The sequence below is a fragment of the Rhizobium sp. Root149 genome (assembly GCF_001427345.1).
GTDB classification, from domain to species: domain Bacteria; phylum Pseudomonadota; class Alphaproteobacteria; order Rhizobiales; family Rhizobiaceae; genus Neorhizobium; species Neorhizobium rhizoryzae.
In genome coordinates this window covers 450,161-507,831 of sequence record NZ_LMGD01000021.1, presented here as the reverse complement: position 1 = coordinate 507,831, position 57,671 = coordinate 450,161, and the positions used below count along the sequence as shown (strand labels likewise).

The following is a 57,671-nucleotide window of genomic DNA, read 5'->3' as shown; positions in this document are numbered from 1 at the left end:
CCGAGCTTCGTGGCAACGCTTGCCGGACTTCTCGCGCTTCTCGGTTTGCAGCTTTACATCCTCGGCCCGACCGGAAGCATCAACCTGCCTTATGCCTCACCGCTTGTTCGATTCGGGCAGATCCTCGTCATGCCACGCTGGCTCTCGCACCTGCTTGCTCTTCTGCCGGGCGCAGTGCTGATCGTTACCGGCCTTGCAATTCGTGCCCGGCGCCAAAGGGTCAACCTGTCTTCCCAGCCGCTCAGCAGCCTTCTTGTCAAGGTCGCGGTCCTGACACTGATCCTCCAGGCTGCCGTCTACTATCTCAATCTCGGTCGTGGCGTGCCGTGGATGTTCGGTCTTTTTGTCCTGCTGGTCATCGTCTTGAACTATGCGTTGACGAGAACGAAATGGGGCCGCTCCATGTTTGCCGTCGGCGGCAATCGTGAAGCGGCGCGACGTTCCGGCATCAATGTCCGCCGCATCTACATGAGCGCCTTTGTCTTGTGTTCGACACTTGCTGCGCTTGGCGGAACGCTGTCCGCCGCGCGCCTCGCCTCTTCCAGCCAGCAGGCAGGGACGGGTGATGTCAATCTCAACGCGATTGCAGCTGCAGTCATTGGCGGAACAAGCCTCTTCGGGGGACGCGGCAGTGCCTATTCGGCGCTTCTGGGGATTATCGTGATCCAGGCCATTTCGAATGGCCTCACACTCCTCAACCTCAGCTCATCGCTTCGCTACATGATTACCGGGGCAGTTCTTGCCATAGCCGTTATCGTGGATTCTCTGGCACGGCGCTCTCGTGTCAGCCACGGACGTGCCTGATCCATAGATTTGGAGGAATGAAGATGACCGATTTGATGAAGGGCAAGGTTGCTGCCGTAACGGGTGCGGCCTCCGGCATAGGGCTTGAGTGCGCTCGCGTGCTGATCTCCGAAGGCGCTACGGTGGTGTTGATCGACCGCGCCGGGGACAAGCTGGAGGCCCTCTGCAAGGAGCTTGGCGAACGGGCAAAGCCATTGGTGGTTGATCTCCTGAATGGCGCCGAAGTCTCCGGGATGCTGCCCAAGATCCTGGAACTCGCGGGCCGTCTGGATATCTTTCATGCCAATGCCGGAGCCTATATCGGCGGTCCGGTGGCGGAGGGCGATCCAGACGCCTGGGATCGGATGCTCAATCTGAACATCAACGCGGCGTTCCGCTCCGTGCATGCAGTGCTGCCGCACATGATTGCTCAGAAGTCCGGCGATGTTCTTTTTACAAGCTCGATTGCCGGGGTCGTTCCCGTCGTCTGGGAGCCGATCTATACGGCATCGAAGTTTGCGGTGCAGGCCTTCGTGCACTCCACCCGTCGGCAGGTGGCGCCGCATGGTGTGCGTGTAGGAGCGGTGCTGCCCGGTCCTGTGGTCACAGCTCTCCTTGATGATTGGCCGAAAGCCAAGATGGAGGAAGCACTTGCCAACGGCAGTCTGATGCAGCCGAAAGAGGTAGCCGATGCTGTCCTGTTCATGCTGTCGCGACCGCGCAATGTCACGATCCGGGATCTGGTGATCCTTCCCAACAGCGTTGACCTTTGATCAGGCGCTGATCCGACCAAAAATGAGACGCGGCAGCAAGGGCGACAGACCATGAGCGGGCACGACAATTTGAACCACGCGGCGCAACGATACGTCATTGGCGTCGATGTTGGAACAGGAAGCGCTCGTGCGGGTCTCTTCGATCTCAATGGAAACATGCTTTCCGTTTCCAAGCGAGATATCTCCCTTTTTCGGGATGCCGGTTCGGTGGTCGAGCAATCGAGCACAGAAATCTGGATCGCGGTCTGCGACATTGTCCGTGAGGCCGTGGCCTTGGCGGGCGTCGATCCGGCGCATGTTATTGGGCTGGGCTTCGATGCCACCTGTTCGCTTGTCGTTTTGGGCGAAGGTGGTCGGTCTCTGGCAGTCGGTCCGTCTGATGCGCCCCATCGAGATATCGTGGTCTGGATGGATCATAGGGCTGTAAAGCAGGCAGAGCGCATAAACGAGATGGGTCACGAGGTTCTCAGATATGTCGGTGGACGAATCTCGCCCGAAATGCAGACGCCGAAACTTCTTTGGCTCAAGGAGAACCGCCCCCATATCTTCGATGCTGCGTGGCAGTTTTTCGATCTGGCCGATTTCCTGACCTGGAAGTCCACCGGCGACCTTGCACGGTCAACCTGCACGGTAACCTGCAAATGGACCTACCTGGCCCATGAGCAGCGATGGGATCCGAGTTATTTCGAGCAAATCGGTCTGGGCGATCTGGCAGAGGATGCTTTCGCCCGGATCGGTCAACGGATCGTCGAGCCCGGAACGCCGCTCGGGCAGGGGCTTCTTGAAGAGGCCGCAGATCTGATGGGCCTTCTTCCGGGAACAGCCGTTGCCGCAGGAATGATCGATGCCCATGCGGGCGGGATCGGGACCGTGGGCGTGGGCGGAAAACCGACGAGCAACATGGCCTATGTCTTCGGAACCTCTTCCTGCACCATGACATCCACCGAAGAACCGGTTTTCGTGCCGGGGGTATGGGGTCCTTATTATTCCGCCATGGTTCCGGGCATCTGGCTGAACGAGGGGGGACAGAGTGCGGCGGGCGCGGCGATAGACCAGTTGACCAGCTTCCACCCGGCTGCAGCGGAGGCTGCGCAACTGGCGTCTTCGCAAGGCAAGTCACTTCCCGCGCTTCTTGCGGATCATGCTCTGAAACAGGTGTCCCATCCATCGGATGTCGTCACGCTGGCAACCGGTTATCATGTCGTGCCCGAGTTTCTCGGAAACCGCGCACCATTCGCAGACCCACATGCCCGCGCCATCATCGCCGGTCTGGGGATGGAACGCGATCTTGAAAGCCTGGTCGCGCTTTATGTCGCCGGCTTATGCGGCATCGGCTATGGACTGCGCCAGATCATCGATACACAGGCGGGATCCGGCGCTGTCGTGGAACGGGTCGTCATCAGCGGCGGTGCCGGTTCCAATCCCCTCGTTCGCCAGATCCTCGCCGATGCCAGCAGAAAGCCCGTCACGACCATTTCGGCACAAGAGCCGGTTCTGCTCGGTTCTGCCATCCTTGGCAGTGTTGCTGGCGGCGCGTTTTCCAACGTGCGGGATGCCATGGATGCGCTTTCGCGCGTGGCAGATGAATATCTGCCCGTCGAGAATGAACTCGAGGAGCGTCACAACAGTCGGTACGAGGCGTTTCTGCGTCTTCAGGAAACTGCGCGCGTCATCCAGTCCAGTTGAGCCAGAGACGATTGAGCTTCGCTGTCCTCTGATCTCGTGCCTCACCCCACGCGAAGAGCGTGCACGAGGTTGAGGCACAGAACGGAGTTGTGGTGGGCGACGTCAGCCGCCCACCCCTGATTGATCAATCGTAAAGAACGGCTGCGATCTTCGGATCGTTCATGTTGTTCTTGTCGTACCAGTAGTAGCCGGTATCGATGATCTTCGGCAGCTTCTCGCCCTTGACGGCCTTTGCCAGCGAATTGACGACGCATTCGCCGATGCCAACCGGGTTCTGGGTGATGGAGCCCAGAAGCGCGCCGTTCTTGATGGCATCCTTCTGGGTTTTGCCTGAGTCAAAGCCGATGCCGACGATCTTCTTGCCGGACTCCTTCAGCGCGACGGCCAGACCGATGGCCGCACCTTCGTTGGAGGCAAAGATACCCTTGATGTTGGGATGAGCCTGCAACATGGCCTTGATATCGTCAGCGGCTTTCAGGGCATCGTTGGCGTACTGAACTTCGACAACCTTGATATCCGGATACTTTTCCTTGATGCGGTTCAGGAAGCCATCGCGGCGTCCGATACCTGTCGCGGAAGTCTGGTCGTGAATCTCAGCTGCAATTTCACCCTTGCCGCCAATGGCTTCCGCCATCTTGTCGGCCGCGGCCGCTGCGGCCGTCTTGTTGTCGGTCGAGCACGTGGTGAGCGGCAGATCGCTGTCGACGCCGGAGTCGAACGCCACGATCGGGATGCCAGCGGTGGCGGCCTTCTTCAAAGCGGGCACCTGCGCCTTGGAATCGAGCGCGGCAAAGCCAAGGCCTTGCGGCTTCTTTGCGATGGCGGCGTTCAGGATGTCCGTCTGCTTGTCGATCTGCGCCTCGGTTTCCGGGCCTTCGAAGGTGATTTTCACGCCGTTGGCCTTGGCAGCCTTGTCGGCTCCAGACTTGACCGCCTGCCAGAACTGGTGGCTGAAGCCCTTGGCGACAATGGGGAAATAGGCTTCCTGTGCTTTTGCACCTGTGCTGAACACGCATGCCGCGCTCAGGGCCAGGATGGCTGCGGTGGTGGTTTTCTTCATATCTCGCTCCCAATGATATGTTTGTTTATTGCAAGAGGCTTTGCGTCTTGCGGTTCGATTTCCCAGTCCTGCGAAAGCTCCTCTCTTTCGCCGATCAGGCCCTCCTTCTCAGCATGATGTCGACGAAGACGGCGACGATGATGATGACGCCCGTCACGACGATCTTCCATTCCTCCTGCACTCCCATGATGCGAAGGCCGTTGGTGAGAACGCTCATGATGAAGGCGCCAATAATGGTGCCGAGAATGGTGCCGCGCCCGCCGGAAAGCGAGGTGCCGCCGATGACGACTGCGGCAATCGCATCCAGTTCGTAGCCAAGCCCGAGGGCCGGTTGCGCCGAATTCAGGCGCGACGATATGATGAGACCGGCAATGCCGCAGATCAGGCCGCTCAACGCATAGGTCAGGATCTTCCAGAAGTCGACATTGACGCCAGAGAGACGCGCGGCCTCCTCGTTGCTACCGAGCGCAAAGATGTAGCGCCCGAACAGCGTGCGGTTGAGAATGATCGAGGCAATGATGGCGACGATGAACATGATCATCACGCCATTGGGGATTTCGAGCCCGGGTATCAGAAGCGCAAGCGAACTTTCCGGTGAGATCAATCCATAGTTCGGGGTGTCGTTGAAATAGATCGGACGGGTGCCGGAGAAGACGAGTGCAAGGCCGCGCGCGATCTGCATCATGCCGAGTGTGGCAATGAACGGCGGGATCTTGAGTTTGGCGACCGCCGTGCCGGAGATCGCACCCATGACCGCACCAGATGCCATCGCACCCAGAATACCCAGCGGCAAGGGCATGCCGAGATTGGTGAGAATGATGCCGGCCATCACGGCAGTCAGCGTCATCATGGTGCCGACAGCCAGATCGATGCCACCGGAGATGATGACGAATGTCACCGCCACGCCCAGCACGCCGTTCACCGCAGTGGCCTGCATGATGTTGACGACGTTGTTCCAGGCCGCAAAATTTTCGGTGAAGACGCTGAAGAAGACGAGCAGTGCTATCAGCACCACGAAGGCCACGCCCTTTTGCAGGGTGGAGGTTGAAACGAGGGCCGATTTTGTCTTGCCGGCTTGGTCGAGTGTCAGATCGGTCATGATCGGTTTTTCCTTATCGAGGCCCTGTCACCGCTGTGTCGCAAGCGTCATGATGCTTTCCTGGGTCGCATCGCGTCCCGTCAGTTCGCCGGTGATCCGCCCCTCGCACATCACGAGAATGCGGTGCGACAGCCGCAGTACTTCCGGCAATTCCGATGAGATGACGATGATGGCCTTGCCCTGGTCAGCCAGCGATTGCAGCAGCTTGTAGATTTCGGCTTTCGCGCCGATATCGATGCCGCGGGTCGGTTCATCGAAAATCAGGATGTCGCAATCGCGCAGCAGCCACTTGGAAATGACGATCTTCTGCTGGTTGCCGCCGGAGAGAAGGCGTGTTTCCTGATCGACCGAGGGCGTCTTGATCCTCAGCTTTTGAATATAATCATTGGCGGCTGCGCGCATGCGCGCATCGTTCATGAAGACCCTGCTTCGTGTGAAGCGCGGCCATGACGACATGGTGACGTTGTCTCCAACCGTCATCGAGGTCACGAGCCCGTAGTGCTTGCGGTCTTCGCTGAGATAGGCCAACCCCAGACGTACGGCATCCTGCGGGCTGCGGATGGCCTGCGTCACCCCGTGAATGCTGATCTCGCCGCTGTCGATGGGATCTGCACCGAAGATGGCGCGCGCGACCTCCGTTCGACCAGCGCCCATCAGCCCCGCAAAGCCCAGGATCTCGCCTTTGCGCAGCGAGAAGCTGACATTGCGAATTGCGCGCCCGCGGTTGAGGTTCTTCACATCCAGAACCACATCGCCGCCCTGGCCCGTGGCGCGTGTGGCATCCGCCAGTTCACGGCCCACCATGAGGGAGATGATCCTGGACATGTCGGTCGTGGCGGCAGGCAGCGTATCGATATACTGGCCGTCGCGCATGACTGTCACCCGGTCGGCGATACGCTTTACCTCATCCATCTTGTGCGTGATGTAGATGATGCCCACACCATGCGCCTTCAGGTCGTTGATGATCGCGAAGAGGTGCTCCACCTCCTTGTCGTTGATGGCAGATGTCGGCTCATCCATGATCAGGATGCGAGAATTGAAGGAAAGTGCCTTGGCAATCTCCACAAGCTGCTGGCGCGCCACCGTGAGCGTGCCCACCTCGACATCCGGATCGAGATCCACCTTCATGCGGGCAAACAGCGCTGCCGTATCGGCCCGCATTTTCGCTTCATCGACGAACACACCGAAGCCCTTGCGAGGCTCGCGGCCTATATAGATGTTCTGTGCGGCCGTCAGATGGTTCATCAGGAACAGTTCCTGATGGATGATGCTGATGCCAAGCGCCTGGGCCGCACGCGGATCGGATAGGTTCACCTTCTGGCCACTGATATGAATCTCGCCGGCATCCGGCTGGTGGATGCCGGTCATGATCTTCATCAGGGTGGATTTGCCCGCGCCGTTTTCCCCCATCAGTGCATGAACTTCGCCCGGACGCAGGTCGAACCGTGCATTCACAAGCGCTTTGACGCCTGGAAAGGATTTGTGGATCGCCTCGACCGAAATCAGCGGAACCGTGTCTGACGTGTTGTGCATGCCATGATCCTGATTGCGATTCTGGCCTGAGAGCCGGCCAAGGAAATTCGTTCTCGCCCAATGATGAGCGAGTGCAGATTGCTTTCATTCTGGCTGGAACCGGCTAATCCAGTTACGTCCCTACGCACTCACATCAGAGCCAATAGCTTCCGATGGACTGGCCAAACGTGCCGGACGAAAATCAGCAGTGCAGTTGTCTTGATCTTGGCATTTTGTCCTCCCGCAAGCGCACCGATACGACCTGACATCTCCCCAGCCATCAGGTCATCGCTTTCAGGCGCCAGCTAGGCGCCTCGGCTATATAATGCTCAAGAAAACAAGCAATTTTCAATCTATAAAATCATACTTGAAGAGGATTTCGTCACTTCACCTGAATTATGTCTATAAGAGACGTTACTTGTTTCAAATACGACACTTACGCATGGTGTTCATGAAAATGCGACCCGCTGAGGTTTGCGCAGCGGGTCACTCAGTCATCAGGAATTTTGCCGAAGCAGTGAGGCGCGTATCTTCTTCAGCGCCTCGTCCTCGTTGATGCCGTAGGGCATCATGCCTTTCAGCCGCCCATCCGCTCCGATCAGAAGCAGCGAGGTAGTATGGCTCATGTGGTAGTCGCCATCGCTACTGGGAAGTTTCGAAGCATGGATCATCCAGCCATCGATCACTTTCTTCATCTCCGCTTCGGTGCCCGTAATGCCGGTGATGCGATCCGTGAACGCCGTTACATAGCTTCTCATCACGTCCGGGGTGTCGCGTGCCGGATCGATCGTGAAGAAATAGGCTCGCAGTGATTTCCCGTCGGGTCCTAGTTCCTTCAGCCAGTCAGCAACTTCGAAGAGCGTTGTCGGGCAAACCTCCGGGCAATGGGTGTAGCCGAAGTAGACAATGGAGGGCGCGCCCTTGAAAAGGCTTTGATCGACGGGATTTCCCTGATCATCCACCAGTGAGAAGCGCGCGTTGAACGGGCTGGCTCTCGGCGTGTCCTGCGCGACCCAGGTCATGACGCCAACCAGCGCCGCGACGAAAACGGCAGCCACACCCCCGCCCAGCAGCATGAATGGACTGACACGTTTTGTCATTTTTTATGGTCTCCAGCGCCGTGGCCAGCGTGGTCGTTCTTGGCCTCGCCACTCGCAGGTCCGACAGCAAATTCCACGTCAACGGATCCTGCCTTTTCGAACACGAGCTTTGCTTTCACCATTTCACCTTCCTTGAAAGGCTGGGCGACATTCATGAACATCAGATGATAGCTACCGGGCTTCAATTCAACGGTGCTGTTTGCCGGAACGGCCAGACCGTCCTTCAACTCGCGCATCTCCATGATGCCGCCATCCATCTTCATTTCATGGATCTGGACCGAGGCTGCGCGGTCGGATGAAGCGCTCACGAGGCGATCATCGGCACCGGCATTCGTAATCTTCAGATAGCCGCCGCCAACTTTTGCACCGGGCAGCATGGCGCGGCTGTAGGGATGGCCGATCTTCAGATCGCCGATCTGAAAACCATGGGCAAATGCAGATGTTACGCCGACGAGCGTCAGCAGGACGGCGGCGAGGGAAATCAGTTTCTGTTTCATTGCTTTTCTCTTACGTTGAATTGTTGGACGTGCGCGGCTGGGCCGCAGTTGAATTCAGGTGGAGGGCGCCAGTCCGTCCGCGATAGCGCGCAGAGCCGTTTTTTCGCGAATGGTCATGCGGTCTGTCCGTTCAAAGGCGATCAGGCCCTTGCGTTTGAAGTCGCTCAGACAACGGCTGACGGTTTCGAGCGTCAGGCCCAGCCAGTCGGCAAGTTCGTTTCGCATAAGGTATAGGTTAAACGAGGGGCGCATCTGGGTGTCAGCGTTGCGGGCGAACTGATCTGCCAGATCGAGCAGCGCGGTCGCTACCTTTTCCGTGCTTTTCTTGCGACCCAGCAGCAGAGCGTGCTCATAGGCCCTCTTCATTGCCAGTTGGCGCGCCTCTTCGATTGCATCGCGGTCGCAATGCTCATCCAGTCTTTCGACATTGGTGAATGTCAGCGAGCGTGCCTTGGCCGTTCCATGGGTCAGCATGGAGCAGAACAGAACGCGCCCCTGACCCAACACATCAAGGATCTGCCGTCGGCCGTCTGGCAATTCATGGGATACGATCAGGCAGCCCCGGCCTATCCTGACTGCCGCGTCACGCCATTGAACTGGCGGAACGAGTGTTGTTTGAGGTGCGACCCACCGCTCCTGACGAAGAGGTGTCTGGGTATTGGTTAGACGGAACGGAACAGAACCACCCGCTGGTTCGATATGCTCTAGCATGAAGCGCAATCCGGAAGGCATTCAGCCTTGACAGGCCGCATGCCGATTGAACGGACACCGTGTCACAACGGTGCATGACCATTCATCAGGCAGAGGCGGGCGGCGCGCGGGGATTGGCGTTCGGAGGGATCTGCTGGCGATAATGAGCTTCGATCCGTTTTGCAAAAACCATCGTTTCCGCGAAGGAAACGATCAGTCCGGCTTGCTCCGAAGGTTCAGGCAGCAGGACGGATGCGCTGAGGCGGCAGGCTTCGCACTGGTTCGAGGCGTGCACATGCGGTTTTGTCTTGCCGTCCTCATCGGACGAGCAGATCACCGGGATCGAGCCGTCAGGCAATGCGATGGCGGAGAGTTCGGGTGCCGTCAACTGTGCGGCAACAGCCTCCGGCGGGCGGTGGGCAAATGACAGCATGACGAGGGCGATTACGCACAGAATGCGTAGCCATGTCGCTGCCATGTGTCCTGATCGTGCCATCCGAGATCCTCTGTCGCAAGATGTATCCGAGAGCATCATTGACCGCAATGCGGCATTTTCGTCTTTGATGCGGCGCAATCAGGTCACAAAAAACGCCCGGACACTTTGCCGGGCGTTTCTGAATTCAGTCGGAAGCAGGGGGTCAGACAATCCCGCCGGAACCACCCTTGACCGCAGGACGCTGGGCTGCGACCTGTGTGCGGTAGCCGCTGGCGCGATAGGTGGCGACCGGATCGATAGCGCCACCGGAACGCAACCGCGCTTCGGCCAGAATGGCTTCGACATCGGTGCGGTAGGCGCGCTTCAGCGTCTCGGTTGCCATCAGGGCGTCGTTGTCGTTCTGGAAGCCTTCCAGTGCGGTGCGATCCACCAGCAGAGCCTGGGCGTAGGCGCGGCGGATTTCGTTGGCGGATGAAATCAGGCTTTCGATCGGGTCCGTCACATTGTGGCTCTGGTCGATCATGTGGGCGGGGTGGAAGCCCTTCACGCCGCGATGTTCGGCATCCACCAGTTCGTTGAACACAAGGAACAGGCGGTAGGGTTCGACGGAACCGGCGTCCAGATCATCATCGCCATATTTGGAATCGTTGAAGTGGAAGCCGCCGAGCTTCTCGAACTGAATGAGGCGGGCCACGATCATTTCGATATTGGTGTTCGGTGCATGATGACCGAGATCGACGAGGCAGAAGGCTTTTTCGCCTAGCGTCTGCGCGATCAGGTAGTTTGTGCCCCAGTCCTGCACGACCGTTGAATAGAAGGCAGGCTCATACATCTTGTGTTCGGAGAACAGGCGCCAGTCATCTGGCAGCGCCTTGTAGATGTCACGCATGCTGTCGAGATAGCGCTCGAACTGGCGGGTGAAATTCGACTGGCCGGGGAAGTTGGAGCCGTCGCCGATCCACACCGTCAGCGCCTTTGAGCCGAGTGCATTGCCGATCTCGATGCATTCGAGATTATGCTCAACCGCCTGTGCACGCGTTGCCGCATCCACATGGGACAGCGAGCCGTATTTATAGGAGTGCGCCTGATCCGGTGTATCGGAAAACGTGTTGGAGTTCATGGCATCGAAGCCGAGGCCGAGCGAATCCCCCTTGGCTCTCAACTCCTTCGGGTCCGCCTTGTCCCACGGAATGTGAAGCGAAACAGTCGGTGTTGCCCGCGTCAGCTGCTGGATGACGCTGCAATCTTCCAGCTTGTCGAAGATATGGCGTGGCTCGCCAAGACCGGGAAAACGCGCAAAGCGCGTGCCACCGGTGCCAACACCCCAGGAGGGGACGGCCACGAAGAACTCGGCCACCTTTTTGGTGATGGTGTCGATATCGATATTGCTGCGGGCCAGCTTTTCACCCAGCGCTGCATAGTCCGATTTGTGAGCGGCTGCGCGCTTCTCGTTCTCAGCGGCGATCACATCGCTCGAAATTTTCAGACCTGTCATTGGTTCCTCCCGTGCAGAGCGTTCACTTTTATCACTGCCCATCTTTAAGCTGCGTCGCGGGGAGTACCCCCCTCTGTCCTGCCGGACATCTCCCCCTCAAGGGGGGAGATCGACTCGTGGCGACCGACTGATATCCCTGGAATCCCGGTCACTCTTCCGCGCGCGTCGACATTTGCGAGGGAGCGAGTGGGTTGCCATTCTGCCGATCTCCCCCCTTGAGGGGGAGATGCCTGGCAAGGCAGAGGGGGGTAAGTATCCGGCCACCACGCACAGATTGCAATTTAGCGCGTAAAGCTCTGGGCGTTACCGGCATCCACATTGATGATGTTGCCGGTGGATTTTGCCGAGAGATCCGATGCCAGGAAGTAGATGGCTTCGGCGATATCTTCCGGGAAGACGTTCAGCTTCAGCATGGAGCGCTTGCGATAATGCTCCTCGAGATCCGTCACTTCGATCTTGGAGGAAGCGGCACGCTGTTCGCGCCACTCGCCGTTCCAGATTTTCGAGCCTCGAAGCACCGCGTCCGGGTTGACGGTGTTGACGCGGATACCGGCATCTGCACCTTCCAGCGCAAGGCAGCGGGCGAGATGGATTTCCGCAGCTTTGGCCGTGCAATAGGCGGACGCATTCGGAGACGAAGCAAGGCCGTTCTTGGACGCCACGAAGACGATGTTGCCGCCAAGTTTCTGGCGACGGAACAGGCGGAAGGCTTCGCGGGAAACGAGGAAATAGCCGGTGGCGAGAATGCTGATATTCTTGTCCCACATGGCAAGCGTCGTTTCTTCCACTGGCGCAGAAGATGCGATGCCAGCGTTGGAGACCAGAATGTCGACACCGCCAAATTCCACGCAAGCCTCCGCAAAGGCTGTGGTGACGGCATCTTCCTTCGTGACATCGAGTTGAACGGAACGAACTGCATCGCTGCTGTAGCGCTTGGCAAAATCGCCTTTCGCCGTATCCAGCGCTTCCGCATCAATATCGGCCAGCACGACGCAGGCACCTTCCGACATCAACCGTTCTGCGGTTGCGCGGCCAATGCCGCCGGCACCGCCGGTCACGAAGGCCACGCGGCCCGCAAGGCTCTTAGGCTTTGGCATACGCTGCAGCTTTGCCTCTTCCAGCAGCCAGTATTCGATATCGAAGGCTTCCTGTTCGGGAAGGCCCTGATATTCGGAAACGGTGGAAGCACCGCGCATCACGTTGATGGCGTTGACGTAGAACTCACCGGCAATGCGCGCGGTTGCCTTGTCCTTGGCAAACGAGAGCATGCCGACGCCCGGAACCAGGAAGATAACCGGGTTTGGATCGCGGATCTTCGGCGAGTTATCGTGCTTGCAGGCCTCATAATAGCGCGTGTAGTCGGCGCGATAGTCTTCCAGCGCCTTGTCGAGACCAGCAATGGCTAAATCCACATCCGGATTGGCAGGATCAAAATCCATGATCAGCGGACGGATTTTGGTGCGCAGGAAGTGGTCGGGACAAGAGGTGCCGAGCGCGCCCAGCGGCTTCAGGTTCCTGGAATTCACGAATTCCAGAACGGCGTCCTGATCGTCGAAATCACCGAGCTTGCGCTCAGCCTTGCCAATGCGACCGCGAATTTCCGGCATCAGCTTCGCGGCAATCGCGCGGCGCTGATCGGCGGGCAGGCTCTGGGTCACGGCACCGCCGAAAATGACCTTGCCTTCCGTTTGAGCTGCAAACCATTCGATTGCCTTGTTGATGATTTCCAGCGTCAGCTCGTAGCATTCCTTGGCATCATTCGCCCAGGTGAACAGGCCATGGCTTTCCAGCACAACACCCTTGGCATTGGGGTTTGCCTTGACGAAGGCTTCTAGATCGAGACCCAGCTGGAAGCCGGGACGACGCCAGGGCAGCCAGCCAATGTCAGCGCCGAAAATTTGCTGCGTCAGCTCTTTCGAATTCTTCGAAGCGGCAATCGCAATGATCGCGTCCGGGTGCATGTGATCGACATGCGTAAAGGGCACGAAGCCATGCAGCGGCGTATCGATGGAAGCAGCACGCGGGTTCAGGTTGAAGGTGCAATGCGGCAGGAAACCCACCATGCGGTCTTCATCCTGAACGCCCTGATAGATGCCCTTCAGCGCATCCAGCTTGTCCTGATAGAGGGTCGCGAAGCCATCGAGCTTGATGGTGCCGACATCGCCGCCAGAACCCTTGACCCAGAGAACCTGCACCTTCTGGCCAGTCAGCGGATCGGTTTCCATGACCTTGGCGGAGGTATTGCCGCCGCCATAATTGGTGATGCGCTTGTCTGCGCCCAAAAGGTTGGAGCGATAGAGCAGTTTGCCGGGCTCATCGAGCTTTGCGGCGTAAGCATCATCCCAGCGATTATCCAGAAGGCGGGTTTTGCCCGACATGGAACAGTCCTCCCAAGTGTTCGTGCGCCCCACGGTCCGCCGCGAAGCATCTCCTTTGGGCTGAGGATATCGCGCATGCTCAGGCCTGTTGTCAATCATAAACGATCACAAACGTTCATTGTGCGCTGCAATATAATCTTTTTTGATCGTTTATGATTGACATGCTGAAATCGTTTCGAATAAATCGGAACACGGAGGAACCCATGCACGAACGTGAGCGACATCGCATCATTTTGAGCGCCATTCAGGAAAAGCCTGTGGTGACAGTGCAGGATATTGCCGAGCTGACAGAGGCTTCCGAGGCAACGATCCGGCGGGATATTGCAGCCCTCCATGTGCAGGGTAAGCTCCGTCGCGTGCGGGGTGGGGCGGAAGCCGTGCATCCGCCGCAGCAGGGGAATCTCGCGGCACGTCCGTTCCGCGTGTCGGAATCAGTCAATATCGATAAGAAACGCGCAATCGCGCGCGCTGCGGTTGAGCTTTGCGAGGAAGGCGATTCCGTCATCATCAACGGTGGCACGACAACATTCCAGATGGTGCACTTCATGTCGGCGCGCCGTCTTCAGGTTATGACGAATTCCTTCGCTATCGCCGAACATCTGGTCAAGCACTCTAAATGCACAGTTTCAGTCCCTGGGGGCGCGATCTATCGCGACCAGAGCCTGATCCTGTCACCGTTCGAGAATGATGCGATCCGAAATTTTTATGCGCGGCGCATGTTCATTGGCGCGCAGGGCATCTCCTCCCATGGAGTGATGGAGCCGGATGCGCTGGTGATCCAGAGCGAGCAACGGCTGATGCGCCAGGCGGATGAGCTGATCGTGATGGTCGATTCGAGCAAGTTCAATCGCCGCTCCAGCATGATCCTCTGCCCGCTCGAGAATGTTTCGACCATCATTACCGATGATGGTGTCTCGGAAGAGGCGGTCGCCATGCTGGAAAATGCAGGCGTGAAGGTTTTGACGGTGAAGCCGACGGCGTCATCGATCAAGGAGGATGCTTCCTCGGTCGCATGAGATCGCGCTCGGGGAGGGGGAGAAGCAAGTCATTATTCTTGGGAGGAATGAGCATGAAACTGACAAGACGTCATTTCGGCGCAGCAGCAATGGCGCTGGCCGCATCTGTTTCCATGGCCAGCATGGCATCTGCCGCTGATATCAAGATCGCGCTGGTGGTCAAATCGCTTGGCAACGGCTTCTTTGAAGCTGCCAACAAGGGTGCCGAAGAAGCTGCCAAGGAACTGGGCGGCGTAAAGATCATCTACACCGGCCCGACAAGCACCACGGCTGAGGGCCAGATCGAAGTCATCAATTCGCTGATTGCGCAAGGCGTTGATGCCATCGCGATCTCCGCCAACGATCCGGATGCTGTCGTTCCGGCACTCAAAAAAGCCGCACAGCGCGGCATCAAGGTCATCTCGTGGGATTCGGGCGTGGCACCGGCTGGCCGCATCATGCATCTCAACCCGTCTTCGAACGAGCTGATCGGCAAGATGTGCCTGACGCTCGCCAAGAACCATCTGCCAGACGGTAAGGGCGATTTCGCAATCCTTTCTGCCACCACCACGTCCACGAACCAGAACACTTGGATCGCGGAAATGAAAAAGCAGCTGAAGGATTTCCCGGGCCTGAATCTTGCCACGACAGTTTATGGCGATGACCTTGCCGACAAGAGCTATCGCGAAGCGCAGGGCCTCCTGAAGTCACAGCCGAACGTGAAGGTTATTGTTGCTCCGACGACCGTTGGCGTTCTCGCCGCCTCGCAGGCGGTGAAGGATGCGGGCAAGATCGGTCAGGTCTACGTCACGGGTCTTGGCCTGCCATCTGAAATGGCGGGTGCGATCAAGTCCGGCGCGACGAAGGAATTCGCTATCTGGAACCCGATCGATCTCGGTTACTCCGCAACGCAGATCGCCTATCACCTCGTCAAGGGTGATGCGACCGGCAAGCCGGGCACTGAGGTCAAGGCGGGCCGCATGGGCTCGATCAAGATTGGCGACAATGGCGAAGCCGCTATGGCCGATCCGTTCGTCTACAATTCCTCGAATATCGATCAGTTCTCGAAGATCTTCTGATCATTATTCATATTATATGAGGGCGGTTGTCACACCCCCCTCTGCCCTGCCGGGCATCTCCCCCTCAAGGGGGGAGATCGGGTGTGGCACCAACCCTGCCTATTTCCGGCATACATGCTCTCGGCATGACCGAGGGTGACGACGACAGACGAGCTATCTTTCTTGCCGATCTCCCCCCTTGAGGGGGAGATGTCCGGCAGGACAGAGTGGGGTGCTCGCCTGCGATTGAATTGAAACGAACCGGTCGAGCAAATGATGTCTCTACGAACGCAGCCGATTGCAACCGAGTTAACCTCGGTTGCTGCACCCATTCTGGAAATGCGCGGCATCAGCCAGGTCTTTCCGGGTGTGAAGGCGCTGGATCAGGTGTCCATCAGCCTTTATCCGGGGCAGGTGACGGCGCTGATCGGTGAGAACGGCGCGGGCAAATCCACGCTCGTCAAGATTCTGACCGGCATTTATCGTCCAACCGAAGGTGAAATCCTGCTGGATGGAAAGCCGGTGCAATTTGCAAGCGCTCAAGGCGCCATCGACGCCGGCGTCACCGCCATCCATCAGGAAACCGTGCTGTTCGATGAGCTGACGGTGGGGGAAAACATCTTTCTCGGCCATGCGCCGCGCACGCGGTTTCGCACCATCGACTGGCGCACCATCAATGCCCGTTCGCGTGAACTTCTGCGCCAGTTGGAAAGCGATATAGATCCGACCATCCGGCTGAAAGATCTGTCTATTGCTCAGCGGCATCTGGTGGCGATTGCACGCGCGCTTTCCGTCGAGGCGCGCATTGTTATCATGGATGAGCCGACGGCGGCCCTTTCCCGCAAGGAAATTGATGATCTTTTCCGTATTGTCGAAGGCTTGAAGCGGCAGGGTAAAGCCATCCTCTTCATCAGCCACAAGTTCGATGAGCTCTATGAAATCGCTGAGAACTTTGCTGTCTTCCGCGATGGCAAGGCTGTCGGTCATGGTCGTCTGAAGGAAACACCGCAAGGCGAAATCGTGCGCCTGATGGTAGGTCGTGATGTTCACGATGTTTTTCCCAAGGTGGAAGCGCAGATCGGGCCGGTCGTTCTCTCGGTCCAAGGTTACAGCCACCCGACCGAATTCCGCGATATATCGTTCGAACTGAAGCGCGGCGAAATTCTGGGCGTCTATGGCCTCATCGGTGCCGGTCGTTCAGAACTGTGCCAGTCGCTGTTCGGTATTACAAAGCCGTCATCGGGACGCTTGACGCTGGAAGGCCATTCCGTCGAAATCCGCTCTGCACAGGATGCGATTGCGGCAGGCATTGTCTACGTGCCGGAAGAGCGCGGGCGTCACGGTCTGGCGCTGCCCATGCCGATCTACCAGAACATGACGCTGCCATCGTTGGCGAAAACCTCGCGCTCCGGTTTCCTGAAGGCTGCCAACGAGCTGAAGCTGGCGCGGCAATATGCAGAGCGGCTGGATTTGCGGGCTGCGGCACTGTCCGTGCCGGTCGGCACGCTATCCGGCGGCAATCAGCAGAAGGTGGTCATCGGCAAGTGGCTGGCCACCCAGCCGAAGGTTATTATTCTCGATGAGCCGACCAAGGGCATCGATATCGGCTCCAAGGCTGCCGTGCACGGCTTCATTTCCGAACTTGCCTCCCAGGGCCTGTCGATCATCATGGTCTCGTCTGAACTGCCGGAAGTTCTTGGCATGTCGGACCGGATCATGGTGATGCGCGAGGGGCTGATGGCGGGGCTTTATGACCGGTCGGAGGCGACGGCAGAAGTGCTGGTGCGCGCCGCGACCGGCAATGCGTGAGTGTGCATCATGACCAAACTTTTCAAAAGCCGCGAACTGCTTTTATCCGGCATCATCGCCTTGATGATTGCGGGCTTTGCGACCCGCGCCGAAGGTTTTGCCGAGCCCGGCAATCTGGTGAACATCTTCAACGACACCTCCATCCTCATCATTCTGGCGCTCGCGCAGATGACGGTGATCCTGACGAAATCCATCGATCTTTCGGTGGCTGCCAACCTTGCCTTTACCGGCATGGCGGTTGCGATGACGAATGCTGCCTTTCCTGATCTGCCGCTTGTGCTACTCATCGTCATGGCGCTCGGTATTGGGGCAGCTCTCGGCGCGATGAACGGCTTCCTCGTCTGGATTCTGCAGATCCCGCCGATCGTCGTCACGCTCGGCACGCTCACCATCTATCGCGGCATGGCTTTTGTCTTGTCCGGTGGCGGCTGGGTGAATGCGCATCAGATGACGCCGACCTTCCTCAATGTGCCGCGCGCGGTTGTTCTGGGCCTGCCTATCCTGTCATGGGTGGCTATTGCCGTCGTTCTGGGCATGGCCTTCCTGCTGACCCGTACGTCCTTCGGTCGTTCGGCCTATGCCTCTGGCGGCAACCCGACAGCCGCCGTCTATGCGGGCATCGATATTGGTCGCACGCGCTTCTTCGCCTTCGTACTCTCAGGCGCCATGGCGGGACTTTGCAGCTACCTCTGGGTATCTCGCTACGCAGTTGCCTATGTCGATATCGCCGCCGGCTTCGAACTGGATAGCGTTGCGGCCTGCGTCATCGGTGGCATTTCCATTGCAGGCGGCATCGGGTCCGTTGCCGGTGCCGTGCTGGGGTCGCTCTTCCTCGGAGTCATCAAGAATGCGCTGCCGGTGATCGGTATTTCGCCCTTTGCGCAGATGGCGATTTCGGGCGTGGTCATCATTCTCGCCGTCGTTTTCAATGCTCGTGCCGAGGCAAAGAAGGGCCGCATCATCCTGCGCGACCGCGCAACCACAGAGGTGACAGCATGAGCGACGTGAACGCAAATTCCAGCCGCCGTGCTATCCCTGATCGTCTGGGCACACCCGTCAGCCGCGTTCTTTCCAGCTGGGAAGTGCTGCTGTTTGGCGTGGCGGTATTGATCTTCATCGCCAATTCCTTGGCTTCGCCCTACTTCCTGGACGCGTGGAACCTGTCGGACGCCACCTTCAACTTCACCGAAAAGGCAATGATTGCCTTCGCCATGGCGCTGTTGATCATTGCCGGTGAAATCGATCTTTCGGTCGCCGCAATCATCGCGCTCGCCTCGACTGCCATGGGTGCAGCGGCACAGGCCGGGGTTGGAACGCCGGGGCTAGTCGCCATCGGCATTGGCGTTGGCGTTCTGTGCGGGGCATTCAACGGCACGCTGGTCTCGGTACTGAAGCTGCCCTCCATCGTCGTCACCATCGGTACGATGAGCCTGTTTCGCGGCATTTCCTATATCGTGCTGGGCGACAAAGCCTATGGCGGCTATCCGGAAAGCTTCGCCTATTTCGGCCAGGGCTATCTCTTCTGGGTTTTCTCGTTCGAGTTCGGCCTGTTCCTTCTCTGCGCTGCCCTGTTTGCGGTGCTGCTGCACGCCATGAATTTTGGGCGCCAGGTCTATGTCATTGGAAACAATGACTTTGCCGCGCGCTTTTCCGGCGTGCCGGTGGAGCGGGTGAAGTTCATTCTCTTCCTGCTGACGGGCCTGATGAGCGGTATTGCTGCCGTCTGCCTTACCTCGCGTCTCGGTTCCACACGGCCCTCCATCGCCCAAGGCTGGGAGCTGGAAGTGGTCACCATGGTCGTGCTGGGCGGCGTTTCCATTCTGGGCGGCGCAGGCACGATTGCGGGTGTCGTCATTGCCGCCTTCGTCATGGGCCTCGTCACCTTCGGACTTGGCCTCCTGAATGTGCCCGGTATCGTGATGTCGATCTTTGTCGGCCTTCTTCTCATCATCACAATCGCGTTGCCCATTCTGGCGCGCCGTATCAAGCAGGCTTCCAAATCATGACGCTTGAAAAACATGCTTTCAAAATGAAGCTGAACCCCGGTATGCAGGCGGAATACAAGAAGCGGCATGACGAGATCTGGCCGGAGCTTGTTGAACTGCTGCATCAGGCGGGCGTCAGCGATTATTCCATCTATCTCGACCCGGAGACGAACATTCTGTTCGGTGTTTTGTCTCGTCCAAAAGACCACGGTATGGCCAGCCTGCCGGAGCATCCGGTCATGAAGCGCTGGTGGGCGCATATGGCGGATATCATGGAAACGAACCCCGATAATTCGCCCATTGCTGTCGATCTTTTAGCCGTGTTTCATCTGCCATGAGCGAGGCCAAGCGCATTGCCGTTCTGGATATCGGCAAGACCAATGCCAAGGTGCTGGTGCTGGATTGTGCGAGTGGCGAAGAGCTGGATGTGCGCCGCCGCCCGAATAAGGTCATCGCGGCTGATCCCTATCCGCATTACGATATCGAAGGGCTGTGGAAGTTCTTCCGTGATGCTCTCAGGGACTTAAGCCGTTCTACCGGCTTTGACGCCATTTCCATCACCACCCACGGCGCGTCTGGCGTGCTGTTGAATGCAGCAGGTGATCTGGCGCTGCCGGTGCTGGATTATGAACATGAATACCCGGAACACATCCGCACTGCCTATGCGGCACTGCGCCCGCCCTTTTCGGAAACCTTCTCGCCCGCTTTGTCGATGGGGTTGAACCTGGGTGCCCAGATCCATTTCCAGAAGGTCGCGTTTCCGGCAGAGTTCGCCAAGGTTGCGACGATCCTTACCTATCCGCAATACTGGGCTTACCGATTGACGGGCGTTGCGGTAAACGAGGCAACCTCGCTTGGATGCCATACGGATCTGTGGCAGCCGGGCAGGGGCACGTTTTCTTCGCTGGTGGATCGGCTGGATATCCGGGACAAGATGGCTCCGATCCGATCCGCCTTCGACGCGCTGGGACCGGTGAGACCGGAGCTGGTGGCGGAACTCGGGCTTCAACAGCCGGTGCCGGTCTACTGCGGCATTCACGATTCCAACGCTTCACTCTTGCCGCATCTGGTGGATCGCGAAGCTCCCTTTGCCGTGGTTTCAACAGGAACATGGGTGATCAATTTCGCCGTGGGTGGCGATCTGGAGCATCTCGATCCCGCCCGCGATACGCTTGCCAATGTCGATGCCTATGGCCGCGCCGTGCCATCCTCCCGTTTCATGGGCGGTCGCGAATTCGAACTGCTGACGGCACAGCTGGGACCGCTGGATCTGGATGCGGCCTTCGCCGCCCTGCCTGCCGTGCTGGAAAAGCGCCTGTCGCTTATGCCGAACCTCGCCTCAGGTTCCGGCCCCTATCCGGGTCTCAAAGGCCAGTGGCTGAATACAGACTGTGCCTCTGTTCACGAGAAATGGGCGGCGGCCTGTCTTTATCTGGCGCTGATGACCGAGACCTGCCTCGGCCTGATCGGTGCCAAAGGTCCGGCTCTGGTGGAAGGGCCGTTTGCCTCCAATCCTGTTTATCTGGAGGCTTTGCAGGCCCTGCTCGGGCGTCAGGTCATTTCCGTTTCCGGGTCTACAGGCACTAGCCAGGGGGCCGGGCTTCTGGCGGGCGTGAAGCTTTCCGCGCACTCGAAGGAAATCGTTAGCTGTCTCGATAAGGGTACGGTGCAGGCCTATGCGGCGGAATGGAAGGCAAAAATAAGGGCCGCGAGTTAGGCGGCCCTCACATTCATCCAGTTCTATCTGATCAGAGCGCGACAGCCGCGCCCGTCTGTGCGGACTTCAGCGCTGCATCGGCAAGCTTCAGGGCAATCAGGCCATCTTCAGCGGAAGGCGAAGCGGCAGCGCCGTTCTCAACCGTATCGATGAAAGCCTTGATCTCAGCTGCATAGGCTTCCGTGTAGCGCGTCATGAAGAAATCATGCAGCGGCGGGCGGGTGTAACCATCCTTGTTGGCGACTTCGATGGAAACAGGACGCTGATTTTCCGCAGCAACCGAACCCAGCGAGCCATGCACTTCGATGCGCTGGTCATAGCCATAGGTTGCGCGACGCGAATTGGAGATCACCGCCTGACGACCGCTGGCCGTGGTGAGTATCAGGCTCGCGCTATCATAATCACCGGCTTCGCCGATCTTCGGATCGACCAGAACGGCACCGGTTGCGAAGACGGACTTGATCTCTTCGCCCAGCAGGAAGCGCGCCATGTCCAGATCGTGGATAGTCATGTCGCGGAAAATGCCGCCGGACACTTTGATGTATTCGACCGGCGGTGCGCCCGGATCGCGGCTGGTGATTGTCACCATCTCGACCTTGCCGATGGTGCCCTTGTCGATTTCCTTGCGAACCGCCTGGAAATGCGGGTCGAAGCGGCGGTTGAAGCCGAGCATGACCTTGGCCCCGGTTTCCTTCACCACGTCGATGCAGGCTTGCGCACGGGCAACATCCAGATCGATCGGCTTTTCGCAGAAGATCGCCTTGCCGGCGCGGGCGAACTTTTCGATCAGGTCCGCATGCGTGTTGGTGGGGGTGCAGATGATGACCGCGTCCACATCCTTGTTGGCCAGCACAGCGTCAATGGTGCTGACTTCTGCGCCTGCCTCATCGGCAATGGCCTTTGCGGCCGCTTCCATGGCGTCCACGACAGCCACGAGCTTTGCGCGAGGATCGGACGCAATCGCCTTTGCATGCACCTTGCCGATACGTCCTGCACCGAGCAGGGCCAATCTCGTCACCATGGGGTTCTCCTCCACTTGATATGTCGATAGAATTTTTGTTCCAAACGCGTTTGGAATATCTGTTCCATTTTGCTAGAGTGTAGCCATATTTATGTCAAGCGTAGAAAAGGGACGATTGAATGGCGGAGGGTGGGGCACCGGCGAGTGTGGTGGAATTCGAGGAAAAGCTTCTGGAAGTCTCGGCCTCTTTGCCCAAGCGCTTGAAGCAGTGCGCAGACTATGTGGCGGCCAATACAGACCGCATTGCCGTGTCGACCGTTGCCGAAATGGCGGAAGCGGCGGGCGTTCAACCCTCGGCCTTCATGCGGTTCTGTCAGATCATGGGCTTTTCCGGTTATTCGGAAATGCAGCGGCTGTTTCGCGAAAACTACGTGGGCGGCTGGCCGGATTATTCCACCCGGCTCGACCATCTAAGGGACATGGGCGAGCATAGCGGTCCGCGCCTTCTTGCGGAGTTCGTCGAGGCTGGACGGGCTTCACTGGAAAATCTGCTGAAATCCGTTGATCCTCAGGCGCTTGAGGATGCGGTGGAAACGCTCGCGGGCGCCAATCTTGTGCATATCATCGGTCTGCGCCGGTCGTTTCCGGTCGCCAGTTACATCGCCTATGCGCTGGAAAAAATGCAGGTGCCTGCCATGCTGCACAGTGTCGCAGGCAGGCTGGATAGTTCCGCCGCTATTCGTCCGGGCGATGCGCTGCTCGCCATCACCTTCTCGCCCTATTCGGCTGAAACACTGGATCTGGTGGAGGCTGTGCGGGCGCGGGGCGTGCCCGTTGTGGCGCTGACAGATACCTCCGTCAATCCGCTTCGCAAGATGGGTGCGACGATCCTCACCGTCTCGGAAGTGGATTTCGGGGCGTTTCGCTCGCTGTCTGCCACACTCTGTGTCGCCATCGCGCTGTCGGCAGCAGTCGGAGCAAAACGCAAAAACTGAATATTCGTATTGAAAGCGTCAAAAATAGAATTTATAGTCCAAAATAACTGATCGGCACGGGAGGTGCCGTCGCGCTGACTTAAAGCGCCATCCGCGGCCAAAGGGAGGGCCTCTTGAAGCCACTCGACGTGATTACCATCGGACGCTCGTCCGTAGATCTTTATGGCGCCCAGGTGGGTGGTCGTCTGGAGGATATGTCCTCCTTCAACAAATATATTGGCGGCTCTCCGACGAATATTGCGGCCGGGGCTGCGCGGCTTGGCCTGAAAAGCGCTTTGATTACCCGTGTCGGTAACGAGCATATGGGCCGCTTCATCCGCGAACAGCTTGTGCGCGAAGGCGTGGATGTGCGCGGCGTCGTCACCGACCCGGAACGCCTGACGGCGCTGGTGCTGCTGGGCATCCGTGACGAGAACCAGTTTCCGCTGATCTTCTACCGCGAAAACTGCGCTGACATGGCGCTCTGCGAAGACGATATCGACCCGGCCTTCATCGCAGAATCCCGCTGCATCACGGTCACCGGAACGCATCTTTCGCACACCCGCACGGAAGCGGCTGTGATGAAGGCGCTGAAGCTGGCGCGCGAACATGGCGCCCAGACGGCGCTCGACATCGATTACCGCCCGAACCTCTGGGGTGTGGCGGGCCATGGCGATGGCGAAAGTCGTTTCGTGGAATCGGCCAAGGTCACCGCCAAGCTACAAAGCACGCTGCATCTGTTCGACCTGATCGTCGGCACGGAAGAAGAGTTTCATATCGCGGGCGGCTCCACCGATACGCTGGAAGCGCTGCGCGCCGTGCGCCAGGTGTCCAAGGCAGCACTTGTGTGCAAGCGCGGGCCCATGGGCGCTGCCGTCTTTGAAGGCGAGATCCCCGATAGCCTCGACAAGGGTCAGACCGGCCCCGGCTTCCCGATCGAGGTCTTCAACGTGCTGGGTGCGGGCGATGGCTTCATGGCGGGCCTGCTGAAGGGCTGGCTGACGGGTGAGGATTGGCCAACGGCGCTGAAATATGCCAATGCCTGCGGTGCTTTTGCCGTATCGCGCCATGGCTGCACGCCCGCTTATCCGAGCTGGGAAGAGCTTCAATATTTCTTCAAAACCGGAATCAAGAACAAGGCGCTGCGCAAGGATGCAGCCCTTGAGCAGGTTCACTGGTCCACCAACCGCAAGGGCGACTGGTCTACCATGCGGGTGTTCGCTTTCGACCACCGCATGCAGCTGGAAGCCATGGCGGAAGAGGCTGGCGTCCCGACGGATCGTATCGGTGCCTTCAAGAAGCTGTGCTTGCAGGCCGCCACCTCCGTGGCTGGCGGAGAGCGCGGTTATGGCATTCTCTGTGATGGCCGCCTCGGCAAGGAAGCTTTGTATGCCGCTGCCGGAACGGGCCTCTGGATCGGTCGTCCTGCCGAGTGGCCGGGCTCACGCCCGCTGACACTGGAGCCGGAACTGGGGCTGGATTGCGGTGGCTTGAGCGAATGGGCTGCCGAACATGTGGTGAAGGTGCTCTGCTTCTATCATCCCGACGATACGGCCGAGGTGAAGGAAAAACAGGAAGAGACGGTGAAGCGCCTGTTCGAAGCCTCGCGCCGCAACCGCCTTGAATTCCTGCTGGAAGTCATTCCGTCCAAGGTTGGCGCTATCGATGACGAGACGACGGCGAAGATCATTGATCGCTTCTATGAGATCGGCGTCTATCCCGATTGGTGGAAGCTGGAGCCGATGAAGACGAATGCTGCCTGGGCCAATGCCTGTGCTGCGGTAGAACGTCACGATACGCATACCCGTGGCATCGTGGTATTGGGTCTGGATGCCCCGCAGGCAGAGCTTGAGGAGAGCTTTGCGCTTGCCGCCGGTTTCGATCTGGTCAAGGGTTTTGCAGTTGGCCGCACCATCTTCGGCGATGCTGCCCGCAAGTGGCTCTCCGGTCAGATCAGCGATGAGGCCGCCGTGGAGGATATGGTGGCACGCTACAAGAGCCTGTGCGCGGTGTGGGATAGAGCTCGCGCCGAAGCCAAGGCCGAAGCTGTCAAAGGAACAGTGGGAGGAAAGGCATGAAAACGATCCGTCTAACGGCGGCGCAGGCACTTGTGCGCTACCTTGCCAATCAGCTGAATGAGGATGGCGTTCCCTATATCGCCGGTGTCTGGGCCATCTTTGGCCACGGCAATGTGGCCGGTCTAGGCGAAGCGCTCTACGGCATTCGCGAGGAACTGCCGACCTATCGCGGTCAGAACGAGCAGAGCATGGCGCATGCGGCCATTGCTTATGCCAAGCAGCTTGGTCGACGTCGTGCCATGGCGGTCACGTCTTCCATCGGTCCCGGCGCACTGAATATGGTCACGGCTGCGGCACTTGCGCATGTCAACCGTCTGCCGGTTCTCTTCATTCCCGGCGACGTGTTTGCCAATCGTGGCCCCGATCCGGTTCTCCAGCAGATCGAGGACTTCGAAGACGGCACGATTTCCGCCAATGATTGCTTCAAGCCGGTCAGCCGTTATTTCGACCGTATCGAGCGGCCTGAGCAGCTTCTGACGGCACTGCCGCGTGCCTTCCGCACCCTGACGGATCCAGCCGATTGCGGCCCTGTCACGCTCGCCTTCTGCCAGGATGTGCAAGCGGAGGCTTACGATTACCCGGAAAGCTTCTTCGCGAAAAAGACGTGGCGCTTCCGCCGTCCAGAGCCGGATGTGGTGGAACTGGAAGCCGCTATCGCCGCCATCAAGGCCGCGCAGAACCCTGTCATCGTCGCAGGCGGTGGCGTGCATTTCTCGGGTGCCACGGATACGCTGAAGAGCTTTGTCGAAAAACACCAGATTCCGGTTGTCGAAACGCAGGCCGGAAAGTCAGCGCTTGCCTGGGATCATGGCCTGAACTTCGGCCCCGTTGGTGTCACCGGCTGCGAAAGCGCGAACATTGTTTCGGAAAATGCCGACCTGGTGATGGGCGTCGGTACGCGTTTCCAGGATTTCACCACCGGTTCCTGGGCGCTGTTCAAGAACCCCAACCGCAAGATCCTGGCGCTGAATGTTCAGCCTTATGATAGCGCCAAGCATGATGCCATTCCGCTGGTCGCCGATGCCAAGGTCGGCCTTGAGAAGATTTCGGCGGCACTTGGCGATCATCGCTTTGACAGCCCCGATGCAGGCCTCAAGACCAGCTGGTTTGCCAAGGCGGATGCGGTGACTGCCGCACCTCAAGAAGCCAACACGCTGCCGACAGACATGCAGGTCATCGGTGCGGTTCAGCGCGCTTCGAGGGATAACACCGTCGTCATGTGTGCGGCGGGCACCATGCCCGGTGAGCTTCACCAGCTGTGGAAAGCCAAGCTGCCGCTCTCCTATCACATGGAATATGGCTTCTCCTGCATGGGTTATGAGATTGCCGGCGGCCTTGGTATCAAGATGGCGGAACCGGAGCGGGATGTCATCGTCATGGTGGGCGATGGCTCCTACATGATGATGAATTCGGAGCTTGCGACCGCCGTCGGCATGGGCGTGAAGATCACCGTCGTCATTACCGATAACCGGGGCTATGGCTGCATCAACCGGCTGCAGATGGGCACTGGCGGTGCAGAGTTCAACAACCTCTATGCCCATACGAATGTCAGCCCGATGGCAATCGATTTTGCCGCCCACGCTGCTGCCATGGGCGCGAGATCCACAAAGGTTTCGTCCATCGCGGAACTGGAAACGGCGCTGGATTCGGCCCGTGAGGCAACGCAGACAACGGTGATCGTCATCGATACGGACCCTTATCCGACACCGGGTGCGGGTGGCCATTGGTGGGATGTCGCCGTGCCGGAAGTCTCGGCCAGAGAAGAAGTCAACAAGGCGCGCGCCGCCTACGAAGCTGCCCTGAAGGAAAGAATGTAAGATGATCCTCTTCGGTACAAACCCGATTGCCTGGTCCAATGATGACGACCGTTCGCTCGGCGCGCATATTAGCCTGGAGCAGTGCCTGGATGAAACCGCCAAGATCGGTTTCGACGGCATCGAGAAGGGCCACAAGCTGCCGACCGATCCGGCAGGCCTGAAATCCGTTCTGGAACCGCGCGGCCTCAAATTCGTCTCCGGCTGGCATTCTCTGAACCTGCTCACCAATACGGTTGAGGAAGAAAAGGCGGCCATGCAGCCTTTCCTCGATGTGCTGAAGGAAATGGGCTGCAAGGTCATCATCGTCTGCGAAACCTCCAACGCCATTCATGGCGCCGACGATACGGCGCTCGCCGACCGTCCGAAGCTGGCAGAAGCCGATTGGGCAAAGTTTGGCGCAGGCGTTGAGGCGCTGGCGGAATTTTCGGCCTCTCAGGGTATCTCGCTCGTCTACCATCACCACATGGGAACGGTGGTCGAGAGCGAAGAGGAAATCGACCTTCTGATGCAGCACACCGGCCCGCACGCCAAGCTGCTGCTCGACACCGGTCATTGCTATTTCGGTGGTGGAAACCCGGAAGCGGTTGCGAAGAAATACATGCACCGCGTCGGCCATATCCATGCCAAGAACGTACGTCCTGTGATCGCAGAACAGGTTCGCAATGAGAAACTCTCCTTCCTCGAAGGCGTGCGCCGTGGCGTGTTCACCGTTCCGGGCGATGCCGAAGGTGGCGTCAACTTCCCGCCGGTTCTAAAAGTTGCCGCAGAGCATGGCTATGAGGGCTGGATCGTCATCGAGGCGGAACAGGACCCGGATGTCCGCAATCCGTTCGAATATCAGAGCCTCGGCTTGAAATCGCTGAAGGGCTTCGCCAAGGATGCGGGTCTGATTTAACCCTCGTTCCAAGGATGAACACATTGAAACTGCTCGATCCCACGCATCCCTTCTACAAGCCCTTCTGGGTACGCATCCTGACAGTTGTGTTCCCGGCAGTCATGGCTTGTATCGAAGCCTATAATCAGTCGTGGGTTTGGGCACTCCTGTTCCTGGCTGTAGCTGGCTATGCGGCCTATGAACTTCTTATCATGTATGACCGTTCGATTGCGGAGGCGGAAGCCAAGAAGGCTGCCGCTCAAGCTCAGCGGGAAGGAGACGAGGAATGAGCAATCTCTTGCGCAAGCCTTCTGGCACATCCGGCAAGGTGCATGACATCACGCCGGAAAGCGCCAATTGGGGATATGTGGGCTTTGGGCTCTATCACCTGAAGCCGGGTGAAAAGGCAGCGGAGCCGACAGGGGAGACTGAGGTGATCCTCGTTCTCGTGGAAGGCAAGGCGAAGATCTCCGGCTCGGGCAAAGACTTCGGTGAGCTTGGCGACCGCATGAACGTGTTCGAGAAAAAGCCGCCGCACTGCGTCTATGTTCCTGCCGGTTCCGACTGGACGGCAGAAGCGACGACGGATTGCACGCTCGCCATCTGCACAGCACCGGCCAAGCCTGGTCGTGAGGCGCAAGTCATCGGCCCGGCAGGCATCAACCTCACGGAGCGCGGCAAGGGCGCCAATACGCGCCATATCTTCCCGATTGCCATGGAAGATCGCGATGTCGCCGATAGCCTTCTGGTCACGGAAGTTTTCACACCGTCGGGCAACTGGTCGTCCTATCCGCCGCACCGGCACGATGAGGACAATTATCCGGAGATGACCTATCTGGAAGAGACCTACTATCACCGTCTCAACCCAGCCCAAGGCTTCGGTTTCCAGCGTGTTTTCACTGAAGACGGTTCGCTGGATGAAACCATGGCCGTGTCAAGCGGTGATGTCGTGTTGGTGCCGAAAGGCCATCATCCGTGCGGCGCGCCTTACGGATATGAGATGTATTATCTCAACGTGATGGCTGGCCCGATGCGTAAATGGCGGTTCCAGAACCATCCCGACCATGACTGGATCTTCAAACGCGACAATCCGTGATCCTCCTTCGGATTTCGCATCAAGGCCGGGTGGCTCTCCTCCGCCCGGCCTTTTCGTTTTTCATTCGTTCACATCGCGAATGGGGAGATGGGTAAAGCCTTCCGGCCCCGACATCTCGTTTGCATCCCGTCGGATCTTCACGGGGCTGACCGCAAAGGCCGCTACCAGCCGCGCGACCGAGAAAAGCGCGTGTTTGTGGATGCGCTCGTAGCCATGCGAGGCATCGACACCGAAGGTCACCAAAGCTGTACGAATGTCATGCCCTGCTTCCAACGCCGAGGCTGAATCGGAGCGGTAGTAGCGAAATACATCCTTCTGGTATGGGATCTGGTTTTCGCAGCAGAGTTCCACCAGCTTGCGCGTCAGGTGGAAATCGAAGGGACCGGTCTGGTCCGCCATGGCAATCGTCGCGCCAAATTCGGAGGAATTCTGCCCCGGTGCGGTCGTTCCGTTGTCGATGGTCAGCATCGAAGCGATCTCGGACGTGACGATGGAGGAGGCACCGACGCCCACTTCTTCCGCAATCGTGAATAGCCAATGCGTATCGACCGGCGTGCTGGCACCAGCGCGTTCCAGTGCCTCGATGGCTGCCAGTGCAATTGCCACACCGGCCTTGTCATCCAGATGGCGGGAATTGATGAAGCCGTTTTCCAGAAATTCCGTGCCCGTATCTATGGCGACGATATCGCCCACTTCGATGCCAAGCTTCATGGTCTCTTCAGCCGAACGGGTGATTGCATCGATGCGAACCTCCACATAGCCCCAGCCGACGGGCAGCGTATCCACCTCATCGTTGAAGGTATGGCCGGATGCCTTGAGCGGTAGGATGGTGCCGCGATGAATGCCGCCGGTGCCATAGATCGTCACGCGCGCACCTTCGGCAAAGCGGGCAGACCAATGGCCGATCGGCACCAGTTCCAGTCGGCCGTTTTCCTTGATCGCCTTCACCTGCGCGCCCAGCGTATCGACATGGGCGACAATGGCGCGGGCTCCGGCCCTTCGGCTTCCTTGACGGACGGCGCGAATGGCGCCACGCCGCGTCAGTTCCGGCGAAAGGCCAAGCCGTTTCAGTTCCTCCGCGCAATAGAGAACCACTTCATCGGTATAACCGGTGGGGCTGTCGATCTGCAGCAGTGCCGCAAGCTGCCGCAGCAGATAGTTTTCATCAATGGTAATCTGCATGGTTTTGCTCAAATCCGTCCCAGCGCGTGCCGTGCTGCGCGATGGCCCGAAAGCGGAAAGAGCAGATCGATGAAGCGTTCCGCAGTCGGTTGCGGCTCGTGATTGGCCAAGCCAGGGCGCTCATTGGCCTCAATGAACACATAGTCCGGCTCTGTCGGGCTTTTCACCATCAGATCGATGCCGACGACTGGAATATCGATGGCGCGAGCCGCGTTGATGGCCGCCTCGACGAGACGCGGATGCACGATCTCGGTCACATCATGAATGGAACCGCCAGTATGCAGGTTGGCAGCCTTGCGTACCGCAATCTCGTGACCTTCCTCCAGCACATCGTCGAACGTTACATCTGACATGGAGAGGCAGCGTTCCGTTTCCGCATCAACCGGAATAGTGCTTTCGCCACCGGTGGCAGCAGCACGGCGGCGCGAAAGCCGCTCGATCAGTTCCCGAACTGTGGAACGCCCATCGCCTACCACATGCGGCGGGCGGCGTACGGCCGCAGCCACCAGCTTGAAATCGATGACGACAAGCCGCAGATCTTCACCCTCGAAACAGGCCTCGATCAGCACCCGGTCGCACACCTCGCGGGCTGCCTGAATGGCAGCCTTCACCTCGTCCAGCGTGACAAGTCCAACGGCCACGGCGCGCCCCTGTTCGCCACGCGCAGGCTTCACCACCACGCGGCCATGCTTTTCGAGGAATGCTACGAGCGCTTCCTCATCCTCACCCGCCGTCATTTGCTCGGGAACGAGAATGCCTGCCCGCTCCACAACGCGGCGGGTCACAGCCTTGTCGTCGCAGATCGACATGGCAACACCGGATGTCAGTTCGGTCAGGCTCTCGCGGCAATGCACGGAGCGGCCGCCATGCGAAAGCCGGAAGAAGCCGCCCTCCGCATCGGTGATTTCCACATGCACGCCACGTCGGCGGGCCTCGTCTACCAGCAGGCGTGCATAGGGGTTCAGCGCATCATAGGCCTCTAGCGGGCCGGCATAGAGGCGCTCGTTGATGGAATTCTTGCGCTTGACGGAAAAGGCTGGAATGCGACGGAAGCCGAGCTTCTCATACAGTGCAATCGCCTGTTCGTTGTCATGCAGTACGGACAAATCCATGAAGGCATTGCCGCGCGCCTTGAAATGCTCGCCAAGCCTGCGCACCAGCGTCTCACCAATACCGGCATGTCGCGCCTGAGGATCAACCGCCAGACACCACAGCGAGGAACCCTGTTCGGGGTCGGAGAAGGCGCGGATATGGTCGATGCCGGTCACGGTGCCAATCACTTCGCCGGTCTGTTCGTCTTCGGCCACCAGATAGGTGATGGCTCGGTTGTCGCGGTTCGACCAGAAGAAATCCGGGCGAACCGGCACCATGCCGCGCGAGGCATAGATGCGGTTCACCGCTCGAGCATCGGCTTCCGATGTCAGGCGGCGCATAAAGAAGCCGCGAGGCTGCTTACGGCCAGAGCGATAGGTGGAAAGCTCGAGACGGAAGGTATGCGAGGGATCGAGAAAGATTTCCTGCGGTGCTTCCGCCAGCAGCACGTGCGGATCACCGACATAAACGGCAATATCGCGATGTTCCGGCGCCTCTTCCCGCAGCGCTGCCGCCAACTCGCCTGCGTCATCGAAGGTCTGCGCGAAAATCAGCCGTCCCCAGCCGCAATCCACGCAGGCCGAAGGCGATGGGCCATCCTCATGGGTCTGGCCGGTTTTGCGTAGGGATTCGAATCGTTGGCGTTTCAACCGATGGGCCACAGCCTTGTCGCTGCGAAAGCGCTGCATACGTTCCGTGCTCTTGGTCGTCATTGTCAGATTCCTTGCGCCTGCAGCCACATTTCCAGAAGGCCAACCTGCCAGAGTTCGGAGCCCTGCAGCGGCGTGATGTGATCGGAGGGATTTGTGAAAAGCCGGTCGAGATAGGTTGGCCGGAAGATCGAGCGCTCGCGGGCAGCCTGCGAAGACAGCGCGTCGCGCACCATGTCCAGATAGGGCCCATCGACATATTTCAGCTGCGGAACGGGGAAATAGCCCTTCTTGCGGTCGATCACCTCATGCGGCACCACAAGGCGGGCAGCGTCCTTGAGAACACCCTTGCCGCCTTCGTTCAGCTTGAATTCCGGCGGAATTTTTGCGGCCAGTTCCACCAATTCGTGATCGAGGAAGGGGACGCGCGCTTCCAGTCCCCAGGCCATGGTCATGTTGTCGACGCGCTTGACCGGATCGTCCACCAGCATCACCTGGCTGTCGAGGCGAAGGGCGGCATCCACGGGCGTGGCTGCTCCTGCTTGCGTCAGATGCGCACGCACCAGTTCAAGGCTTGCATCGTGATCGGCAATCCAGTCATCGCCCAACTGGCTCTTCAGTGTCTCGTGGTTCCTGTCGAAGAAGACGCGAGCATAATCACCCACGACATCCTTTGAATCCCCAAGAGGTGGATACCAGTGATAGCCGCCAAATACCTCATCGGCACCCTGGCCCGATTGGACGACGCGAATGTGCTTCGACACTTCCTTGGCCAGCAGGTAGAAGCCCACATTGTCGTAGGAGACCATGGGTTCCGACATGGCGGAGATAACGCCGGGAAGGGCCGCCATCAATTGGTCGGACGGCACGAAAATCTTGTGGTGGTCGGTACCGAAATGTTTTGCGATCAGGTCGGAATAGACGAACTCGTCACCCTTTTCGCCATTCGCTTCCTCGAAGCCGACGGAGAAGGTCATCAGATCGTTCTGACCCTGTTCGGCCAGTAGGCCGGTAATGATGCTGGAGTCCACACCGCCAGAGAGCAGCACGCCGACGGGTACATCTGCCACGGTGCGGCGCTTTACCGCCGTGCGCAGCGAATCCAAAACCAGGTCTCGCCAGTCCTCACGTGACAGACCTGCCATATAGGCATCACGCTCATAGGGCGGGTTCCAGTAACGGGTGTCCGTCTCGCGGCCATCGGGTTCGATTACGCGGATGGTTGCCGGCGGGAATTTCTTCACGCCGTTCAGAATCGTGCGCGGTGGCGGCACCACGGCGTGGAAGCTCATGTAATGATGAAGTGCGATACGGTCGATGGAGGTATCGATGCCGCCGCCCTGAACGAGCGCGGGCAGGGACGAGGCAAAACGGACTGCGCCCTCCACATTCGCCAGATACAGCGGCTTGATGCCGAAGCGGTCGCGGGCCATCACCACGCGGTTCGTGTCACGCTCATGGATGACGAAGGCGAACATGCCATGGAAGCGGTTGACGCACTCTTTGCCCCAGGCGTGCCACGCCTTCAGGATGACTTCCGTATCTCCATGCGAGAAGAAGCGGTAACCTTCCGCCTCCAGATCAGCCCGCAGTTCGGGATAGTTGTAGATGCAGCCGTTGAAGGCAATCGTCAGGCCGAGTTCGCCATCCACCATGGGCTGGCGTGCCTTTTCTGAAAGATCGATGATCGACAAGCGCCGATGCGCAAGTGCAGTCGAACCATGAATGACGAGACCTGAACCATCCGGCCCGCGAGGCGCGATCGCCTCCATCATTCTGGCCTGTACCATGGGGGAGGGCTGGGTGCCGTCGAACCGAATTTCTCCGCAGATGCCACACACTGTTCTGTCCTTACCTCGCTGTCTTCATCGCATTTCACCCCGAAATTCGAGGCAATGAGACGTCAGGCCCGCGTTTGAGACGGGCCTGCACAGGAGGCCAAACGAGAAAATGCGCGTTTGGTTGCGATTTTTCTGGAACAGAATCCGCTTAGAGACTTCGCGTTCTCAAGCTGGACGGCTGCCGCCGGTACTGGATTTCGTCGCGGCGAACCGGAATTGCGCCAGCGTTTCCGGTTTCATTTCAATGGAAAAACCGGGCATGGAAGGCGGCATATAGGCGGCGTTTTCGATACGGCACGGGTCGAGGAAATGCTCATGCAGATGATCGACATATTCGATGACGCGGCCTTCCTTGGTGCCGGACACCGCCACATAATCGATCATCGAAAGGTGCTGCACATATTCGCAAAGCCCAACACCACCGGCATGCGGCCACACCGGGAGCCCAAACTTGGCAGCAATCAGCAGAACTGCCAGAACCTCGTTCAGACCGCCCATGCGGCAGCTGTCGATCTGCACGATATCGATGGCGCCTTCCGCGATGAACTGCTTGAACATGATGCGGTTCTGGCACATCTCGCCGGTTGCCACCTTAACCGGCGCAATGGACTGGCGGATCTTGCGGTGACCGGCCACATCGTCCGGGCTTGTCGGCTCTTCGATAAAGAAGGGCTTGCAGAAGGAAAGCTGCTTCACCCAGTCTATGGCCTGATCAACTTCCCAGACCTGATTGGCATCGATCATCAGGTAGCGGTCTGGGCCAATCACTTCGCGGGCAATGCGCAGCCGTCGAATATCGTCCTCCAGATCGCGGCCGACCTTCATCTTGATGTGGTTGAAGCCCGCGTCGATTGCCTCCTGGCACAGTCGGCGCAACTTTTCATCGTCGTAACCCAGCCATCCGGCAGAGGTGGTGTAGCAGGCGTAACCTTCGCGTTCGAGGGTGGCGATGCGCTCTACCTTGCCCGCTTCGGCTCGTTTCAGGATCTCGATGGCTTCGTCGCGGGTCAGCGCGTCGGTCAGATAACGGTAGTCGACGATATCGGCGATATCTTCCGGCGTCATCTCGGCCACCAGCCGCCAGACGGGTTTGCCTTCCTGTTTTGCAAAAAGATCCCAGAAGGCGTTGACCACGGCACCGGTTGCCAGATGCATGGCGCCCTTGTCCGGCCCGATCCAGCGCAACTGGCTATCGCCCGTCAGATGGCGCCAGAACTTGCCGGGTGCCGCCTTGAAGGTCGCAAGATCGGCTCCGACCACTAGATGGCGCATCGCGTCGATGGCCATGCAGCAGATGTCATTGCCACGGCCGATGGTGAAGGTCAGGCCATGCCCGGCAAGGCCGGGCACGTCCGTTTCGAGGATCACATAGGCTGCCGAATAATCGGGATCCGGGTTCATGGCATCCGAACCGTCAAGGCTCTGTGATGTCGGGAACCTGAGATCGACGATCCGCATGTCGGTTATCTTGGCCATGCTCATTCTCCGGGCAGCTTTATGAGGAAGAGACGATCAGGTATCGGCGCGGCTTATGTATCGGCGCGGAAAGTCTGCTTCTGGGTGCCGAGGCCTTCAATGCCGAGCTCGACCACATCGCCGGGCTTCAGGTAACGCGGTGGCTTCAGGCCCATGCCGACGCCCGGAGGCGTGCCGGTGGAAATCACATCGCCCGGATGCAGGCTCATGAACTGGCTGAGATAGGACACGAGGAAAGCCACGCCATAAACCATGGTGGCGGTGGAGCCGTTCTGCATGGTTTCGCCGTTGACCTTCAGCCACATGTTGAGGTTCTGCGGATCGGCAACTTCATCCTTTGTCACCAGCCAGGGGCCTATGGGGCCGAAGGTGTCGCAGGATTTACCCTTGGTCCACTGGCCGGAACGCTCGGTCTGGAAAGCGCGCTCGGACACATCGTGACTGACGCAGTAGCCAGCCACGTAATCCAATGCTTCCGCTTCGGACACGTATTTCGCTTTTTTGCCGATGACGATGCCAAGCTCGACTTCCCAGTCCGTCTTTTCAGAGCCGAGCGGGATCAGCACATCGTCGTTCGGGCCGCAGATGGCGGAGCTTGCCTTCATGAAGATGACTGGCTCCGGCGGAACCGCCATGCCGGATTCTGCGGCGTGATCCGAATAGTTAAGGCCGATGCAGATGAACTTGCCGGTATTGGCGACGCAGGGGCCAAGACGTTCGGAAGCTGCCACTTCCGGCAGAGAAGATGCGTCCAGGGCAGCCAGCTTTGCCAGATTGGCCGGGTCCAGCACGGAGCCGGAAAGATCGGCCACATGAGCGGAAATATCGCGGATCTTGCCATTGGCATCCACCATGGCCGGACGTTCGGAACCGGGCGCGCCGTAACGAAGCAGTTTCATGTTCAAGTCCTTCTTGATGCGTGATTCAGATGGTCCAGCCGCCATCGATGGCGATGGCCTGGCCGGATGTGTAGGTGGCACCCGCCAGATAGACAGCGAGGTCTGCAATCTCTTCCGGGTCGCCAATGCGGCCGATCGGCTGGCGAGCCACGAAGGCTGCGCGGGCCTTTTCATAATCGCCCTGCGCACGCAGGCGTTCCTGCAGGGAGGGGCTGTCGACCGTGCCGGGGCAGATGGCGTTGCAGCGAATATTGTGCGCCACATAGTCGGCGGCGACGGCCTTGGTGAGACCGATCACGGCTGCCTTCGAGACGCCATAGGCGAAACGGTTTGGCACGCCCTTGATGCTGGAGGCGACGGAGGACATGTTGATGATCGCGCCATCCTTGCGCTCGATCATGCCCGGAAGCACGGCGCGAATGGTGCGGATCATCGCCTTGACGTTGAGGTCGATCGCAAAATCGAGGTCGCTATCCTTCATTTCGAGGATGGAGCCGCCGTGGACGACGCCTGCACAATTGAACAGCACATCCACCTGCCCGATGGACTCGACGCAGGCCGTCACGGCTGCCTCATCCAGCACGTCGAGCGTACGGGTTCTCAGGCCGCCGAGCTTGGGCAATTCCTTCAGCGTCTTCTCGTTGATATCCGTCGCATGAACCGTGGCACCCGCCTTGGCGAAGGCGATCGCGCTTGCGCGACCGATGCCTTGCCCTGCAGCGGTGATGAGTACCGTCTTCCCTCTCAGATCCGCCATGTTCGTCTCTTCTCCCGGCTCTCTGGCCTCTTTGTCGTAATGGCGCAGATTTTCCCCTCGCAGATCTGTTTGCAAGGACGATTTATGCAAAATCCGTCACACGCTGATCATTGCCTTCACAACGCCCGCAGCAGGGTCGGTCAGGCCACCGAAAAGCTGCGGTACGTCCGAGAGGTTCATGCGATGGGTGATCAGCGCATCCGGCACTTCGCCTGCACGCATGGCGGCCATCACATATTCGAAGTCTGAAATCGTGGCGTTACGGCTGCCGAGCAGTGTCGTCTCGCGCTTGTGGAATTCCGGATCGTTGAAGGTAATGTCGGATGCCACGATGGAAACCAGAACATAGGTGCCCGCATGGGCGACGAAGCCGAAGCCGCGCTCTATAGCCTTCGGGTTGCCGGTCGCATCAAATACGGCTTCGAAGAAATTGCCGTCGGTAATCTCGGAAAGCTGTTCCCGATCGCCCTCGCCAAGCTGCACCAGCGAGGTGATGCCGAGGTGATCGCGCGCGAAATCCAGCCGATCCTGGCGGCTGTCGATCAGCGTCACATCCGAACCCTCCAGCTTTGCAAACAGAGCGACGGCGAGACCGATCGGACCCGCGCCCGCGATCAGCACCTTCTCGCCGCCGCGCAAGCCTGCACGCCGCACCGCATGCGCGCCGATGGCCAGAAACTCCACCATGGCGGCCTGATCCAGCGTCAGGCCATCGGCCTTGATCAGGAACTCCTCAGGCAGGCAGAGATACTCCGTCATCCCGCCATCCCGATGAACGCCCAGCACGCCGATATTGCGGCAGCAATTGGTACGGCCCTTGCGGCAGGCATCACAGGTTCCGCAGGAAATGTAGGGGATGATGGATACCGTATCGCCCGTCTCGAAGCGGCTCCCCTCTGCCGGTTCCACAATCGTTGCCGCCAGTTCGTGTCCCATCACGCGCGGATACGAGAGATAGGGCTGATTGCCGGTAAAGATGTGCAGATCGGTGCCGCAGACGCCGACGCGACGAATGCGCACCAGTGCCTCGCCCGCAGCGGGAACGGGCTTGTCCCGTTCGATGGCGGACAGGCTTCCGGGGGTATCGCAGACGATGGTCAGCATGGTCTTATCCGTTCAGTCGATAGAAGGTGGAAGCATTGCCGCCAAAGACGGCCTGATGGTGCTCGACGGGCACAATATCCCGGCACTGATCATGCCAGCCTTGATAGTCACCTGCCAGACGCAAGACCGGCCAGTCACTTCCCCAGAAGGTGCGCTCAGGTCCAAATAGATCAAGAATGGTTTCCGCATAGGGCCGGATCGCCTGGGGCTTCTGGTCGCCTGCTTCCGTCAGCAAGCCGGACAGCTTGCAGGAGACGTTCGGAAGGTGGCTCAATGCCTCCATGCCCTTGCGCCACAGGCTAATCTTGCCCTCTGCGATATAGGGCTTGGCGCCATGGTCGATGACGATGCGAAGTTGCGAATGCTGTTTTGCAAATTCGTGGAAATGCGGCAGATGCGGCGGCAAGATGAGTGCATCAAAGGCGAGATCATGCTCGATCATGGTCTCTATTGCGGGTTCGACAGCGGAATCGCAGATCCACCTCAGATCGCTGATGCCCTGCAGCATGGGGCGCAGGCCTTTGAGCTTCGGATGCTTTGCAAACTTGCCAACGCGCTCTGCCGCATCCGGCGCTTTCAGATCAGTCCAGCCCACCACGCCCTTGATGAAGGCGTGGTGATCTGCCAGATCCAGCATGTAGGCTGTATCGTCTTCGCTCTCACGCGTCTGGACCAGTATCGTGCCATCCGCTTGGGCCACTTTCAGCAGCGGCTTGAGATCCGACGGTTCGAAATCGCGGAAGATTGGTTCCAGATCCGGCGTCGGCCATTCGCCTACGCGGTCCGCCATTCGCCAGAAATGCTGGTGCGCGTCAATCACCGGCATGCGCTCAGGCTCCATCACCCGGAACCGGGGCGCCCTCGGCGATCAGGCCGCGCTTCTTGAGGTTGGACCAGAAGGAGGCCGGGATGTCTTCCTCGAACCAGGCGGCATTGGCCTTCAACTGTTCGCCATTGCGCGCACCGGAGACAATGGTGAGGGAGGCCGAATGGGCCAGCGGAAACTGCAGGGCTGCGGCCTGCATGCTCACGCCTTCTTCCTCGCAGGCGGCCTGTAGCGAATCCACCCGCGCCAGCAGCTCCGGCGGTGCGTCCGTGTAATTGAATTTCCTGTTGCCCGCCAGAATGCCGGAATTGAAGGCACCGGCGATCACGATGCCGACGCCTTTTTTGGCGCAGTCATCCATGAAGGTCAGGCTTTGCTGCTCCAGCAGTGTGTATCTTCCCGCCAGCATGCAGATGTCGATGTCGGCCACCTGCATGGCATCGCGAATGATCTCCCATTCGTTGACACCAAGGCCAATCGCGCGGGTTGAGCCTTCCTCGCGCAGCTTGCCAAGCGCCTTGAACCCGCCGCCTTCGGTCAACTGGCTCCAGTACTGCTCGTGTTGCTCGCCATGGGTCACGGTTCCGATGTCGTGCACATAGAGAATGTCGGGCTTGAGAATGCCCAGCCGCTGCTGGCTTGCCTCGAAGGAGCGCATGACGCCGTCATAGGTATAGTCGAACACCGGGCGAAACGGCAGCGGTTCTGCATAGCCCTGTTCTTCCGGACCGACGCTCTCGTCCGGTACCATCACACGCCCGACCTTGGTGCTCACGACATAATCTTCGCGCGGAAGATCAGTCAGCATCGTTCCGAGCCGTCGTTCGGAACGGGTGAAGCCGTAAAACGGAGCCGTATCGAAGTAGCGCAGCCCTGCATCCCAGGATGCCGTGAAGGCGCTCTTGGATTCGTCATAGGATGTCACACGGTAGAGATTGCCCATCTGGGCACAGCCGAGGCCCATGCCAGTCAGGCTGACACCGGTACGTGCATGAATGTGTCGATCGGTAATGTTCATCCGAGGTCTTCCTCCGGCCCGACATGTCACATTTGCCAGGCATTCTCCCTTGGAGGCTAGTGGTACGCGCGCTGACGAAACTGGTCAAGCCAATTTCGAAATGCCTTCGGTCGCCACATGCAGGTTTGATGATAGATCTTGTAATTCAATGCATCTATGCCGGTCTTGCCAGTTTATTTTTCCATGCCTATGGTAAGGCCAAATCATCGAGAGCCGTCATGAACAGTATCCGGCCCGTCGAGCGACGGCTTTACCAGCAGGTAGCGGACCAGATCCGCGCCTTGATCCAGACGGGGCATTTCCGGCTGGGGCAGCGCTTGCCTGCGGAGCGGGAACTCGCTCAACAGTTGGGGGTTTCACGGCCGTCTCTTCGCGAGGCCCTGATTGCGCTTGAGATCGAAGGTGCCGTCGAGATCCGCATGGGGTCCGGCATCTATGTCAGCTCCAGCACCGAGCGCCGTAGCGTTTCAAGCTCAATCGGCGAAAGCCCGGTCGAGCTGATGGAGGCCCGGGCTATGGTCGAGAGCACGATCATTGTACAGGCCTGCGCGCGAATAACACTGGAGGGTTTGAAATCCGTTCGCCAGATTCTTGAAAGCATGCGCACCGATGTTGCCGAGGGGCGCAAGCCCGTTGAACTGGACCGTCAATTTCACCTCACTATCGCGCAGCAGGCTGGAAACGGTGTTTTGACGCGACTTGTCGGTGATCTCTTCGATGAGCGGCATAGCCCACTGGCAACACAATTGCGCGAGCATTTTGAGACGCCGGACACCTGGAGTCTGGCTCTTTCCGAGCACGAGGCGATTTTTGCCGCGCTCGAAGCCCGCGATCCGCTTCTGGCGCAGGTAGCCATGCACCGTCATCTGGAACAATCCAAACGCCGCTGGCTCGACAGTGAACCGCGTTAGAGCATCGGGCGAGAAAGTGGAATCCGGTTTTTCGCTAAACCGATGCGTCAACAAAAAATTTAGAGCGGCGGGCCGTTTCCGATTAGTCGCCCGACGCTCTAGCCGATTTCTTCAACGCATTTCCGGACGCAAAACCGATCGACACTTTTGCTGGAAATGCTCGCTGAACCAAGGACCTCCGGGGAGGAGGAAGACATCATGAGTGATACTGTTTCGCCTACTATTCTGCTCAACGAAATCGACGATGTGGCTGTAGCCCGCCGCGCCATTCCTGCCGGACAACCGATCGGTTATCGTGATCTCAACGCGCGCGAACTGATTGCTCGCGGCCACAAGGTTGCCATTCGGTCCATTCCCTCGGGTCATGAAGTGCGCAAATACGGCCAGATCATTGGTCTCGCCACGCAGGATATCGAAGCAGGATCGGCCGTTCACCTGCATAATCTCGCCATGCTGCCCTCCGAGCACGAGCATCAATTCTGTGTCGATATCGAGGAAAAGGGCATGGTGCCGTTAGAAGAGCGCCGCACCTTCATGGGCTATGATCGCGGCATCGGCGGCGCTGGCACGCGCAACTATATCGGCATCATCTCGTCGGTGAACTGTTCCGCCACCGTCTCGCGCTACATTGCCGATTACTTCAATCGCATGGGCGGGCTGGAAGGCTTCGAGAATGTGGATGGCGTCGTGGCGCTGACGCATGGCGGCGGCTGCGCGCTGAACAATAAATCGGAAGGGTATCGGCTGCTCATCCGCACCATTCAGGGCTATGCGCGCCACCCCAATTTCGGCGGCATCCTGATGATTGGTCTTGGCTGCGAGACGAACCAGATCGCGCCGATCCTCGAACATTACAAAATGGAGGAGGGGGATCGGCTGCGCACGATGACCATCCAGCAATATGGCGGTACAAAGAAGACCATCGATGCGGCCATCGCGATGATCAAGGAAATGCTTCCATCAGTGAATGCCGCGCAACGCACGCCGCAGCCGCTTTCCAAGCTGAAGCTGGCGCTGGAATGTGGTGGCTCCGACGGCTATTCCGGCATTTCGGCCAATCCGGCGCTGGGTTATGCTTCGGATCTCATCGTGCGCCATGGCGGGACCACCGTTCTGTCCGAAACGCCAGAGATTTATGGCGCCGAGCATCTTTTGACGCGCCGTGCGGTGACGCCCGCTGTTGCCCAGAAGCTGCTAGACCGGATCGACTGGTGGCGGGATTACACAGCCCGCAACGGTGATGAGCTGAACAATAATCCATCCCATGGCAACAAGCTCGGAGGCCTGACCACCATTCTGGAAAAGTCGCTCGGTGCCGTTGCCAAGGGGGGCTCCATGCCGCTGAAGGCGGTCTACGAGTTTGCCGAAACGGTCACTGAACCTGGATTCGTCTTCATGGATACGCCCGGTTACGATCCGGTTGCCGTGACGGGCCAAGTGGCGGGCGGCTGTAATGTCATCTGTTTCACCACGGGCCGCGGCTCGGTTTCCGGTTTCAAGCCTTCGCCTTGCATCAAGATTGCAACCAATACCGACATGTATGAGCATATGAAGGAGGATATGGATCTGAACTGCGGCGGTATCGTCACGGGGGACGAAACCATCGAACAATCCGGTGAACGCATCTTTGAACAAATCCTTGCCGTCGCATCTGGCCAGAAGACACTCAGCGAGATCTACGACTACGGCGACAATGAATTCGTGCCGTGGCAGGTCGGAGCTGTTACATAAGTCGTCACTAATATATTCGTAATCACTGTTGCAAACGCCATTGGTGCTTCCCACTTCTCTGTTCGCGGTCAAAGGGCCGCGGACGTTCTGGAGGCATCAAAAATGGCAGGTGCAGGTACGAAGGCTCAATTCGGTTTTTCGTCTGGGAATTCCCGCCGGGCTCATGCCACGGGCGCGCTGGACGCGGAAAAACTGCGCCGGATCGGGCGGCTTGTGCGCCTTGCCCGTGTCATGGATACGGCCATCCGCATCCCGGGTGTCGGCATTCGTTTTGGCGCCGACTCCATTCTCGGTCTTCTGCCCGTGGTGGGCGATGCGAGCGGTGCGCTGATCGGCGTCTTCATCATCAACGAGGCACGACGGCTTGGCCTGCCGAACGACAAGCTTCTGAAGATGGCGGGAAACATCGGCGCCGATGCAGTGCTCGGCAGCGTGCCGCTGCTGGGCGATGTCTTTGACGTCTACTTCAAGTCCCACCGCCGCAACGTGCAGATGATCCTCGATCATTTTGGCGTAAGCCGAGAGCAGGCGATGAGAGCGTCTCGCTGATCAATTCGACGTCAGCGATCCATACAGCACAATAAACAAGTAGAGGCTGAAGGCGCCAAGCGCGAAGATGATGAAGAAGGTAACGATACCGCGTCCTGCCCGCTGCTTTCGCACTGCTGCCGGGCGGCTGTCTTCGGGGTTCGTGATGGGATCGTTTTCGGGCTTCATGTTCATGGGCTCACCTCTCTTCAAAGAGAGCCAACAAGCAATGCCCGCTTGAGTTTCAGGCGGGCATTTTTCTGCGCCGCAGAAGGAAATAGACCGCACCCGCAGACATGGCAGCCAGGCTGTACCAGGTCAGCGCATAGACCAGATGGCTGTTGCGAAAATTCACGATCGTGAGCCCGCCCACTGGAAAGCCACCCGGATTGGGTGTCGCGTCCGCGTCAATGAAATAGGGAGCGACATTTGTGAGGCCGCGTGCCTTGGCGATCGCCTCCACGTCGCGGGAGTACCACCGGTTGGCTGACGGATCGTTGGCACGCAGAAAGCCGCCTTTCGGCTCGCTCAGCCGCAGGAGGCCTGTCACGGTAACAGGATTTTCATATTGCGCTTGCCCGCGGGCCGCAGGATCACGCTTCTCTTTCGGCACGAAGCCGCGATTGATGAGGACGATCCCCTGATCTGCTGTCTCAAGCGGTGTGACCACCCAGAAACCGGGGCCGAGTTCGGTCACGGCCTGAACGAACTCTTCCTTGTCGTTCAACAGGCGGCCCGTTGTCGTCACGCGCTTGTATTCGTCATTCGCCGCGTTGACGCTTGTCGATGGGGGAGGGGCGGGAACCGGTTCCGCATGAACACGGGCATCGACGCGGGCAATCAGATCCAGTTTCCAGAACAGGCGTTGTACCTGCCAGGTGCCGAGGGCCAGAAAAACGAGAACGAGGCCCGCCATGATGGCCGCAAAGGCTGTATGGCGTTTTGCGGTCGTCGGGCGGGCCTCGGTCATGACGTTTTACTCTGCTGCAAAACCTGCCCGTCAGGGCATGTTCTTCATCATTTCAGGGTTCATCGGCATCATGTTCGTGTTCAGGTGGTGCATGACCCACATGGAGCCTGCCAGCATGATTACCACGATGATAATGGTGAAGATCATAGCCAGCATGGTCCACCCGCCTTCCGAACTGGTGTTCATGTGCAGGAAGTAGATCATGTGGACGACCATCTGAATGCCGCCGAAAATGATGATGATGCCAACGGTCAGCGCGCGGCTTTCCAGCACATCGCCCATGACCAGCCAGAATGGAATGGCGGTCAGGATGACAGACAGGATGAAGCCGGTCATGTAGCTCTTGAAGCTGCCATGAGCCGCCTCGTGACCGTGGCTGTGAGCATGATGCGTGTTATGGGCGCTCTCATGCGCCGGTGCGTGAGGGTGCGAACTCATCCGAGCACTCCAACCAGGTAAACGAGGGAGAAGACGCCGATCCAGATCACGTCAAGGAAGTGCCAGAACATGGACAGGCACATCAGACGGCGGCGGTTTTCTTCGATGAGGCCGAATTTCGCGACCTGCACCATCAGTGTAACGAGCCAGATGCAGCCGAAGGTGACGTGCAGACCGTGGGTTCCGACCAGCGTGAAGAACGCAGACAGGAAGGCCGAGCGCTGCGGTGTCGCGCCTTCATGGATCAGGTGATAGAACTCATAGAGCTCGATCCCCAGGAAGGCGAGGCCGAAGAGGCCGGTGATACCCAGCCACATCAGGGTGCCGCTCTTGTCACCCTTTTCCATCCGCAACATGGCAAAGCCATAGGTGATGGACGAGAAGAGCAGCATGGCGGTGTTGATGGCCACCAGCTTGAGATCGAAGAGATCGGCTGGCGATGGTCCGGCCGCATAATTGCGACCGAGGACTGCGTAGGTTGCAAAGAGCACTGCAAACATCAGGCAGTCGCTCATCAGGTAGATCCAGAAGCCCAGATTGGTGCTGTTTTCCGGATGATGTTCTTCCGTCAGGTAGAAGACGGGCTTTTCGGACGTCGCCGCTTGTGTGTTGCTCATGGTGATCAGGCCTGTTCCGCAAGCTGCTTGGTCCGGGCGTTCTCCGTCGCAACGACGGTTTCAGCCTGAATGTAGTAGTCACGCTTGTAGTTGAAGGTATGTGCGATCGACACCACCAGGATGGCGAGGAACGACAGGGCTGCGAGCCACCACATGTACCAGATCAATCCGAAGGCCAGCGTGACGCTGAACGCCGAGAGGATGACACCTGTTCCGGTGTTCTTTGGCATGTGGATCGGCTTGAAACCTTCCAGCGGACGCACATAGCCGCGGTTCTTCATGTCATACCAGCCGTCATGATCGTAAACGACGGGCGTGAAGGCGAAGTTGTATTCCGGCGGCGGCGAGGACGTGGACCACTCCAGCGTACGGCCATTCCACGGATCGCCCGTCGTATCCCGCAACTGTTCGCGCTTGAAGAAGCTGACGACAAGCTGGATCACGAAGGAAGCGATACCAAGCGCGATTAGGAAGGCACCAAAGGCTGCGATGATGAACCAGATCTGCAGAGACGGATCCTCGAAGTGGTTGACGCGGCGCGTAACACCCATCAGGCCGAGAACGTACAGCGGCATGAAGGCGAAGTAGAAGCCGGTCAGCCAGAACCAGAAGGACATCTTGCCCCAGAACGGATCGAGACGGTAGCCGAAGGCCTTCGGGTACCAGAAGTTGATGCCCGCCAGCAGGCCAAACACCACGCCGCCGATGATCACGTTATGGAAGTGCGCGATCAGGAACAGCGAGTTGTGCAGCACGAAGTCGGCCGGAGGAATGGCCAGCATGACGCCGGTCATGCCACCGATGACGAAGGTCACCATGAAGCCGATCGTCCAGTACATCGGCACTTCGTAGCGAATACGGCCGCGATACATGGTGAAGAGCCAGTTGAAGATCTTCGCGCCGGTCGGGATCGAGATGATCATCGTCGTGATGCCGAAGAAGGCATTGACGCTTGCGCCCGAACCCATGGTGAAGAAGTGGTGCAGCCAGACGATATAGGACAGGATCGTGATGACGACCGTGGCGTAAACCATCGAGGCGTAACCGAAGAGGCGCTTGCCAGAGAAGGTCGAGACGATTTCCGAGAAGATACCGAAGGCCGGCAGGATGAGAATATAGACTTCCGGATGGCCCCAGATCCAGATGAGGTTGACATACATCATCGGGTTGCCGCCCAGATCGTTGGTGAAGAAGTTCGTGCCAACGTAGCGGTCAAGGGTCAGGAGGACGAGTGTTGCCGTCAGGATCGGGAAGGATGCCACGATCAGAACGTTCGTGCAGAGCGATGTCCAGGTGAAGATCGGCATCTTCATCATGGTCATGCCGGGCGCACGCATCTTCACGATCGTTGCGATGAGGTTGATACCGGAAAGCGTCGTTCCGACACCGGCGACCTGCAGGCCCCAGATATAGTAGTCGACGCCGACCCCCGGCGAATAGTCGGCACCCGACAGCGGCGGGTAGGCCAGCCAGCCGGTCCGGGCGAATTCACCGACGAAAAGCGACATCATGATGATGACAGCACCTGCCGTGGTCATCCAGAACGAGAAGTTGTTCAGGAAGGGGAAGGAAACGTCGCGCGCGCCGATCTGCAGCGGCACCACGTAGTTCATGATCCCCGTCACCAGCGGCATGGCAAAGAAGAAGATCATGATCACGCCGTGGGCGGTGAAGATCTGGTCGTAATGGTGCGGCGGCAAATAGCCTTGGTTCTCACCAAAGGCAATCGCCTGCTGGGTGCGCATCATGACGGCGTCGGCAAAGCCGCGCATCAGCATGACGAGCGACAGGATGACGTACATGATGCCGATCTTCTTGTGATCGACGCTGGTGAACCAGTCGTTCCAGAGATAGCCCCAGAGGCGGAAATAGGTGATCGCGCCGACGACGGCGCCGCCGCCAAGGACGACGACCACGAAAGTCGCCAGAATGATCGGGTCATGGGTAAAAGCGAGTGAGTTCCATGACAACCGTCCGAAAATGAATTCCATCAGGTTTGTGTTCGTAAACATGGCAGTTTCCAATTACCTATCCAGCCTGATCAAGGCTTCGGGTTCGTGTTGAGCTGGTCTGGCGCTGCGCCGTGGCCTTCATGGCCTGCAGGGGCTCCAGCCGGCGCATTCACGCCTTCAGCTTGCGTCGGCTCCTTGGCACCATGGCCGGTCGCCGGATGTGTCGCGCCCGGGCCTGAATCTGCGGCCCAACGGGTATCGTATTCGAGACGCTTGCGGTTCTCGTGGCTGTCCTTGCCAGCGCCACCCATCATGTCGATGTGCATCATTTCATTGGCGCACATCTGGCCGGGCTTGACGCAGAGATTGAGGATGGCGTCGTAGAGGCCGTTCTCAACCGATGCAAAGTAGGTCACGGGAACGCGGCTGCTCGGGCGTTCCAGCTTCAGATACGCATCACGGTTCAGGGCGGATCCCTGTCCCTTCACACGTGCGACCCATTGTCCGAAATTGTCGTTCGACATGCCGTGGAACTTGAAGCGCATGCCGGAGAAACCGTCGCCACTATAGTTGGCGGAGAAGCCTTCGTAGACGCCTTCCTTGTTCATGACCGCATGAAGCTTGGTCTGCATGCCGGGCATGGCATAGATCTGGCCTGCAAGAGCGGGAATGTAGAAGGAGTTCATGACCGTCGAGCCGGTGATCTTGAACTCGATCGGCGTATCGATCGGCGCAGCAATTTCGTTCACTGTCGCGATACCCTGCTCCGGATAGAGGAAGAGCCACTTCCAGTCGAGTGCTACGACCTCGATTGTGATCGGCTTGGTTTCCGGGGTCACCGGACGGTTGGCGTCGATGCGGTCCAGCGGGCGGTATGGGTCCAGCCTGTGCGTGCTGACCCAGGTAACGGCACCGAGCGCAATGATGATGGCAAGCGGCGCTGCCCAGATCACTACTTCCAGACGCGTGGAGTGGTGCCATTCCGGATCGTACTTGGCGTTGATGTTCGAGCGGCGATAATGCCACGCGAAGTAAAACGTCAGGCAGATCACCGGAATGATGATCAGCAGCATCAGCACCACCGAAACGATGATGAGATCGCGCTGTTGCGTGGCGATATCGCCGGACGGTGACATCACGACGAGGTCACAGCCCGACAGGGCGAGAGGTAGGGCGAGGGCACTAAGCCGGCGAATGAGCTTCATCAACCGTGGCATCTTTCAATTTCGAAATTTGCGTTTTGTCTACTTGCGACTAACGCACTGAGGCGAAGCTCCCTATGAGGTCTTTCGTCGCAGTGCAAAAACAATTTAGTGCGGCGCAATAAACATCTGTGGTTCAATGCGCAATACCCTCAACTTACCCTGCAGAGGATAGTTCAGAACTCAATTCTCTGTGTGAAAGCGGAGAAATAGTCCTGAAGTTGCGCGAGGAAAGCGCACTCAACGCACAAATTTTCGGTTTACGGCAAGACCGCACTTGATATGCGGCAAATATGTATCATCCTCACTGACGGGGAGGCGACTATTCGCCGCATAAGAGGAGTGCATTCATGTCCGTAGCCAGTCATCCGACATCAGCCCATTTCGAGCGGGACGCTCGCCAGATGCACGATGACAAGCCGCTGTCGCCCGGCAGCATTGCCATCGGTGTGATCATTGGCCGCATGTCGGAATTCTTCGATTTCTTCGTGTACGGCCTCGCATCCGTTCTCGTTTTCCCGCGTCTCATCTTTTCCTTCGCCGCCGATCCGGTCACGGCAACGCTTTATTCCTTTGCCGTCTTTTCCCTGGCCTTCCTCGCGCGTCCCATTGGTTCGCTCGTCTTCATGTGGGTTGACCGCACCTATGGACGGGGCATGAAGCTGACCATTGCGCTTTTCATTCTCGGTGGGTCGACGGCCTCCATGGCCTTCCTTCCGGGTTATGAATCGATCGGCGTCTGGGCCGTGGCTTTGCTGGCTCTCTTCCGGCTTGGTCAGGGCTTTGCGCTTGGCGGTGCCTGGGATGGCATGGCTTCCCTGCTCGCCCTGAATGCGCCGAAATCCGAACGCGGCTGGTGGGCCATGGTGCCACAGCTCGGTGCGCCTATCGGCTTTGCGCTGGCAAGCGCCCTTTTCGGCTATTTCTACACCAGCCTGTCGGATGCGGACTTCCTGTCCTGGGGCTGGCGCTATCCGTTCTTCGTCGCCTTCGCCATCAACGTGGTCGCGCTTTTTGCCCGCCTGCGTATCGTTGCCAGCCGCGAATTCGGCGAGCTGTTCGAAAACCATGAATTGAGCCCGAGCCCGGTTCTGGAAACGCTGCGTGTTCATGGCCGTGATGTCCTGCTGGGAGCATTTGCGCCGCTGGCCAGCTTTGCCATGTTCCACCTGGTCACCATCTTCCCGCTCACCTGGGTTTTCCTGCGCGGTGGACAGTCCGCAGGCGAATTCCTCTTCGTGCAGATCCTGGGAGCCTTCGTCGGCATCGGTTCTGTGGTTATCTCGGGTGCCATTGCAGACCGTATCGGCCGCCGTCGCCAGTTGATGATCGGTGCCGTGCTCATCGCGATCTTCAGCTTCTCGGCTCCCTTCCTGCTGGAAGCAGGCGGCAAGGGTCAGGATGCCTTCATCATCCTCGGCTTTGCGATCCTCGGCCTCTCCTTTGGTCAGGCGTCCGGTGCCGTTTCCTCGCGGTTCTCCCTGCGCTACCGTTACACGGGCTCGGCCCTGACATCCGACCTGGCATGGCTGGTTGGCGCCGGGTTCGCCCCGCTTGTGGCGCTCGGTCTCGCATCGAAATTCGGCATCATCTTCATCGGTGGTTATCTGATCTCCGGTGCCATCTGCACCTTCGCTGCGCTGACGCTGAGCCGAATTCTCGATAGCTCGGAGCATCAGTCTGCTGCGGAGCGCTGAACCCTTCCAACCTCGACTGAGCGGGCCGCAGAAGTATCGTCTTCTGCGGCCTTTTTTCTTCATCCGACCGTACCGGAGGGCGCGTCTTTTGCATTGCCCGATGAGGGTGGACATGCGACGAGCAATGGGACGTTTCGGGAGGATAGTGATGAACCAGACGCAGACCATGCCGCATTCCATGCTTGTTGACCGCCTCGTAGACGCGATGCGCTCCGGCTCAGTGATCGAGAAGGATGGTTTGAGCGAACCGGAGGCTGGCGCGTTTTATGCCGTACAAAGTGCGGTGACCTCGGCCCTGGGGATCGAGCTCGGCGGCTACAAGTTTTCGATCCGCGAGGGCGTTCTGATCGGTGCGCCTCTGCTGTTCGTGTCCCGTCAGCCGGAGTCAGGCTTCGAGAGCGAGATCAAGGTCGAGATCGAGCTGGCGCTGGTGCTGGGGCAAGATTTGCCGGTTCGATCCGAGGGCTATAGCCGCGGCGAGGTGCTGGAGGCGATCGAAAGCGTGCATATCGGTGTCGAACTGGTGCGCACCCGTTATGTGGGCGGGGCGGGCAGTTCGCTCGGCCTGCTACTGGCGGACTGCATGAGCAATGTCGGCTATCTGGTCGGTCCTGAGCTGGATCGCGCGCTTCTCGACGAAGGTGCCGATCTTGGCCATCTGCGTCTGGAGAATGAAGGGCGGGTGCTGTTCGATGGCGCTGCGGTTCATCCCGACGGCGACGTTCTGAAAAGCGTGGTCCGCTCAGCCAACGAGGGCCTGCCGATGGGCGGGCACCTGAAAAGGGGGCAGGTTCTGACCACAGGAACGCTAAGCGGTGCGCCTGTGATCGAGAAGCCGTCACACTTTACAACCAAGCTCGGCGGGCAGTCTTTTGAAGTCAAACTGAAAACTGCCTGATCCCGTCCTCGCTGCGGAAACCTTTTGCGCCCAAGGGGAGTTAACGCGTGGCTTCCCCTCGCGCAAAAGGTCATAGCTTTGACAGAGTTCACATTCGGTCCGATCCTCCGTTCCACCGAAACCGAGTTTCGCTTCTGGTCGCCGCAATCGCAAACCGTGCAGCTCGTTATCGAAGGCGATGCTCCTGTCGAAATGGAGCCGGTCAAGGATGGATGGTTCTCCTGCACCGTGGTGGGCGCGGGCGCTGGCACGCGGTACGCTTTCCTCCTGCCGGATGGCCTGCAAGTGCCGGATCCCGGATCGCGCTTTCAGCCGGATGACGTTCATGGCGTGAGTGAAGTCATCGACCACTCGGCCTATCGCTGGCGTGCCCGCTCGTGGAAAGGGCGACCGGTCGAAGAACTGGTCTTCTACGAAATGCATATCGGCGCTTTCACGGCTGAAGGTACATTCAAGGCAGCCATCGACAAGCTTGACCATCTGGCAGGCCTTGGCATTACCGCGCTGCAGATCATGCCGATTGCCGATTTTCCAGGGAGTTATGGCTGGGGTTATGATGGCGTCATGCCCTATGCCCCTGAGAGCAGCTATGGTCGGCCAGACGATCTGATGGCGCTGATCGACGCCGCGCACGAGCGCGGGCTCTGCGTCTTTCTCGATGTCGTCTACAATCACTTCGGGCCGGACGGGAATTACCTGCCCGCCTACGCGCCCATTTTCACCGATCACCACAAGACGCCATGGGGCAATGGCATCAATTTCGATGCCGAGCACAGCGAGGCTGTACGCAGCTTCATGATCGAGAACGCCATCTATTGGGTCCGGGATTTCCGTTTCGACGGGCTGCGGCTCGATGCGGTCCATGCCATCAAGGACGACAGTGAAGAGCATCTTCTCAAGGCTCTCGCGCGACGTGTCAGGGCTGAGGCTGGCGACCGCCACGTCCATCTCGTGGTCGAAAACGAGAACAATGACAGCGATCTGCTGGAACGGGATGCGGATGGTCGGCCGATGTATTTCACCGCACAGTGGAATGACGATATCCATCACGTTCTGCATATTGCCGGAACCGGCGAGACCTTCGGCTATTACAAGGACTTCGCGGATGATCCCGCAAAACTTGGCAAAGCGCTGGCGGAGGGCTTCGTCTACCAGGGTGAGATGATGGAATATCGGGGCGAGGCGAGGGGCAAGCCCAGCGCTCACCTTCCGCCGACCGCCTTCATTTCGTTCATGCAGAACCATGACCAGATCGGCAATCGGGCGCTGGGTGACCGGATGATTGCCTCGCAACCGCTTGACAGAATGAAGGCTCTGGCCGTTTGCTATCTCCTGTCGCCGCAACTGCCTATGCTGTTCATGGGGGAAGAGTTCGGCGCGAAACAACCGTTTCCGTTCTTCTGCGACTTCAACGAAGAGCTGAACGAGAAGGTGCGCAAAGGCAGACGGGAAGAGCTCTCCCGCTTGCCCGGCTTCGACGCAGACGATCTGCCGGATCCGACAGCCCGCGACACTTTCGAGATGGCGAAGCTCGATTGGACGGAGCTCTCTTCTTCCGTGTCCCGCGAGATCACGGCTTTCTATCGCAATATCCTCAATGTCCGTCATCGGATCGTGGTGCCACTTCTGGCGAGCGGAAGCACGGCCCCAGCCGCCTACGAGAACCATGGGTCAGCGGTCCTTGTTCGCTGGGATTTTGGCGCCAGACAATTGACGCTGATGGCCAATCTTGCGGACGAGGATGTTTCGTTCGAACCGGAAGGTGACATGATCTTCCAGTTCGGCGCCGTTTCCGGCGGCAAGGCTGGTCCCTGGTCGGTCGTATGGAGTGTGTCGGATGCCTGACGAGAAGCAATCGCGCACTAAGACAGCACCTAGTGATCCAGCGCTTGATGCCCTGGCGCAAAGTCATGGTATTGCGCCCACACGGCCTGAGCCGGATGGGACCGAGGTGCCCGTCAGCGACGAGACGAAGCGCAAGCTACTCGCAGCGCTGAATGTGGATATCGAAGCCGAAAAACTGGACGGAAGCGGGTGCTTTCTGCCCGATTTCTTGAGGGATGCTCCGGTCTGGGGCATTTCCGTTCAGCTCTACGAGCTGCAGTCCCCCAGAAATTGGGGGATCGGTGATTTTGCCGATCTGTCAGAGCTTTGCGCTATGGCAGGTGATTGGGGAGCCGATTTCGTCGGCCTCAACCCGCTCCATGCTCCGTTCCTTGCAGATCCCGCCCGCTGCAGTCCCTATGAGCCGTCCAACAAACGCTGGCTCAATCCGCTTTATATTGCCGTGGACAGACTTGAAGAATGGACGGGATCCGAGGAGGATATAGATGCCATCGCCGCTCTGAGATCCGCTGACCTTGTGGACTACAGGAAGGTTGCGGACCTCAAGATGACAGTCCTGCGTCGCTATTGGCAGGACTGGCGCGGGGGTAACATAAAGACCAGCCTGCTCGATGCATCAAAATTCGAGCAGTTCGAGCTGGCGGGTGGTGAAAGCCTGCGCCTCCATGCGCTTTTCGAGGTGATTTCCGCGGAGCAGGTTCGCACTGGTGGTTCAGCAGGCTGGCGCAACTGGCCGGAGGAACTTCAGGATCCGCAAAACGCAGCGGTTCGCGAGTTTGCTCAGTCTCGCCTGTCGGAAACGGAGTTTTACATCTGGCTGCAATGGATCGCGCATTTGCAGCTGGAGGAGGCGGCTCAGGCTGCCCGTCACGCAGGCCTTCGGATTGGCCTTTATCTTGATCTTGCAGTCGGCGAAGCCCTTGATGGATCCGCAACCTGGAGCGAGCGGGACGTTTATGTCGCCTCCGCGAGTGTTGGGGGGCCGCCTGACCCTTGGGCTATCACAGGGCAGGACTGGCGACTGGCTGCCTATCTGCCCAACCGGATCGCGGATGGCGAGCTTTCACCCTATCGGTCCATGATCGATTCAGCCATGCGCTATGCGGGGGCGATCCGCATCGATCATGCGGCAGCGCTCAGCCGGTTGTTTCTTGTTCCCTTCGATGGAACGCCCGCGGATGGAGCCTATGTGGATTATCCCAAGGCAGATCTCATCAAGGTTTTGCAGGAAGCCTCTCATGCGCACCGGTCCATCGTCATCGGGGAGGATCTTGGAAATCTTCCCGAGGGTCTGAAGGAGGATTTGCAGGACGCCAATATCCTGTCCTACCGGATCTTTTCCTACGAAAAGGATGACGACGGTTTCATTCCAGCGGAAGACTATCCTGAACTCGCGCTCGCCTGTGTATCGACCCATGACCACCAGACACTCGAAGGCTGGTGGAAAGGTGCGGATGTTCAGGCCCGGATCGATCATGATCTGGTCCCGGCGGCACTGGCGCAGAAGGATCTGGACCTGCGCAAGCAGGAACGGCGCGAGATATGCGAACTTCTGGAAAGCGCAGGTTTCAAGGCGCCGGATCCGCAGGAGTTGAAGCTAGATTCGCAAGAGCTGGACCGGTTCATCATCGATTTGCATACGCTTCTGGCGCAAAGCCCGAGCCTGCTCTTCTCCGTCCGTCTCGCTGACCTGACGAAGGAGCCGCAACCGACCAATATTCCGGGCACCAGCACCAGCCATCCGAACTGGCGTACCCGCCTGTCGGTTACGCTGTATGACCTGGATGAGCTACCGCTTGTTCAGGATGTGACGGATGCACTGAGACGCGTAAGGCCGAAGTCATTCTAGGGAGAGCTGTCGACAGGCAGCGCTACCCTGTGATGGTTCCAAACGTGGCAATGGTGTCGGTCTCTGACCTTTCACCATCGGCGCGCTTCGCCTTGATGAATGCATCGCCAATGCCGATCAGGACCGGGTTGTGATAGCCAATTTCGCCCATGGCCTGTGGCATATCGGACAGCATTCCCACCCAGCGCTGTTCGTCGTCACGCGCAATCGAACTAAGGATGACGGCTGGTGTCGACGGGCTCATGCCGAAGCCTGTCAGTTTATCCGTAATGGCTTTTGCTGTACGTCCGCCCATATAGAAAATCGTGGTCACGGACGGGTCCGCCAGCTTTGACCAGTCGAGATCTGTGGGCAATTCGCCTTTCCGCGAATGACCGGTCACGAAACGCACAGACTGCGCATGATCGCGATGCGTCAGGGACACGCCGAGACGCGCCGCCATGGCCGTGGCGGAGGTGATGCCGGGAACGATCTCGACCGGAATGTTTTCCCGTTCCAGGCTTTCGATTTCTTCGCCCGCACGCCCGAAGATCATCGGGTCGCCAGATTTGAGGCGCACGACGCGCTTGCCGGATTTGGCGAGGGCAACCATCGTGGCGTTGATGTCTTCCTGCTTGCAGCTTTCACGGCCACCGCGTTTGCCGACCAGCATGCGCTTTGCTTCGCGCCTTGCCAGTTCCAGCACATCAGATGACACGAGATCGTCGAACAGGATGACATCCGCCGATTGAAGTGCGCGCACCGCCTTCAATGTCAGAAGCTCCGCATCGCCAGGGCCTGCGCCAACCAGGGTCACCTTGCCAGTGCCGGTCTCTGTTTCGCTTGCACGTGCAATAGCCTCCGCTTCACGAACGAGCGTATCGCCTATATTTTCAGCAGGCTTTTCACGGAACACGCGGTCTACGAAGCGTTCCCAGAAGGTGCGGCGCTCGGTTCCAGGGTTCAGCCGCTCGTTGATCGCGCCGCGAATGGACTGCGCGATTTCCGCCCAGCTTTTCAGCGTCGGCGGAAGCAGGGTCTCGATGCGGCGACGGATCGCCTGACCCAGAATGGGCGCCGCGCCATCGGTCGAAATGCCGATGATGACCGGAGACCGGTTGACGATGGAGCCGAACTGGAACTCGCAGAAGGCAGGCTTATCGATGACGTTGACCGGAACACGCGCCGCCTTGGCCGCGCAGTAGAACGCCTTCGCGTCCTCATCCGTTTCGCAGTCGCCAAGCGCGATCGCCGCTCCCACGAAGGAGGTGATCGACCATGGCCTGTCATGATGGGTCAACCGAGGCTGCTGCGACGCTGCGTCGTTCGCCAGCAGTTGTCGAAACGTGTCTGAAAGCTCATCGGCTGGACAATAGAGATCGACGAAAGCGCCGCAGGCTACCAGAAGCTCGGCCTTCCAGGCTGCACCCTCTGAGCCGCCCGCCAAGACAACCCGTCTGTCGGTCAGGTCCAGGAAGACTGGCAATTTTGCAAGCGGCTCCATCCGGGCAGGCGCGCCCCGGCGGCTATCGTTTTGCAAAGGATGCAGTGCGCTCATTTCAGGTCTCCTGCGGGCATTTCTCTCGTTTCTCGGTGCAACGAGTGTCCGGCACGTCTTGATCTTCGCAAATTCCTGCCAGAGGAAGCCACGTCCCGGCAAGGAATAATCCTGCAAAAAGCTTGCCATTCATGGAAAACCGAACCGATCATTCTTAATCATCCGCCGTTTTTCATAGTCCGCAACCCGACCACCGCCTTAGAGCGGGGTTCGACCTGATTGAATCATTCTGCGACAATGGATTTTCGTCAGGATCAAGGATTTTGCCGAAGGGCATATCTGGATATACGTCCGAGGCGAAAGCCGCCGATAGTGGCGAAAATACATGTCGCCCACCGGCCACGCCGCTTTGCCGAGGCAAAGCGACAAGCGTGTCCGGCACTTCAAATGCTTGCCGGATTGCAAGGCAATCCGGCGGGAGGGTTGGCCGAAACCGGCCGTCCACTTTGTCGAAGGGCTTGGGCGTAGCTTAAGGCTACGCCACGCGCCCTTCTCCTCGTGGAACGAACCGGTTTTGGCCAACAGAATTGGTCCAATCAGATCGAACCCCGCTCTAAGCAAGTGTTTTGAACCGACTGTGGTTGAGAAGCCGATTGCGTCCAGCACCCTGACGGCTTTAGGAAGAATGGAAGTCTCTGTCACGAGGGGCTGGACAGTTTTAGCAATCCTTATTATCCGATTAAACGATTAACCTAATCCGGTGCGGTATGAAGCCCAAGCCCAAACTCACTCTGCTGGCCGAAACGTTCAACGTCTCCGTGGCGACGGTGTCGAATGCGTTGTCGGGCAAGGGAAGGATTTCGCCGGACCTTGCGCAACGCATTCGCGACAGGGCCCGTGAGATCGGTTATGTGCCCAGCAGCGCCGGGCGGGCGCTCAGGACAGGTCGCAGCGGCGTATTGGGGCTGGTTCTTCCGGACATTTCCAATCCGCTGTTTCCGCAGATCGCTCAGGCTATCGAGCAGGCCGCATCGACCTGCGGCTACGGCGTCCTGATCGGCGATGCACGCGGCAGCACGGAAGGACAGTCGGAAGCGATCAATCGGCTCCTCGAGCGCGGCGTGGACGGCATGCTGGTGATTCCCAGACGTGGAACCCGGGTAACCGATATCGGACGGCCGCTCGCCATGATCGATTCCCCATCCACGCCCGGCAATACCGTCTCTGCCGATCATCATGACGGCGGTGTGAAGATGGGCGCCTATCTGGCGGAACTCGGTCACCGGCATGTGCTGATCGTCGCGATGAGCTCGCGCTCGATTGTGCAGGCGGATCGGATCGAGGGACTGAAGCAGGGATTGGGTGAACAGGCGCGGGTCGAATTGATCTTCACGGAGGATCTTGCCGAGCAGGACGGAGCCGTTGGCTCTCTTGGGCTCGCTAGTTACGTTGCGCGTGGCGTAACTGCCGTCGCAACACTGTCCGACCTGACCGCGCTGCGAGTGCTGACCGAACTTCAGGGTGCGGGTTTGAGTGTTCCGGACCGCGTCAGCGTCACGGGCTTCGACGACCTGATCTGGTCGTCGGCCATCACGCCGGGTCTGACGACGATGCGGGCCGACATGGCCGAAATCGGACGTATCGTGGTTGAAGCGCTTGTAAAGTCGATCGAACGGCCGGAGCAGGCCGAGCGAACACAAAGCGGAACCGTGAAGGCAAGTCCCGATCGCGTTGCCATGGAACTTCTCATCCGGGCATCCTCCGGCAAGGCACGACATTTCGAGGTGACATCATGAGCGGATCTGTCACTTCCGGCCGGCACGGTCGTATTTTGGCCT

The 57,671-nt window shown here is 58.8% G+C and carries 50 protein-coding genes (1 of these 50 cut by a window edge); 24 read left to right on the top strand and 26 right to left on the bottom strand.

Translation table 11 applies throughout. The features are described 5' to 3' along the window. The 3 genes in view from ASD54_RS17805 to ASD54_RS17795 are tightly spaced (at most 51 nt apart) and all read left to right on the top strand, a layout consistent with a single transcriptional unit that may run on beyond the window. Positions 1-804: the 3' portion of an ABC transporter permease gene (locus tag ASD54_RS17805; protein WP_062555934.1), read on the top strand. The gene continues 465 nt to the left of window position 1, outside the view; only the last 804 of its 1,269 coding nucleotides appear in the window; the start codon falls outside the window, past its left edge; the stop codon is at positions 802-804. Positions 805-827: 23 nt separating this feature from the next. Next, positions 828-1,556, top strand: a complete 729-nt coding sequence (locus ASD54_RS17800) for an SDR family oxidoreductase (RefSeq protein WP_062555998.1) — start codon at positions 828-830, stop codon at positions 1,554-1,556. Between the two features lie 51 nt (positions 1,557-1,607). Beyond that, a complete protein-coding gene (locus ASD54_RS17795; protein WP_062555933.1) occupies positions 1,608-3,242 on the top strand; it encodes an FGGY-family carbohydrate kinase in 1,635 nt (544 codons plus the stop codon). A gap of 124 nt (positions 3,243-3,366) precedes the next feature. Here the strand turns inward: ASD54_RS17795 and ASD54_RS17790 are convergent, their stop codons facing one another. From ASD54_RS17790 to ASD54_RS17750, 9 genes are all read right to left on the bottom strand, one after another. Next, positions 3,367-4,302, bottom strand: a complete 936-nt coding sequence (locus tag ASD54_RS17790; protein WP_062555932.1) for an ABC transporter substrate-binding protein — start codon at positions 4,300-4,302, stop codon at positions 3,367-3,369. Positions 4,303-4,396: 94 nt separating this feature from the next. Continuing rightward, positions 4,397-5,401 carry an ABC transporter permease gene (locus ASD54_RS17785; RefSeq protein WP_062555931.1) on the bottom strand — a complete coding sequence of 335 codons (1,005 nt, stop codon included), beginning with the start codon at positions 5,399-5,401 and terminating at the stop codon, positions 4,397-4,399. 27 nt (positions 5,402-5,428) lie between these two features. Beyond that, complete coding sequence (locus ASD54_RS17780; protein ID WP_062555930.1) at positions 5,429-6,934, bottom strand: sugar ABC transporter ATP-binding protein; 1,506 nt, start codon at positions 6,932-6,934, stop codon at positions 5,429-5,431. 476 nt (positions 6,935-7,410) lie between these two features. Beyond that, positions 7,411-8,013 (bottom strand): SCO family protein, encoded by a 603-nt coding sequence (locus ASD54_RS17775; RefSeq protein ID WP_062555929.1) that lies wholly within the window; start codon positions 8,011-8,013, stop codon positions 7,411-7,413. Further along, a complete protein-coding gene (locus tag ASD54_RS17770) occupies positions 8,010-8,510 on the bottom strand; it encodes a copper chaperone PCu(A)C (protein WP_062555928.1) in 501 nt (166 codons plus the stop codon). The genes ASD54_RS17775 and ASD54_RS17770 overlap by 4 nt, the downstream gene beginning before the upstream one ends. 54 nt (positions 8,511-8,564) lie before the next feature. Then, on the bottom strand, positions 8,565-9,221 hold the full coding sequence (locus tag ASD54_RS17765) for a helix-turn-helix domain-containing protein (protein ID WP_162249592.1): 657 nt from the start codon (positions 9,219-9,221) through the stop codon (positions 8,565-8,567). A gap of 85 nt (positions 9,222-9,306) precedes the next feature. After that, positions 9,307-9,696, bottom strand: a complete 390-nt coding sequence (locus ASD54_RS17760) for a DUF2946 family protein (protein ID WP_082547264.1) — start codon at positions 9,694-9,696, stop codon at positions 9,307-9,309. Between the two features lie 142 nt (positions 9,697-9,838). Further along, complete coding sequence (rhaI, locus tag ASD54_RS17755; RefSeq protein WP_062555925.1) at positions 9,839-11,131, bottom strand: L-rhamnose catabolism isomerase; 1,293 nt, start codon at positions 11,129-11,131, stop codon at positions 9,839-9,841. A gap of 281 nt (positions 11,132-11,412) precedes the next feature. Then, a complete protein-coding gene (locus tag ASD54_RS17750) occupies positions 11,413-13,509 on the bottom strand; it encodes a bifunctional rhamnulose-1-phosphate aldolase/short-chain dehydrogenase (RefSeq protein WP_062555924.1) in 2,097 nt (698 codons plus the stop codon). 203 nt (positions 13,510-13,712) lie between these two features. Here ASD54_RS17750 and ASD54_RS17745 point away from each other — a divergent pair, with 203 nt between their 5' ends. The 7 genes from ASD54_RS17745 (at position 13,713) to ASD54_RS17715 (ending at position 21,073) form a co-directional block, all read left to right on the top strand. Next, positions 13,713-14,525, top strand: a complete 813-nt coding sequence (locus tag ASD54_RS17745; protein WP_062555923.1) for a DeoR/GlpR family DNA-binding transcription regulator — start codon at positions 13,713-13,715, stop codon at positions 14,523-14,525. A gap of 53 nt (positions 14,526-14,578) precedes the next feature. Then, positions 14,579-15,583 carry a rhamnose ABC transporter substrate-binding protein gene (gene rhaS, locus ASD54_RS17740; protein WP_062555922.1) on the top strand — a complete coding sequence of 335 codons (1,005 nt, stop codon included), beginning with the start codon at positions 14,579-14,581 and terminating at the stop codon, positions 15,581-15,583. 255 nt (positions 15,584-15,838) lie between these two features. After that, positions 15,839-17,371, top strand: a complete 1,533-nt coding sequence (locus ASD54_RS17735; protein WP_244484788.1) for a sugar ABC transporter ATP-binding protein — start codon at positions 15,839-15,841, stop codon at positions 17,369-17,371. A gap of 9 nt (positions 17,372-17,380) precedes the next feature. After that, positions 17,381-18,370 (top strand): ABC transporter permease, encoded by a 990-nt coding sequence (locus ASD54_RS17730; protein WP_062555997.1) that lies wholly within the window; start codon positions 17,381-17,383, stop codon positions 18,368-18,370. Next, complete coding sequence (locus ASD54_RS17725; RefSeq protein ID WP_062555920.1) at positions 18,367-19,377, top strand: ABC transporter permease; 1,011 nt, start codon at positions 18,367-18,369, stop codon at positions 19,375-19,377. Before ASD54_RS17730 ends, ASD54_RS17725 begins: the two co-directional genes overlap by 4 nt. Continuing rightward, a complete protein-coding gene (gene rhaM / locus ASD54_RS17720; RefSeq protein WP_062555919.1) occupies positions 19,374-19,694 on the top strand; it encodes an L-rhamnose mutarotase in 321 nt (106 codons plus the stop codon). Before ASD54_RS17725 ends, rhaM begins: the two co-directional genes overlap by 4 nt. Further along, positions 19,691-21,073, top strand: a complete 1,383-nt coding sequence (locus tag ASD54_RS17715) for an FGGY-family carbohydrate kinase (protein ID WP_062555918.1) — start codon at positions 19,691-19,693, stop codon at positions 21,071-21,073. The genes rhaM and ASD54_RS17715 overlap by 4 nt, the downstream gene beginning before the upstream one ends. A gap of 31 nt (positions 21,074-21,104) precedes the next feature. On the opposite strand, the gene iolG is transcribed toward ASD54_RS17715, so the two are convergent. After that, complete coding sequence (gene iolG / locus ASD54_RS17710) at positions 21,105-22,094, bottom strand: inositol 2-dehydrogenase (RefSeq protein ID WP_062555917.1); 990 nt, start codon at positions 22,092-22,094, stop codon at positions 21,105-21,107. Positions 22,095-22,213: 119 nt separating this feature from the next. Between iolG and ASD54_RS17705 the strand changes: the two genes are divergently transcribed. From ASD54_RS17705 to iolB, 6 genes are all read left to right on the top strand, one after another. Continuing rightward, positions 22,214-23,029, top strand: coding sequence for a MurR/RpiR family transcriptional regulator (locus tag ASD54_RS17705; protein WP_062555916.1), 816 nt, complete (start codon positions 22,214-22,216; stop codon positions 23,027-23,029). Between the two features lie 113 nt (positions 23,030-23,142). Continuing rightward, complete coding sequence (iolC, locus tag ASD54_RS17700) at positions 23,143-25,086, top strand: 5-dehydro-2-deoxygluconokinase (RefSeq protein ID WP_062555915.1); 1,944 nt, start codon at positions 23,143-23,145, stop codon at positions 25,084-25,086. Then, positions 25,083-26,903: a 3D-(3,5/4)-trihydroxycyclohexane-1,2-dione acylhydrolase (decyclizing) gene (gene iolD, locus ASD54_RS17695; RefSeq protein WP_062555914.1), complete on the top strand. Its 1,821-nt coding sequence runs from the start codon at positions 25,083-25,085 to the stop codon at positions 26,901-26,903. The genes iolC and iolD overlap by 4 nt, the downstream gene beginning before the upstream one ends. Before the next feature lies 1 nt (position 26,904). Beyond that, positions 26,905-27,798 (top strand): myo-inosose-2 dehydratase, encoded by an 894-nt coding sequence (gene iolE / locus ASD54_RS17690; protein ID WP_062555913.1) that lies wholly within the window; start codon positions 26,905-26,907, stop codon positions 27,796-27,798. 23 nt (positions 27,799-27,821) lie between these two features. Continuing rightward, complete coding sequence (locus tag ASD54_RS17685; RefSeq protein WP_156379271.1) at positions 27,822-28,067, top strand: hypothetical protein; 246 nt, start codon at positions 27,822-27,824, stop codon at positions 28,065-28,067. Continuing rightward, positions 28,064-28,873: a 5-deoxy-glucuronate isomerase gene (iolB, locus tag ASD54_RS17680; RefSeq protein ID WP_062555911.1), complete on the top strand. Its 810-nt coding sequence runs from the start codon at positions 28,064-28,066 to the stop codon at positions 28,871-28,873. The genes ASD54_RS17685 and iolB overlap by 4 nt, the downstream gene beginning before the upstream one ends. A gap of 60 nt (positions 28,874-28,933) precedes the next feature. On the opposite strand, the gene ASD54_RS17675 is transcribed toward iolB, so the two are convergent. The 9 genes from ASD54_RS17675 to ASD54_RS17635 all read right to left on the bottom strand — a co-directional run bounded on the left by ASD54_RS17675 (position 28,934) and on the right by ASD54_RS17635 (position 39,718). Further along, positions 28,934-30,055 (bottom strand): osmoprotectant NAGGN system M42 family peptidase, encoded by a 1,122-nt coding sequence (locus ASD54_RS17675; RefSeq protein WP_062555910.1) that lies wholly within the window; start codon positions 30,053-30,055, stop codon positions 28,934-28,936. Positions 30,056-30,063: 8 nt separating this feature from the next. Next, positions 30,064-31,860: an N-acetylglutaminylglutamine synthetase gene (ngg, locus tag ASD54_RS17670; protein WP_062555909.1), complete on the bottom strand. Its 1,797-nt coding sequence runs from the start codon at positions 31,858-31,860 to the stop codon at positions 30,064-30,066. 2 nt (positions 31,861-31,862) lie between these two features. Further along, the gene (locus ASD54_RS17665) at positions 31,863-33,638 is read right to left on the bottom strand and encodes an N-acetylglutaminylglutamine amidotransferase (protein WP_062555908.1); all 1,776 of its coding nucleotides are present in this window, start codon (positions 33,636-33,638) and stop codon (positions 31,863-31,865) included. 165 nt (positions 33,639-33,803) lie between these two features. Next, positions 33,804-35,114: an L-fuconate dehydratase gene (locus ASD54_RS17660; protein ID WP_062555907.1), complete on the bottom strand. Its 1,311-nt coding sequence runs from the start codon at positions 35,112-35,114 to the stop codon at positions 33,804-33,806. A 53-nt stretch (positions 35,115-35,167) separates the two neighbouring features. After that, positions 35,168-36,013 (bottom strand): fumarylacetoacetate hydrolase family protein, encoded by an 846-nt coding sequence (locus ASD54_RS17655; protein WP_062555996.1) that lies wholly within the window; start codon positions 36,011-36,013, stop codon positions 35,168-35,170. Between the two features lie 25 nt (positions 36,014-36,038). Next, positions 36,039-36,770 (bottom strand): SDR family oxidoreductase, encoded by a 732-nt coding sequence (locus ASD54_RS17650; RefSeq protein WP_062555906.1) that lies wholly within the window; start codon positions 36,768-36,770, stop codon positions 36,039-36,041. A gap of 96 nt (positions 36,771-36,866) precedes the next feature. Next, positions 36,867-37,874 carry a zinc-binding alcohol dehydrogenase family protein gene (locus ASD54_RS17645; protein ID WP_062555905.1) on the bottom strand — a complete coding sequence of 336 codons (1,008 nt, stop codon included), beginning with the start codon at positions 37,872-37,874 and terminating at the stop codon, positions 36,867-36,869. 4 nt (positions 37,875-37,878) lie between these two features. Continuing rightward, complete coding sequence (locus tag ASD54_RS17640) at positions 37,879-38,700, bottom strand: amidohydrolase family protein (protein WP_062555995.1); 822 nt, start codon at positions 38,698-38,700, stop codon at positions 37,879-37,881. A 4-nt stretch (positions 38,701-38,704) separates the two neighbouring features. Then, complete coding sequence (locus tag ASD54_RS17635) at positions 38,705-39,718, bottom strand: aldo/keto reductase (protein ID WP_062555904.1); 1,014 nt, start codon at positions 39,716-39,718, stop codon at positions 38,705-38,707. 218 nt (positions 39,719-39,936) lie between these two features. Between ASD54_RS17635 and ASD54_RS17630 the strand changes: the two genes are divergently transcribed. The 3 genes from ASD54_RS17630 to ASD54_RS17620 all read left to right on the top strand — a co-directional run bounded on the left by ASD54_RS17630 (position 39,937) and on the right by ASD54_RS17620 (position 42,909). Then, a complete protein-coding gene (locus ASD54_RS17630; RefSeq protein ID WP_062555994.1) occupies positions 39,937-40,629 on the top strand; it encodes a FadR/GntR family transcriptional regulator in 693 nt (230 codons plus the stop codon). A gap of 198 nt (positions 40,630-40,827) precedes the next feature. Beyond that, complete coding sequence (locus tag ASD54_RS17625; RefSeq protein WP_062555993.1) at positions 40,828-42,360, top strand: altronate dehydratase family protein; 1,533 nt, start codon at positions 40,828-40,830, stop codon at positions 42,358-42,360. 102 nt (positions 42,361-42,462) lie between these two features. After that, positions 42,463-42,909: a DUF4112 domain-containing protein gene (locus ASD54_RS17620; protein WP_082547262.1), complete on the top strand. Its 447-nt coding sequence runs from the start codon at positions 42,463-42,465 to the stop codon at positions 42,907-42,909. Here ASD54_RS17620 and ASD54_RS26670 read toward each other — a convergent pair whose 3' ends face one another. Genes ASD54_RS26670 through cyoA form a run of 6 tightly spaced genes read right to left on the bottom strand, consistent with a single transcriptional unit; the run spans position 42,910 to position 48,082 of the window. After that, complete coding sequence (locus tag ASD54_RS26670) at positions 42,910-43,083, bottom strand: hypothetical protein (protein WP_156379270.1); 174 nt, start codon at positions 43,081-43,083, stop codon at positions 42,910-42,912. A 49-nt stretch (positions 43,084-43,132) separates the two neighbouring features. Further along, a complete protein-coding gene (locus tag ASD54_RS17615; protein ID WP_062555903.1) occupies positions 43,133-43,858 on the bottom strand; it encodes an SURF1 family protein in 726 nt (241 codons plus the stop codon). Between the two features lie 30 nt (positions 43,859-43,888). Beyond that, complete coding sequence (gene cyoD, locus ASD54_RS17610) at positions 43,889-44,296, bottom strand: cytochrome o ubiquinol oxidase subunit IV (RefSeq protein ID WP_062555902.1); 408 nt, start codon at positions 44,294-44,296, stop codon at positions 43,889-43,891. After that, positions 44,293-44,913, bottom strand: a complete 621-nt coding sequence (gene cyoC / locus ASD54_RS17605; protein WP_062555901.1) for a cytochrome o ubiquinol oxidase subunit III — start codon at positions 44,911-44,913, stop codon at positions 44,293-44,295. The genes cyoD and cyoC overlap by 4 nt, the downstream gene beginning before the upstream one ends. Before the next feature lie 5 nt (positions 44,914-44,918). Next, a complete protein-coding gene (gene cyoB, locus ASD54_RS17600) occupies positions 44,919-46,925 on the bottom strand; it encodes a cytochrome o ubiquinol oxidase subunit I (protein WP_062555900.1) in 2,007 nt (668 codons plus the stop codon). Between the two features lie 29 nt (positions 46,926-46,954). Further along, positions 46,955-48,082, bottom strand: coding sequence for a ubiquinol oxidase subunit II (gene cyoA, locus ASD54_RS17595; protein WP_062555899.1), 1,128 nt, complete (start codon positions 48,080-48,082; stop codon positions 46,955-46,957). A gap of 335 nt (positions 48,083-48,417) precedes the next feature. On the opposite strand from cyoA, the gene ASD54_RS17590 reads away from it, so the two are divergent. The 4 genes from ASD54_RS17590 (at position 48,418) to malQ (ending at position 54,356) form a co-directional block, all read left to right on the top strand. Then, a complete protein-coding gene (locus ASD54_RS17590; RefSeq protein WP_062555898.1) occupies positions 48,418-49,764 on the top strand; it encodes an MFS transporter in 1,347 nt (448 codons plus the stop codon). Positions 49,765-49,912: 148 nt separating this feature from the next. After that, complete coding sequence (locus ASD54_RS17585; protein WP_062555897.1) at positions 49,913-50,662, top strand: hypothetical protein; 750 nt, start codon at positions 49,913-49,915, stop codon at positions 50,660-50,662. A 78-nt stretch (positions 50,663-50,740) separates the two neighbouring features. Further along, complete coding sequence (gene treZ / locus ASD54_RS17580; protein ID WP_062555896.1) at positions 50,741-52,507, top strand: malto-oligosyltrehalose trehalohydrolase; 1,767 nt, start codon at positions 50,741-50,743, stop codon at positions 52,505-52,507. After that, positions 52,500-54,356, top strand: a complete 1,857-nt coding sequence (malQ, locus tag ASD54_RS17575) for a 4-alpha-glucanotransferase (protein WP_062555895.1) — start codon at positions 52,500-52,502, stop codon at positions 54,354-54,356. The genes treZ and malQ overlap by 8 nt, the downstream gene beginning before the upstream one ends. A 22-nt stretch (positions 54,357-54,378) precedes the next feature. Here malQ and cysG read toward each other — a convergent pair whose 3' ends face one another. Continuing rightward, the gene (cysG, locus tag ASD54_RS17570) at positions 54,379-55,893 is read right to left on the bottom strand and encodes a siroheme synthase CysG (protein ID WP_062555991.1); all 1,515 of its coding nucleotides are present in this window, start codon (positions 55,891-55,893) and stop codon (positions 54,379-54,381) included. A gap of 707 nt (positions 55,894-56,600) precedes the next feature. Here cysG and ASD54_RS17565 point away from each other — a divergent pair. Continuing rightward, positions 56,601-57,629 (top strand): LacI family DNA-binding transcriptional regulator, encoded by a 1,029-nt coding sequence (locus tag ASD54_RS17565; RefSeq protein ID WP_062555894.1) that lies wholly within the window; start codon positions 56,601-56,603, stop codon positions 57,627-57,629. Positions 57,630-57,671 lie beyond the last annotated feature (42 nt).

Coding starts and splice junctions, on each gene's coding strand:
- ASD54_RS17800 (WP_062555998.1), top strand. CDS start 828: ATGACCGATTTGATGAAGGGCAAGGTTGCTGCCGTAACGGGTGCGGCC.
- ASD54_RS17795 (WP_062555933.1), top strand. CDS start 1,608: ATGAGCGGGCACGACAATTTGAACCACGCGGCGCAACGATACGTCATT.
- ASD54_RS17790 (WP_062555932.1), bottom strand. CDS start 4,302: ATGAAGAAAACCACCACCGCAGCCATCCTGGCCCTGAGCGCGGCATGC.
- ASD54_RS17785 (WP_062555931.1), bottom strand. CDS start 5,401: ATGACCGATCTGACACTCGACCAAGCCGGCAAGACAAAATCGGCCCTC.
- ASD54_RS17780 (WP_062555930.1), bottom strand. CDS start 6,934: ATGCACAACACGTCAGACACGGTTCCGCTGATTTCGGTCGAGGCGATC.
- ASD54_RS17775 (WP_062555929.1), bottom strand. CDS start 8,013: ATGACAAAACGTGTCAGTCCATTCATGCTGCTGGGCGGGGGTGTGGCT.
- ASD54_RS17770 (WP_062555928.1), bottom strand. CDS start 8,510: ATGAAACAGAAACTGATTTCCCTCGCCGCCGTCCTGCTGACGCTCGTC.
- ASD54_RS17765 (WP_162249592.1), bottom strand. CDS start 9,221: ATGCTAGAGCATATCGAACCAGCGGGTGGTTCTGTTCCGTTCCGTCTA.
- ASD54_RS17760 (WP_082547264.1), bottom strand. CDS start 9,696: ATGGCACGATCAGGACACATGGCAGCGACATGGCTACGCATTCTGTGC.
- rhaI (WP_062555925.1), bottom strand. CDS start 11,131: ATGACAGGTCTGAAAATTTCGAGCGATGTGATCGCCGCTGAGAACGAG.
- ASD54_RS17750 (WP_062555924.1), bottom strand. CDS start 13,509: ATGTCGGGCAAAACCCGCCTTCTGGATAATCGCTGGGATGATGCTTAC.
- ASD54_RS17745 (WP_062555923.1), top strand. CDS start 13,713: ATGCACGAACGTGAGCGACATCGCATCATTTTGAGCGCCATTCAGGAA.
- rhaS (WP_062555922.1), top strand. CDS start 14,579: ATGAAACTGACAAGACGTCATTTCGGCGCAGCAGCAATGGCGCTGGCC.
- ASD54_RS17735 (WP_244484788.1), top strand. CDS start 15,839: ATGTCTCTACGAACGCAGCCGATTGCAACCGAGTTAACCTCGGTTGCT.
- ASD54_RS17730 (WP_062555997.1), top strand. CDS start 17,381: ATGACCAAACTTTTCAAAAGCCGCGAACTGCTTTTATCCGGCATCATC.
- ASD54_RS17725 (WP_062555920.1), top strand. CDS start 18,367: ATGAGCGACGTGAACGCAAATTCCAGCCGCCGTGCTATCCCTGATCGT.
- rhaM (WP_062555919.1), top strand. CDS start 19,374: ATGACGCTTGAAAAACATGCTTTCAAAATGAAGCTGAACCCCGGTATG.
- ASD54_RS17715 (WP_062555918.1), top strand. CDS start 19,691: ATGAGCGAGGCCAAGCGCATTGCCGTTCTGGATATCGGCAAGACCAAT.
- iolG (WP_062555917.1), bottom strand. CDS start 22,094: ATGGTGACGAGATTGGCCCTGCTCGGTGCAGGACGTATCGGCAAGGTG.
- ASD54_RS17705 (WP_062555916.1), top strand. CDS start 22,214: ATGGCGGAGGGTGGGGCACCGGCGAGTGTGGTGGAATTCGAGGAAAAG.
- iolD (WP_062555914.1), top strand. CDS start 25,083: ATGAAAACGATCCGTCTAACGGCGGCGCAGGCACTTGTGCGCTACCTT.
- iolE (WP_062555913.1), top strand. CDS start 26,905: ATGATCCTCTTCGGTACAAACCCGATTGCCTGGTCCAATGATGACGAC.
- iolB (WP_062555911.1), top strand. CDS start 28,064: ATGAGCAATCTCTTGCGCAAGCCTTCTGGCACATCCGGCAAGGTGCAT.
- ASD54_RS17675 (WP_062555910.1), bottom strand. CDS start 30,055: ATGCAGATTACCATTGATGAAAACTATCTGCTGCGGCAGCTTGCGGCA.
- ngg (WP_062555909.1), bottom strand. CDS start 31,860: ATGACGACCAAGAGCACGGAACGTATGCAGCGCTTTCGCAGCGACAAG.
- ASD54_RS17660 (WP_062555907.1), bottom strand. CDS start 35,114: ATGGCCAAGATAACCGACATGCGGATCGTCGATCTCAGGTTCCCGACA.
- ASD54_RS17655 (WP_062555996.1), bottom strand. CDS start 36,013: ATGAAACTGCTTCGTTACGGCGCGCCCGGTTCCGAACGTCCGGCCATG.
- ASD54_RS17650 (WP_062555906.1), bottom strand. CDS start 36,770: ATGGCGGATCTGAGAGGGAAGACGGTACTCATCACCGCTGCAGGGCAA.
- ASD54_RS17645 (WP_062555905.1), bottom strand. CDS start 37,874: ATGCTGACCATCGTCTGCGATACCCCCGGAAGCCTGTCCGCCATCGAA.
- ASD54_RS17640 (WP_062555995.1), bottom strand. CDS start 38,700: ATGCCGGTGATTGACGCGCACCAGCATTTCTGGCGAATGGCGGACCGC.
- ASD54_RS17635 (WP_062555904.1), bottom strand. CDS start 39,718: ATGAACATTACCGATCGACACATTCATGCACGTACCGGTGTCAGCCTG.
- ASD54_RS17630 (WP_062555994.1), top strand. CDS start 39,937: ATGAACAGTATCCGGCCCGTCGAGCGACGGCTTTACCAGCAGGTAGCG.
- ASD54_RS17625 (WP_062555993.1), top strand. CDS start 40,828: ATGAGTGATACTGTTTCGCCTACTATTCTGCTCAACGAAATCGACGAT.
- ASD54_RS17620 (WP_082547262.1), top strand. CDS start 42,463: ATGGCAGGTGCAGGTACGAAGGCTCAATTCGGTTTTTCGTCTGGGAAT.
- ASD54_RS26670 (WP_156379270.1), bottom strand. CDS start 43,083: ATGAACATGAAGCCCGAAAACGATCCCATCACGAACCCCGAAGACAGC.
- ASD54_RS17615 (WP_062555903.1), bottom strand. CDS start 43,858: ATGACCGAGGCCCGCCCGACGACCGCAAAACGCCATACAGCCTTTGCG.
- cyoD (WP_062555902.1), bottom strand. CDS start 44,296: ATGAGTTCGCACCCTCACGCACCGGCGCATGAGAGCGCCCATAACACG.
- cyoC (WP_062555901.1), bottom strand. CDS start 44,913: ATGAGCAACACACAAGCGGCGACGTCCGAAAAGCCCGTCTTCTACCTG.
- cyoB (WP_062555900.1), bottom strand. CDS start 46,925: ATGTTTACGAACACAAACCTGATGGAATTCATTTTCGGACGGTTGTCA.
- cyoA (WP_062555899.1), bottom strand. CDS start 48,082: ATGCCACGGTTGATGAAGCTCATTCGCCGGCTTAGTGCCCTCGCCCTA.
- ASD54_RS17590 (WP_062555898.1), top strand. CDS start 48,418: ATGTCCGTAGCCAGTCATCCGACATCAGCCCATTTCGAGCGGGACGCT.
- ASD54_RS17585 (WP_062555897.1), top strand. CDS start 49,913: ATGAACCAGACGCAGACCATGCCGCATTCCATGCTTGTTGACCGCCTC.
- malQ (WP_062555895.1), top strand. CDS start 52,500: ATGCCTGACGAGAAGCAATCGCGCACTAAGACAGCACCTAGTGATCCA.
- cysG (WP_062555991.1), bottom strand. CDS start 55,893: ATGAGCGCACTGCATCCTTTGCAAAACGATAGCCGCCGGGGCGCGCCT.
- ASD54_RS17565 (WP_062555894.1), top strand. CDS start 56,601: ATGAAGCCCAAGCCCAAACTCACTCTGCTGGCCGAAACGTTCAACGTC.